55 protein-coding genes, 1 tRNA gene and 1 pseudogene (1 of these 57 running past the window's edge) are annotated in these 55,901 nt (G+C 61.1%); 21 read left to right on the top strand and 36 right to left on the bottom strand.

Annotation, left to right across the window (positions count from 1 at the left end; genetic code table 11):
- From pyrF to aroA, 8 genes are all read right to left on the bottom strand, one after another.
- Positions 1 to 306 carry the start of an orotidine-5'-phosphate decarboxylase gene (gene pyrF, locus ACEW8Q_RS03675; RefSeq protein WP_373502698.1) on the bottom strand. It extends 396 nt beyond the left edge of the window, so the window shows 306 of its 702 coding nt (coding positions 1–306); its start codon is at positions 304 to 306; its stop codon lies off the left edge, out of view.
- Positions 307 to 349: 43 nt separating this feature from the next.
- Positions 350 to 1,273, bottom strand: coding sequence for an ornithine cyclodeaminase family protein (locus ACEW8Q_RS03670; protein WP_373502697.1), 924 nt, complete (start codon positions 1,271 to 1,273; stop codon positions 350 to 352).
- A complete protein-coding gene (locus ACEW8Q_RS03665; protein WP_373502696.1) occupies positions 1,270 to 1,614 on the bottom strand; it encodes a DUF1049 domain-containing protein in 345 nt (114 codons plus the stop codon). Before ACEW8Q_RS03665 ends, ACEW8Q_RS03670 begins: the two co-directional genes overlap by 4 nt.
- 35 nt (positions 1,615 to 1,649) lie before the next feature.
- The gene (locus tag ACEW8Q_RS03660; protein ID WP_373502695.1) at positions 1,650 to 1,934 is read right to left on the bottom strand and encodes an integration host factor subunit beta; all 285 of its coding nucleotides are present in this window, start codon (positions 1,932 to 1,934) and stop codon (positions 1,650 to 1,652) included.
- A gap of 14 nt (positions 1,935 to 1,948) precedes the next feature.
- On the bottom strand, positions 1,949 to 2,887 hold the full coding sequence (gene sppA / locus ACEW8Q_RS03655) for a signal peptide peptidase SppA (protein WP_373502694.1): 939 nt from the start codon (positions 2,885 to 2,887) through the stop codon (positions 1,949 to 1,951).
- Positions 2,888 to 3,034: 147 nt separating this feature from the next.
- Positions 3,035 to 4,744, bottom strand: coding sequence for a 30S ribosomal protein S1 (gene rpsA / locus ACEW8Q_RS03650; RefSeq protein WP_373502693.1), 1,710 nt, complete (start codon positions 4,742 to 4,744; stop codon positions 3,035 to 3,037).
- A 286-nt stretch (positions 4,745 to 5,030) separates the two neighbouring features.
- Positions 5,031 to 5,645, bottom strand: a complete 615-nt coding sequence (cmk, locus tag ACEW8Q_RS03645; RefSeq protein ID WP_373502692.1) for a (d)CMP kinase — start codon at positions 5,643 to 5,645, stop codon at positions 5,031 to 5,033.
- Positions 5,642 to 6,991: a 3-phosphoshikimate 1-carboxyvinyltransferase gene (aroA, locus tag ACEW8Q_RS03640; protein ID WP_373502691.1), complete on the bottom strand. Its 1,350-nt coding sequence runs from the start codon at positions 6,989 to 6,991 to the stop codon at positions 5,642 to 5,644. The genes cmk and aroA overlap by 4 nt, the downstream gene beginning before the upstream one ends.
- A 126-nt stretch (positions 6,992 to 7,117) precedes the next feature.
- Between aroA and ACEW8Q_RS03635 the strand changes: the two genes are divergently transcribed.
- From ACEW8Q_RS03635 to ACEW8Q_RS03620, 4 genes are all read left to right on the top strand, one after another.
- Positions 7,118 to 7,531, top strand: coding sequence for a TIGR02300 family protein (locus tag ACEW8Q_RS03635; RefSeq protein WP_373502690.1), 414 nt, complete (start codon positions 7,118 to 7,120; stop codon positions 7,529 to 7,531).
- Positions 7,532 to 7,613: 82 nt separating this feature from the next.
- A tRNA-Ala gene (locus tag ACEW8Q_RS03630) sits at positions 7,614 to 7,689 on the top strand.
- 87 nt (positions 7,690 to 7,776) lie between these two features.
- A complete protein-coding gene (locus ACEW8Q_RS03625; RefSeq protein ID WP_373502689.1) occupies positions 7,777 to 8,151 on the top strand; it encodes a hypothetical protein in 375 nt (124 codons plus the stop codon).
- A gap of 414 nt (positions 8,152 to 8,565) precedes the next feature.
- Positions 8,566 to 9,243: a recombinase family protein gene (locus tag ACEW8Q_RS03620; protein ID WP_373502688.1), complete on the top strand. Its 678-nt coding sequence runs from the start codon at positions 8,566 to 8,568 to the stop codon at positions 9,241 to 9,243.
- A gap of 227 nt (positions 9,244 to 9,470) precedes the next feature.
- Here the strand turns inward: ACEW8Q_RS03620 and ACEW8Q_RS03615 are convergent, their stop codons facing one another.
- Complete coding sequence (locus ACEW8Q_RS03615) at positions 9,471 to 10,238, bottom strand: hypothetical protein (protein ID WP_373502687.1); 768 nt, start codon at positions 10,236 to 10,238, stop codon at positions 9,471 to 9,473.
- Positions 10,239 to 10,244: 6 nt separating this feature from the next.
- Positions 10,245 to 11,657: a hypothetical protein gene (locus tag ACEW8Q_RS03610; protein ID WP_373502686.1), complete on the bottom strand. Its 1,413-nt coding sequence runs from the start codon at positions 11,655 to 11,657 to the stop codon at positions 10,245 to 10,247.
- Positions 11,658 to 11,971: 314 nt separating this feature from the next.
- Here ACEW8Q_RS03610 and ACEW8Q_RS03605 point away from each other — a divergent pair, with 314 nt between their 5' ends.
- Both ACEW8Q_RS03605 and ACEW8Q_RS03600 read left to right on the top strand, forming a co-directional pair.
- Positions 11,972 to 12,424 (top strand): hypothetical protein, encoded by a 453-nt coding sequence (locus ACEW8Q_RS03605; RefSeq protein WP_373502685.1) that lies wholly within the window; start codon positions 11,972 to 11,974, stop codon positions 12,422 to 12,424.
- Positions 12,402 to 12,848: a glutathione S-transferase C-terminal domain-containing protein gene (locus ACEW8Q_RS03600; protein WP_373502684.1), complete on the top strand. Its 447-nt coding sequence runs from the start codon at positions 12,402 to 12,404 to the stop codon at positions 12,846 to 12,848. The genes ACEW8Q_RS03605 and ACEW8Q_RS03600 overlap by 23 nt, the downstream gene beginning before the upstream one ends.
- Before the next feature lie 161 nt (positions 12,849 to 13,009).
- On the opposite strand, the gene ACEW8Q_RS03595 is transcribed toward ACEW8Q_RS03600, so the two are convergent.
- Positions 13,010 to 13,645 (bottom strand): pyridoxamine 5'-phosphate oxidase family protein, encoded by a 636-nt coding sequence (locus tag ACEW8Q_RS03595; RefSeq protein WP_373502683.1) that lies wholly within the window; start codon positions 13,643 to 13,645, stop codon positions 13,010 to 13,012.
- A gap of 10 nt (positions 13,646 to 13,655) precedes the next feature.
- Complete coding sequence (locus ACEW8Q_RS03590) at positions 13,656 to 14,129, bottom strand: DUF1348 family protein (RefSeq protein ID WP_373502682.1); 474 nt, start codon at positions 14,127 to 14,129, stop codon at positions 13,656 to 13,658.
- A 201-nt stretch (positions 14,130 to 14,330) separates the two neighbouring features.
- On the opposite strand from ACEW8Q_RS03590, the pseudogene ACEW8Q_RS03585 reads away from it, so the two are divergent.
- Positions 14,331 to 15,038 (top strand): annotated as a pseudogene (locus tag ACEW8Q_RS03585) (IS110 family transposase); the annotation flags it as partial.
- Between the two features lie 374 nt (positions 15,039 to 15,412).
- Here the strand turns inward: ACEW8Q_RS03585 and ACEW8Q_RS03580 are convergent.
- From ACEW8Q_RS03580 to ACEW8Q_RS03545, 8 genes are all read right to left on the bottom strand, one after another.
- Positions 15,413 to 16,069 (bottom strand): GntR family transcriptional regulator, encoded by a 657-nt coding sequence (locus ACEW8Q_RS03580; protein ID WP_373502681.1) that lies wholly within the window; start codon positions 16,067 to 16,069, stop codon positions 15,413 to 15,415.
- 200 nt (positions 16,070 to 16,269) lie between these two features.
- Positions 16,270 to 16,713 carry a VOC family protein gene (locus ACEW8Q_RS03575; RefSeq protein ID WP_373502680.1) on the bottom strand — a complete coding sequence of 148 codons (444 nt, stop codon included), beginning with the start codon at positions 16,711 to 16,713 and terminating at the stop codon, positions 16,270 to 16,272.
- A 9-nt stretch (positions 16,714 to 16,722) separates the two neighbouring features.
- The gene (locus ACEW8Q_RS03570) at positions 16,723 to 17,487 is read right to left on the bottom strand and encodes an SDR family NAD(P)-dependent oxidoreductase (protein WP_373502679.1); all 765 of its coding nucleotides are present in this window, start codon (positions 17,485 to 17,487) and stop codon (positions 16,723 to 16,725) included.
- Positions 17,488 to 17,490: 3 nt separating this feature from the next.
- The gene (locus tag ACEW8Q_RS03565) at positions 17,491 to 18,663 is read right to left on the bottom strand and encodes a mandelate racemase/muconate lactonizing enzyme family protein (protein ID WP_373502678.1); all 1,173 of its coding nucleotides are present in this window, start codon (positions 18,661 to 18,663) and stop codon (positions 17,491 to 17,493) included.
- Positions 18,660 to 20,705, bottom strand: coding sequence for a dipeptide ABC transporter ATP-binding protein (locus tag ACEW8Q_RS03560; RefSeq protein WP_373502677.1), 2,046 nt, complete (start codon positions 20,703 to 20,705; stop codon positions 18,660 to 18,662). The genes ACEW8Q_RS03565 and ACEW8Q_RS03560 overlap by 4 nt, the downstream gene beginning before the upstream one ends.
- Complete coding sequence (locus ACEW8Q_RS03555) at positions 20,702 to 21,586, bottom strand: ABC transporter permease (RefSeq protein ID WP_373502676.1); 885 nt, start codon at positions 21,584 to 21,586, stop codon at positions 20,702 to 20,704. The genes ACEW8Q_RS03560 and ACEW8Q_RS03555 overlap by 4 nt, the downstream gene beginning before the upstream one ends.
- A gap of 2 nt (positions 21,587 to 21,588) precedes the next feature.
- Positions 21,589 to 22,539: an ABC transporter permease gene (locus ACEW8Q_RS03550; RefSeq protein ID WP_373502675.1), complete on the bottom strand. Its 951-nt coding sequence runs from the start codon at positions 22,537 to 22,539 to the stop codon at positions 21,589 to 21,591.
- A 101-nt stretch (positions 22,540 to 22,640) separates the two neighbouring features.
- A complete protein-coding gene (locus tag ACEW8Q_RS03545) occupies positions 22,641 to 24,161 on the bottom strand; it encodes an ABC transporter substrate-binding protein (RefSeq protein ID WP_373502674.1) in 1,521 nt (506 codons plus the stop codon).
- Between the two features lie 173 nt (positions 24,162 to 24,334).
- On the opposite strand from ACEW8Q_RS03545, the gene ACEW8Q_RS03540 reads away from it, so the two are divergent.
- Positions 24,335 to 25,459 carry an ABC transporter substrate-binding protein gene (locus ACEW8Q_RS03540; protein ID WP_373502673.1) on the top strand — a complete coding sequence of 375 codons (1,125 nt, stop codon included), beginning with the start codon at positions 24,335 to 24,337 and terminating at the stop codon, positions 25,457 to 25,459.
- Between the two features lie 49 nt (positions 25,460 to 25,508).
- Entirely contained in the window at positions 25,509 to 26,639 is a 1,131-nt protein-coding gene (locus ACEW8Q_RS03535; RefSeq protein WP_373502672.1) for a mandelate racemase/muconate lactonizing enzyme family protein, read from the top strand.
- A 9-nt stretch (positions 26,640 to 26,648) separates the two neighbouring features.
- Here the strand turns inward: ACEW8Q_RS03535 and ACEW8Q_RS03530 are convergent, their stop codons facing one another.
- A complete protein-coding gene (locus tag ACEW8Q_RS03530) occupies positions 26,649 to 27,857 on the bottom strand; it encodes a mandelate racemase/muconate lactonizing enzyme family protein (protein WP_373502671.1) in 1,209 nt (402 codons plus the stop codon).
- 120 nt (positions 27,858 to 27,977) lie between these two features.
- Between ACEW8Q_RS03530 and ACEW8Q_RS03525 the strand changes: the two genes are divergently transcribed.
- The 11 genes from ACEW8Q_RS03525 (at position 27,978) to ACEW8Q_RS03475 (ending at position 38,541) form a co-directional block, all read left to right on the top strand.
- Entirely contained in the window at positions 27,978 to 28,757 is a 780-nt protein-coding gene (locus ACEW8Q_RS03525; protein ID WP_373502670.1) for an SDR family NAD(P)-dependent oxidoreductase, read from the top strand.
- Between the two features lie 13 nt (positions 28,758 to 28,770).
- Positions 28,771 to 29,901 (top strand): zinc-binding dehydrogenase, encoded by a 1,131-nt coding sequence (locus ACEW8Q_RS03520; protein ID WP_373502669.1) that lies wholly within the window; start codon positions 28,771 to 28,773, stop codon positions 29,899 to 29,901.
- A 40-nt stretch (positions 29,902 to 29,941) separates the two neighbouring features.
- Complete coding sequence (locus ACEW8Q_RS03515; RefSeq protein WP_373502668.1) at positions 29,942 to 30,988, top strand: extracellular solute-binding protein; 1,047 nt, start codon at positions 29,942 to 29,944, stop codon at positions 30,986 to 30,988.
- A 71-nt stretch (positions 30,989 to 31,059) separates the two neighbouring features.
- The gene (locus ACEW8Q_RS03510) at positions 31,060 to 32,280 is read left to right on the top strand and encodes a mandelate racemase/muconate lactonizing enzyme family protein (protein WP_373502667.1); all 1,221 of its coding nucleotides are present in this window, start codon (positions 31,060 to 31,062) and stop codon (positions 32,278 to 32,280) included.
- 14 nt (positions 32,281 to 32,294) lie between these two features.
- The gene (locus ACEW8Q_RS03505; protein WP_373502666.1) at positions 32,295 to 33,350 is read left to right on the top strand and encodes an ABC transporter ATP-binding protein; all 1,056 of its coding nucleotides are present in this window, start codon (positions 32,295 to 32,297) and stop codon (positions 33,348 to 33,350) included.
- On the top strand, positions 33,322 to 34,194 hold the full coding sequence (locus tag ACEW8Q_RS03500; protein ID WP_373502665.1) for an ABC transporter permease: 873 nt from the start codon (positions 33,322 to 33,324) through the stop codon (positions 34,192 to 34,194). Before ACEW8Q_RS03505 ends, ACEW8Q_RS03500 begins: the two co-directional genes overlap by 29 nt.
- Complete coding sequence (locus ACEW8Q_RS03495; protein WP_373502664.1) at positions 34,191 to 35,000, top strand: ABC transporter permease; 810 nt, start codon at positions 34,191 to 34,193, stop codon at positions 34,998 to 35,000. The genes ACEW8Q_RS03500 and ACEW8Q_RS03495 overlap by 4 nt, the downstream gene beginning before the upstream one ends.
- A gap of 1 nt (position 35,001) precedes the next feature.
- Positions 35,002 to 35,790 carry an SDR family NAD(P)-dependent oxidoreductase gene (locus ACEW8Q_RS03490; RefSeq protein WP_373502663.1) on the top strand — a complete coding sequence of 263 codons (789 nt, stop codon included), beginning with the start codon at positions 35,002 to 35,004 and terminating at the stop codon, positions 35,788 to 35,790.
- 9 nt (positions 35,791 to 35,799) lie between these two features.
- Positions 35,800 to 36,957 carry a mandelate racemase/muconate lactonizing enzyme family protein gene (locus tag ACEW8Q_RS03485; protein WP_373502662.1) on the top strand — a complete coding sequence of 386 codons (1,158 nt, stop codon included), beginning with the start codon at positions 35,800 to 35,802 and terminating at the stop codon, positions 36,955 to 36,957.
- A gap of 192 nt (positions 36,958 to 37,149) precedes the next feature.
- Positions 37,150 to 37,398: a hypothetical protein gene (locus ACEW8Q_RS03480; RefSeq protein ID WP_373502661.1), complete on the top strand. Its 249-nt coding sequence runs from the start codon at positions 37,150 to 37,152 to the stop codon at positions 37,396 to 37,398.
- 288 nt (positions 37,399 to 37,686) lie between these two features.
- Positions 37,687 to 38,541, top strand: a complete 855-nt coding sequence (locus ACEW8Q_RS03475; RefSeq protein ID WP_373502660.1) for a hypothetical protein — start codon at positions 37,687 to 37,689, stop codon at positions 38,539 to 38,541.
- Between the two features lie 593 nt (positions 38,542 to 39,134).
- Here ACEW8Q_RS03475 and ACEW8Q_RS03470 read toward each other — a convergent pair.
- The 3 genes from ACEW8Q_RS03470 to ACEW8Q_RS03460 are packed head-to-tail and all read right to left on the bottom strand — an operon-like array spanning position 39,135 to position 41,943.
- Positions 39,135 to 40,046 carry an NAD(P)-dependent oxidoreductase gene (locus ACEW8Q_RS03470; RefSeq protein WP_373502659.1) on the bottom strand — a complete coding sequence of 304 codons (912 nt, stop codon included), beginning with the start codon at positions 40,044 to 40,046 and terminating at the stop codon, positions 39,135 to 39,137.
- A gap of 30 nt (positions 40,047 to 40,076) precedes the next feature.
- A complete protein-coding gene (locus ACEW8Q_RS03465) occupies positions 40,077 to 40,964 on the bottom strand; it encodes a phytanoyl-CoA dioxygenase family protein (protein WP_373502658.1) in 888 nt (295 codons plus the stop codon).
- A gap of 25 nt (positions 40,965 to 40,989) precedes the next feature.
- Positions 40,990 to 41,943: a phytanoyl-CoA dioxygenase family protein gene (locus tag ACEW8Q_RS03460; RefSeq protein WP_373502657.1), complete on the bottom strand. Its 954-nt coding sequence runs from the start codon at positions 41,941 to 41,943 to the stop codon at positions 40,990 to 40,992.
- 167 nt (positions 41,944 to 42,110) lie between these two features.
- On the opposite strand from ACEW8Q_RS03460, the gene ACEW8Q_RS03455 reads away from it, so the two are divergent.
- Positions 42,111 to 43,307, top strand: a complete 1,197-nt coding sequence (locus ACEW8Q_RS03455; RefSeq protein ID WP_373502656.1) for a mandelate racemase/muconate lactonizing enzyme family protein — start codon at positions 42,111 to 42,113, stop codon at positions 43,305 to 43,307.
- 12 nt (positions 43,308 to 43,319) lie between these two features.
- On the opposite strand, the gene ACEW8Q_RS03450 is transcribed toward ACEW8Q_RS03455, so the two are convergent.
- From ACEW8Q_RS03450 to ACEW8Q_RS03395, 12 genes are all read right to left on the bottom strand, one after another.
- On the bottom strand, positions 43,320 to 44,915 hold the full coding sequence (locus tag ACEW8Q_RS03450; RefSeq protein ID WP_373502655.1) for a TRAP transporter large permease subunit: 1,596 nt from the start codon (positions 44,913 to 44,915) through the stop codon (positions 43,320 to 43,322).
- A gap of 74 nt (positions 44,916 to 44,989) precedes the next feature.
- Positions 44,990 to 45,595, bottom strand: a complete 606-nt coding sequence (locus tag ACEW8Q_RS03445; protein WP_373502654.1) for a TRAP transporter small permease subunit — start codon at positions 45,593 to 45,595, stop codon at positions 44,990 to 44,992.
- 70 nt (positions 45,596 to 45,665) lie between these two features.
- The gene (locus ACEW8Q_RS03440) at positions 45,666 to 46,691 is read right to left on the bottom strand and encodes a TRAP transporter substrate-binding protein (RefSeq protein WP_373502653.1); all 1,026 of its coding nucleotides are present in this window, start codon (positions 46,689 to 46,691) and stop codon (positions 45,666 to 45,668) included.
- 425 nt (positions 46,692 to 47,116) lie between these two features.
- Positions 47,117 to 47,452 carry a hypothetical protein gene (locus tag ACEW8Q_RS03435; protein ID WP_373502652.1) on the bottom strand — a complete coding sequence of 112 codons (336 nt, stop codon included), beginning with the start codon at positions 47,450 to 47,452 and terminating at the stop codon, positions 47,117 to 47,119.
- 67 nt (positions 47,453 to 47,519) lie between these two features.
- Positions 47,520 to 48,524, bottom strand: a complete 1,005-nt coding sequence (locus ACEW8Q_RS03430) for a substrate-binding domain-containing protein (protein WP_373502729.1) — start codon at positions 48,522 to 48,524, stop codon at positions 47,520 to 47,522.
- A 69-nt stretch (positions 48,525 to 48,593) separates the two neighbouring features.
- Entirely contained in the window at positions 48,594 to 49,616 is a 1,023-nt protein-coding gene (locus ACEW8Q_RS03425; protein WP_373502651.1) for an ABC transporter permease, read from the bottom strand.
- A gap of 3 nt (positions 49,617 to 49,619) precedes the next feature.
- A complete protein-coding gene (locus ACEW8Q_RS03420) occupies positions 49,620 to 51,113 on the bottom strand; it encodes a sugar ABC transporter ATP-binding protein (RefSeq protein WP_373502650.1) in 1,494 nt (497 codons plus the stop codon).
- A 93-nt stretch (positions 51,114 to 51,206) separates the two neighbouring features.
- Entirely contained in the window at positions 51,207 to 52,079 is an 873-nt protein-coding gene (locus ACEW8Q_RS03415) for an NAD(P)-dependent oxidoreductase (protein WP_373502649.1), read from the bottom strand.
- A complete protein-coding gene (locus ACEW8Q_RS03410; protein ID WP_373502648.1) occupies positions 52,076 to 52,555 on the bottom strand; it encodes a gluconokinase in 480 nt (159 codons plus the stop codon). The genes ACEW8Q_RS03415 and ACEW8Q_RS03410 overlap by 4 nt, the downstream gene beginning before the upstream one ends.
- A gap of 24 nt (positions 52,556 to 52,579) precedes the next feature.
- The gene (locus tag ACEW8Q_RS03405; protein ID WP_373502728.1) at positions 52,580 to 53,344 is read right to left on the bottom strand and encodes an SDR family oxidoreductase; all 765 of its coding nucleotides are present in this window, start codon (positions 53,342 to 53,344) and stop codon (positions 52,580 to 52,582) included.
- 17 nt (positions 53,345 to 53,361) lie between these two features.
- The gene (locus ACEW8Q_RS03400) at positions 53,362 to 54,393 is read right to left on the bottom strand and encodes an L-idonate 5-dehydrogenase (protein ID WP_373502647.1); all 1,032 of its coding nucleotides are present in this window, start codon (positions 54,391 to 54,393) and stop codon (positions 53,362 to 53,364) included.
- Between the two features lie 145 nt (positions 54,394 to 54,538).
- Positions 54,539 to 55,537, bottom strand: coding sequence for a LacI family DNA-binding transcriptional regulator (locus ACEW8Q_RS03395; RefSeq protein WP_373502727.1), 999 nt, complete (start codon positions 55,535 to 55,537; stop codon positions 54,539 to 54,541).
- Positions 55,538 to 55,901: the final 364 nt, after the last annotated feature.

Below are 55,901 nucleotides of genomic sequence, written 5' to 3'. Positions count from 1 at the left end.
GGCAGAAGCCTTCATCATGTCGAGGCCGCCAGTCGCATGGACGTTGACGATTGCCGGCATGGGGTCGAGCCGCATCAAGGATTTCATGGCGGATGCGACGGTATTTGGAATGTCGTGGAGCTTGAGATCGAGAAAGATCGGAAGGCCCTGCTCCGCCACCTTCACATATCCCGGAATGCCGTGGGCATAGAAGAACTCCATGCCCACCTTCATGTAGCCCGCATGGGCCTTCAGGCTGCGCGCCAGGGAAACGGCACGGTCGAGGTCGGGCGTGTCGAGGGCGACGCAAATCGGGTTGGACGGCATGGGATTCCCTTCTCGCCCTGTCCCCGATGGAGCAGGGCTTTCTTCAGGGGGCCTTTTGATACAGCATGATCGCGGTGGCAAGGTCCTCGATGGCGGTGCCCGCGGACTTGAACAGCGTGATTTCCTCCGGCGAGACCCGGCCCGGCACCTTGCCGCGGCAGAGTTCAAAAAGATCACCCTTGATATTGGCGAAGTCGAACTTGCCCTCGTCGCGGGCCTGCAGCAGGTCGCCTGCCTCGTGGAGGGCGCCTTCGCGGGTGTCAACATAGACCGAGGCGCGCGCCACCACATCCGAATCCGTTTCGCGCATCGTCGGCTTGAAGGCGCCGGCGAGGTCGACATGGGTGCCGGGCTTCAGCCACGCGCCCTTGACGATGGGTGTGGTCGAGGTGGTGACGCAGGTGACGAGGTCGGACTGGCGCACCGCTGTTTCGAGATCGAGCACGGAATGCGTCTCGAACCCGTCATGGGCGAGTTCAGCGGCGAGCGTTTCGGACTTCGCCAGCGTGCGGTTGAAGATGAAAACCCGCTTGATGGGCCGGACCGAGGCATGGGCGCGGACGAAATGGCTGCCCAGAGCCCCGGCGCCCACAAGCGTCATCGTGCTCGCGTCCTTGCGGGCCAGGTAATCGGCGGCCAGTGCCGATGCGGCGGCGGTGCGGCGGCGGGTGATTTCGGTTCCATCCATGACGGCGACGGTGGCACCCGTCTTCTGGTCCATCAGCAGGTAGCTCGCCTGCACCGTGGGATGGCCTTGGGCCGCATTGTCGGGCTTGAAGAACACGGTCTTCAGCCCAGCGAAGTCCTTCGACCATGCGGGCATGAGAAGCAGGGTCGAGACATCGGTCACCGGATGCTGGTGGCGGACGGGCGTTGCGATATCGGCGCGGAAACCCTCGCGCAGGGCCTCGACGATGTCGCGATAGGGTCCGAGTCTTGCCACGTCGGCTGCGGAGAGAAACTTCACAATGCGGCATCCTGACGGGTGGCGATGGCGGTGGATTGCAGGTCGCGCTTCTCGCGCTCATGCTGCTGCTGGGTGCGTATCAGTTCGATCTTGGCATCGCGCGTGGCCCGCCGATAGCGGGCATTGCCACGCCATGCCACGAACCAGCCGGCGAAGATGCCGATGAAGACGCCACAGAAGAACAGCGTCCAGAGCGGCATGTTGACAGTGGCGAAGGGATGGACCCGGTTGATGGGGTCAAACGAAACGGTCACCCACTGGCGGTTGGCAACGGCGAAACCGATGCCAACGACCGCGATGGGCAGGCCGACGATCCAGTTGAAAATGCCTTTGAAAGTCATTCCGACCTTTTACGCCTCGCGCCAGCGCGGCGCAATCACGCCTTGTCGTTCAGGCGCTCGCGCAATTCCTTGCCGGTCTTGAAGAAGGGCACGCGCTTGGCGACAACCTCGACCGATTCGCCGGTGCGCGGGTTGCGGCCCATGCGGGCATTCCGCGCCTTGGCGGAAAACGCGCCGAAGCCCCTGAGTTCCACCCGGTCGCCATCCTTCAGGGCGTTGATGACCTCATCGAGCACCGTGTTGACGATGCGCTCGATGTCGCGGTGATAGAGATGCGGATTCTTCTCGGCGATCTTCTGGACGAGCTCTGATTTTATCATGACACTTCCCTAGCTTAGAAGGCAGGGTGCCAAAGCACGAGCAGCCCGTCAAGCTTTGCCCGTTCGACCCCGGCGCTGAGCGATTCGAGGCCCAGCGCCCGGAGTACCAGATCGGCCGCCGAGAAGCCGAAACCGGCAGTATCGCGGGTGTCGCGCGGCTTCCAGTCGACGATTTCAAGATCAGCAGCCAGCTTCTTCTCGGTTTCGAGCCAGGACACGGCCACTTCCTCGCCGCCCAGCTCGTCGATCAGCTTGACCGTGATGGCCTGGCGGCCGGTATACACGCGGCCATCGGAGAGTTCTCGCACGCGCTCGATGGGAAGGTTGCGGCGTTCGGCCACGAGGCCGGTGAACCAGTCGAACCCGTCCTTCACCATCGCCATCGAGACCTCGCGGACCTTGTCGGAAACAGGCCTGTAGGGTGAGGGTTCTGCCTTCAGATCACCCGACTTCAGTTCTTCCATCTTGACGCCGATGGTATCGAGAAGCTTCGAGACTTCGGGAAAGCTGAAGATCACGCCGATCGAACCTGTGATCGTATTGCCGCGCGCCACGATGCGGTCGGTGGCAAGCGCCGTGATATAGCCTCCCGATGCCGCGACCGTGTCCATGACGGCCACCACGGGCTTGTCCTTCGCGATCTTGCGGACCGCCTCGTAGATCGCTTCCGATCCGGCCGTGGTTCCGCCGGGGCTGTCGATCCGGATGATGACGCCCTTCACCTTCCTGGACTCTTCCACCTTCTTCAGCAGATCGAGGGTGGCCTGATCGCCGGTGATCAGGCCATCGATGCGGATGCGGGCGATATGGTCCTCGAAGCTCCTGACGTTGCCGGGCGTCCACAGCAGGGCCACGACCGCGCCCACGGCCAGGAGAACGGCCAGAATGCGCCACAGGGTGACGCTGCGCTTGAGGCGGCGGCGGTCGACGATGAGTTCGGCTTCGGAGATCATGGAGCAGGTTCCTGAATTCAAGTCGTCATGGCCGGGCTTGACCCGGCCATCCTCTATCCGGCTTCTCGAAAAAAGATGGCCGGGTCAAGCCCGGCCATGACGATTGTGTGGTGGAGAGAGGGCCGGTCCTCGGGACCGGCCGGCTCATCAGTCGTTCTTCTCGTCCTTGCGCTTCAGGGCAGCGCCCAGAATGTCGCCCAGCGAGGCGCCCGAGTCGGAGGAACCGTATTGTGCGACGGCTTCCTTCTCTTCGGCGATTTCCAGCGCCTTGATCGAGACGTTCATCTTGCGGGCCTTCTGGTCGAACACCGTGATCTTGGCGTCGAACTTCTCGCCCACGGCGAAGCGCTCGGGACGCTGTTCGGCGCGGTCACGCGCCAAGTCGGCGCGCTTGACGTAAGCCGTCATGTCGGTGCCGGCAACCTGCACCTCGAGACCGTTGTCCTCGACCTTGAGGACTTCGCAGGTGACGGTGTCGCCCTTCTTCATGCCGGCGGCCGAGGCGAGCGGATCTGAGCCGAGCTGCTTGATGCCGAGCGAGATACGTTCCTTTTCGCGGTCGACGTCGAGCACGCGCGCCTTGACGCTGTCGCCCTTCTTGAAGTCCTTGATCGCCTCTTCGCCCGACCGCTTCCAGTCGATGTCGGAAAGGTGGACCATGCCGTCGACATCGCCGTCGAGACCGATGAACAGTCCGAACTCGGTGATGTTCTTGATCTCACCTTCGACATCGGTGCCCGGCGGGAACTTGTCGGCAAAGGCTTCCCACGGATTCTTCTGGGTCTGCTTGAGGCCCAGCGAAATGCGGCGCTTGGCCGAGTCGATATCGAGCACCTGCACTTCGACCGGTTCGGTGGTCGAGAGGATCTTGCCGGGGTGCACGTTCTTCTTCGTCCAGCTCATTTCCGAGACGTGGATCAGGCCTTCGATGCCGTCTTCCAGTTCCACGAACGCGCCGTAATCGGTGATGTTGGTGACCTTGCCCTTCACCTTGGCGCCGATCGGATAGCGCTCGGTGACGACTTCCCACGGATCCTTGTCCAGCTGCTTCATGCCGAGCGAGATACGCTGCGTCTCGGGGTTGATGCGGATGATCTGGACCTTCACGGTCTGGCCGACATGGAGAACGTCGGAGGGATGGTTGACGCGCTTCCACGCGATGTCGGTGACGTGGAGCAGGCCGTCGATGCCGCCCAGGTCAACGAACGCGCCGTAATCGGTGATGTTCTTGACCATGCCTTCCACAACCTGGCCTTCGGCGAGGTTCTGGACGAGTTCGGAGCGCTGCTCGGCGCGGGTCTCTTCCATGATGGCGCGGCGCGAGACAACGATGTTGCCACGGCGGCGATCCATCTTGAGGATCTGGAAGGGCTGCGAAACGTTCATCAGCGGGCCCACGTCGCGGATCGGGCGGACGTCGACCTGGCTTCCCGGAAGGAATGCCACTGCGCCGCCGAGATCGACAGTGAAGCCGCCCTTGACGCGGCCGAAGATCACGCCATCGACGCGCTCGTTCTTGTTCGACATCTGCTCGAGGCGGGTCCAGGCTTCTTCGCGCTTGGCCTTGTCGCGCGACAGAACGGCTTCGCCCATCGCGTTCTCGATACGCTCAAGATAAACCTCGACGGTGTCGCCGACCTTGAGTTCGGATGCCTTGCCCGGCTGGGCGAATTCCTTGACGGCGATCTTGCCTTCGGTCTTCAGACCGACATCGATGATCGCAAAGTCGTTCTCGATGTTGACGACGCGGCCCTTGACCACGCTGCCTTCGGTGGCGGGATTGTCGGAATAGCTCTCGGCGAGGAGAGATTCGAAGTCTTCACGGGTCGGAGTGAGCGAGACGGCGGATTTCGCCATGTGGTGTCGTATCCTGTTGAAATCGAGGCTGGCCCGGCGGAAAAACCCGCTAGGACGTCCCGCATGGCCCCTTGGTTGAAATGGAGCTCAGGCAGGCATACCGCGACCTGTCGTTCCAAGCCTTCGGGACCCCGCTCAGGCTGGCGGTGAACTGTCCTGACGTCCTGAAACAATGTGGGGTGCTTGAGCAACCCGGTTCATGTTCGTGAAACCCTTGGGGCCACGTCCTGTAACGAGGGCGCGTATAGGGGAAAACCGGGAACGGGGCAAGGTGGATATCCGCCCGCTAAAAAACCCGCTTGGCCGTGACTGCGGCGATTGCGGCGGCTGTTGCCTCTTCAACGTCCATTTCAGATGTATCGAGGATCACGGCATCGGCGGCGGCGGTGAGAGGGGCCGCGGCCCTCTGGCTGTCGCGCAGGTCGCGCTCGCGGATTTCCTGCAGCACGGTCTCGAAGTCATCGGCGTCCAGTTCCTTCTGCCGGCGCCTTGCCCGCACGTCCGCACTTGCAGTAACGAAGAGCTTCACGTCGGCATCCGGGCAAACGACCGTGCCGATGTCGCGTCCATCGAGAACGGCGCCCGGCAGCCGTCTTGCGAAGCCACGCTGAAAATCGAGCAATGCTGCCCTCACCTCCGGAATGACGGCGACGATCGAGGCTGCGGCCCCAACGGCCTCGTTCCGCAAGTCTCCGTCCGTGAAGTTCGATGGATCGAGACCGGCTGCAGCCGCAATGGCCGAGCCCCGGTCATGCGGGTCATGGCCCGCCCGCAGCACGGCAAGGCCCACCATGCGGTAGAGCGAGCCCGTATCCAGAAAGTGATAACCGAAATGCGCCGCAAGTGCCCGGGCGATGGTGCCCTTGCCCGCGGCGGCCGGCCCGTCGACGGCGATGATCATTTCGCATCCGGAGGGCCGATCCGGCCCCCCATGCCGTTCAGGAGGCCGGTGAAATCCGGGAAACTCGTCGCGATGAAGCGGCTGTCGTCGACGCTCGTGTAGATGCGCGAGGCGAGGCCCATGACGAGGAAGGACATGGCGATGCGGTGATCCATGTGGGTGGTGACCTTGCCACCGCCCGGAGCGCCGCCGCCCTGGACTTCCAGCCAGTCGCGGCCCGAACTTGTCGGAACGCCATTGGCCTGGAGGCCGGCCTCGACGGCGGCGAGACGGTCGCTCTCCTTCACGCGGAGTTCCTCGAGGCCCTCCATGCGCGTCGTCCCGTCGGCAAACGAGGCCGCAACGGAGAGGATCGGATATTCGTCGATCATCGAGGGCGCGCGCGATGCCGGCACCCTGATGCCATGCAGGCGCGACGACCGCACGTGCAGATCGCCTACCTCTTCGCCGCCAGCCAGCCTGCGGTTCTCGATGACGATGTCACCGCCCATCTCGACGAGTGTATCGATGAGCCCCGTGCGGGTGGGGTTCAGCATGATGTTCTCGATCACGATGTCCGAGCCCTCGGTGATGAGAGCCGCCACCATGGGGAAGGCGGCAGAGGAGGGATCGCCTGGAACGTCGATGGCTTGGGCCGTCAGTTCATGTTGGCCCTCGACCGTGATGTGACGGCCATCTTCCCGCTGTTCCACGGTGATTGCCGCGCCGAAGCCCTTCAGCATGCGCTCCGTGTGGTCGCGGGTGGGGGTGGGCTCGATGACGGAGGTCTTGCCCGGCGTGTTCAGCGCCGCGAGCAGCACGGCGGATTTTACCTGCGCCGAGGCCACAGGCAGCGTGTAGGTGACCGGCACCGGGTTCTTCGCGCCATGCAGCGTAAGCGGCAGGCGGTTGCCTTCGGAGGCCTCGAACGTCGTCCCGAACTGCGAGAGCGGAACCGTGACGCGGCCCATCGGGCGCTTCGACAGCGAAGCATCGCCGATGCAGCGCGCGGTGAGAGGTGTCGTCGCCATGAGGCCCATCGCCAGCCGGACGCCGGTGCCGGAGTTGCCGAAATCGAGCGGCTGATCAGGCGACCTGAGGCCCGCGATACCGACGCCCTGCACCCGCCACACATTGTCGGCGCCGCGCTCGGCCTTGGCGCCGAGCGCCGTCATGGCCTTCGCGGTGTTGATCACGTCCTCGGCTTCGAGGAGGCCCTTGATCGTGGTCTCGCCGATGGCGACGGCGCCGAACATCAGGGCCCGGTGCGACATCGATTTGTCGCCCGGAACGCGAATGCGGCCTTTCAGGCCTTGCGCCTTGCGGGAAATGAGAGGAAGGGGTTCAGCGATGTGGGTGTTGCTCATGGGCCGCTCCGATACACGATCGGGTCGGGCTCTGTCACCCCCGCTTTCATTGGCTTTTGACATTGGCGCGAAGAAGTGCCATGGAGCCCCCAATCATGTCATTTTCCGTCGTCGAAAGGATCAACCGTGGTCAAAGCTGAACTCGGAACAAAGCGGACGTGCCCGTCCTGTGCGGCCCGTTTCTACGATCTCCTGAAGAATCCCATCGTTTGCCCCAAGTGCGGCGCGAACTTTGTCGCTGCCTCCGTGCTGCCCTCCAAGGGCGACATGCCGGCCATGCCGCCCGTGCCCAAGCCCCGCGAGATCGAGGCCGACGACATCGAAGTGGCGGACGTCGAGCTCGTCAGCCTGGAAGATGCCGAAGCACCCGACGTCGCTGACGACGAGACCGCTGGCATCGAGGACGTGGATCTCGGCGATGACGCCGGCGATGCCGAGGGCGAGGACGATACGTTCCTGGTCGAGGAAGAAGAGGAGGGCGACAACATGTCCGGCCTACTCGATGGCCCCGGCGGCAAGGAAGACGAAGAAGAGAGCTGAAAATTCTGCTTGCGTGTTCGCAGCGGCGGAACTAGGTTCCGCCCCGCTTCGCCACACCCAAGTGGCGAGTTCGATGGTTCAAGGGGTCATAGCTCAGTTGGGAGAGCGCTTGAATGGCATTCAAGAGGTCGGCGGTTCGATTCCGCCTGGCTCCACCATCCGTCTGATACCCTCAATAATCCCATATTTGATTGGCTTTTCTAAATCGACGTTTTGGGCCGAGTCCCAGTCTGAGTCCCAAAGCCATGATAACCCTCCATGCTTCTGAAATGAGGCAACGGTCGGGCAATTCTTCGTTCTTCGAAATCTTGCGCCAAGCAGGCACACTGGGTTTTTCAGGTTATTGCTTTAGTATTTCAAAGGCTTGTGCGAAAAAAGATAAATCGGCAAAAAACGGGTTTTCCTCGCATGCATTGGAAATCTTTAGCGATGCTTTTCAAAGTGTCGGGATTGTCGGCATTGGCATTTTTGAACGATTTCAATGGTTTAATTCGGAAGGCCGAAAAACCGTCTGGAGGCTGGAGCTTTCAATATATGTAAATGATTTCAATCGCTTGCGCCGATTGTGGCGATATTGGACGAAACCAGCTTTTGAATGCCGACAGAATGCCGACATGTAAAAGTGTCGGGATTGGCATTTTTGAACGATTTCAATGGTTTAATTCGATAAAAATGTGAATGCCGACAATTCCGACACTTTCCGGTTTAAGATGCAAAACAGGCAGGTTTTAAGGCCTGCCATGTTTGCATGTAAAACACTTGCGAGTCCTTGTGAGGACGTCGAGTTATGTCAGGGAAGGATTCGCAATAGACCGAAAAAAGCGCAATTCTGGAGACCCTCTTTTCTGGCCTTTAGAGCTTGGCGCTTCATGAGAGCTTCAAAAGGATAGGCTGCTTGCGCACAATATCCTCCCAACCTTCTGGCGGAGAGTTTCTTGCGGCCTTTTCATTTACCTTGTGCCCATGCCTGACTCGATTGTGCAGCGCAACACATGATAGGCTGTTTCCAATTCCTGAGAACTGGAAACAATATAATGACCAAGTCCACCAAATCACTCACCAAAGCCGTTGGCTATACTCGGCAAAGCTCGGCTGCAAACGTGGGAGCCGACAAGGACTCTGAGACACGCCAGCGGACGGCCATCACAGGTCATGCCCGTGCTCATGGATACGACATTGTCGGCTGGTATTGTGACGCTGCTGTCTCCGGCGCGGACCCTATCACAGACCGTCCGGGCTTTTCGGAGATGCTGACCCGGCTCATCGCCAATGGCGCAAAGACGGTCATCGTGGAGTCGCCAGACCGCTTCGCCCGCGACTTGATGGTACAGCTTACCGGACATGACCTGCTCAAGGCACAAGGCATCACCCTGATACCGGCGTCAGCGCCAGACTTCTTTGCCGAGGACACACCTACTGCGGTGCTGGTGAGACAGGTCCTTGGTGCTATCGCGCAATTCGACAAGGCTACCACGGTTGCGAAGCTGGCAGCGGCACGGAAGCGCAAGCGTGAAGCGAATGGAAAGTGCGAAGGTCGCAAGTCGATTGCCGAGCGCGAACCGAAGGCCGTTGCGAGGGCAAGGGAGCTTGCCAGCGTCCGCAAGATGAAGCCGTCTCTCAGGTCCATCGCGGCCACACTTGCCGATGAAGGCTTCCATTCGAGCACTGGCCAGCCCTTCACCGCGAAGACAGTGGCAAGCATGCTAGCGTAGTGACTGCTCACAACATCCGGGACGTTGCGAGGTCGAGTCATCATCGGCGCGGCCTTTTTCTTGTCGGCATGGCCTCGGCAAGCCGGCCGCGACCTGAACCCCGGCAGGGGGCGAACCGAAAATCGCAGACCCCCTACCCCCTTCGATGCCCCGGTGACTACCCGTGCCCCACATTGAGAAATATTTTTGGGAGTTTTTTCGGCCCTCATATGATGAGGGCCTTTTGCTTAAGGCGCGCGAAGGTCCGCAATAAAGCGCATGGCCACTTCGTGAACCGTCCTGAAATCCGCAATCATCTGAGGGTGGAAACCGACCGGACGCGGTTCCTCATTTGGCGACCGTGTAATCCAAGCGCGAAAAGACGTGAGCCCCGCTTGCTCCCGGTCAAGCTCATCAGCTCTCGCATAATCGTGACCTCTAATCGCCTGCCAGCGCTCCTGCTCAATGGCGTTGTACCGGTCCACGTTCGCATTGCTCACGGTGTGGGGCGGGATATAGAGCGGCACCCGGTGCGCCAAGCTATGGCGGAATCCAATCAGGTAGGCGAACCAATCGGCCATGCCATCAAGGTAGCCTTGCATCGCCGGAGTCAGCGAACCGCGAACATGCACATAGTCTGGCGTCAAACCAATGTCCCGGTTCGCCAAGGGCTTGCCGTTCGGCCTCGTGACATTCTTCTCCAGCGTCCAAATCCTCGCCAGATTGTCGAGACTGCCGAATACGCCGATATAGAACGCATGGATATTGATTTCCGCGCTGTTTCTCGACTCGGTGCTTATCGGCTCGACTTGCCCCGGAGGGATGATGTGGAAGACATTGATGACACACTGAAGCAGCACCCCGACGCGGCGCGCAAGGCCGTGATGTGCAAACTCCTTGGCGTTGGCATTGGCGAACGGGTGAAGTAGATATGCCTCCAAGATTTCCACCTTCAGCGGCGGCAGTGTCGCAAGCGCTTCTTCAATTTCGGCAGCGGCTTCCGGCGTGTAGGTCATGAAAAGCTACCTACCGTTCTTCTCTTCGGCCTTCGCACGATGCTTTTCCACTCCGGCGCGGACGACTTCGATTGCTTCCCTGTAGTATTGGTCTGCGTCGGGAATAAGCATTGTCCGGTTTACGCCTTCCTGTAGGTTCTCCTTTGTAAGCACAAGCACCCCGAGCTTTTCAGCCTGCTCCAAGTCCGCAGCGAGCTTTTCGCGCGCTAGCGAGGACACGATTGCAGGAATGACTTGCAAGTGACCATTGTTGCTCCGCTGGAGTCGTTCCTTTACCTCTTCCGTTCTCTTGACGATGTTCGCAAGTTTGTTTTCGGCCTTGAGCAGTCCAAGTGTGCATTCGACTACGGCAATGCTTCCGTTTGGTGTAGCGACGATGAGGTCAGCAGCGTCAGACGTTTTTGCCGTTGCACCGAGATGCGCGGCGCTGAAACCCAACATCCAAAGCAGCCAAGACACGCCAGTTTCCAAATCGTGTTGCGGCTTACCCTTTGCGCTACCTTCCGCAAACTGAAGGAAGCCGTTGAGTATCGAAAGACCGGGGTCGAACGCTTCATAGGCCGCACGGCGGGGGTTCTGAAAGTTGGCGTTGTCGGCAATCCAATAGGAACTTTGAGCGACTCCGTTGTAGCAAGCGATACATTGAACCACGGCAGCCCTCGGAACCTCGATAGAGACGGAACCGACTTGCAGGTCATCAATGACTTCCCATTTCATGGCGTTTCCCGCCACGGTATCCCGGACGATGACTTCTCGATTGAGAAGCACCCTGTAGCCGATGGATGCCTTCTCAACCGGCAAGCCATCAACGACTCGAATCTTCATATTTGCAGTGGTGCCGGTCACGGCTGATTCAGAATCCACAACGGCCACGTTGTGAGCAACGGCCTCGAATACGCATTGATTCCCGGCAATCTCTCCGATTGAGTAGTACGAAAGCAATTCGTGAAGCCCGTCAAACGGAGTCGGCGTAGCCTTCAACTCCCAATCGAGAGGCACGGTGTCAACTGACGGACCACCTGAATCAATGCGCAGGACATTCATGCGACTCTGACTGGCCAGCCCCGCAGCATGGAAAGGCTGAAACGTGGTGTGAGTGTTGCCGAAGCCATCTATCGGAAAATGAAGGTCACCGTTCGGCGTCTTGACGGTGCCTGACAATATCTGTTGCACAAGTTCGCGCGGGGTGGATTTCAGGTCAGAAAGCCGATACTGACCCGCTCGAATTCTCTCTGTTGCGATGTGGGAGAAGGGCACCCGTGTCTTGTGAATGTAGTACAGACGGCTGCAAATCAAGACGTACTGACCTTGATGCAGTAATGCCAGATAGTTGAAGGTGACTTCGGATTTGCCGCCGCTTGTGGGCGCTATCGCACTGAAAAACTGCTCGGCTTCCGTATTGAGTTTCAGGCCTGTCATGGCGCTACACTTCCGAGAATAGACCATAATAGAGGTTCCATGCCCACGATGTGCGGGTTTGAACCTTTTCTAGGCAAGTGACATCAACGATTGGCGTGGTCTTGCACATGCCGAGCATGAGTGCGTATCGGTGGTTTTCGACATGCGCCAGACGATATGACGTGAAAGCGAGCGCAGCAACTAAGACAACAATGACGGTTGATTTCATGTTCGCAGTCCCGGCATGATGCCGTGACGATAACACGGGTTCCGACAAAGTCGAGACACGTACCCCGACAATTTGCGCGCCGGGAAAGTCGTGTTAATAATCAGGAATGCAAGAGACGGCGAAGCAGACTCTAACATCAATCCGCGACCTTCTCGACACTCTGGAGGTTGAAATTGCTAGCGGCGCGACACAACAGCAAAGCCTCGTGGCCGGCTTCGAATTGCCCGACATCATCCGGGATGTTGTCGATTTGCTAGTGCCGGAGATTCGACCTTATGAAGCGACGTTCTATCTCTACATGCTGCGTCATTCCGTTGTGGAGACCGGCACTCAGCTAGTGCGCGTTTCCCGGCGCGGTCTAGCGGACGTGGTGAAGTCGCCTGCGTCCCGTGGCGGCAATGGCAGCGAATCAGGGAAGGCCAGCTATGAGACGGCCAGACTCACGCTAGAGGGTCTGGAAGCCATCGGCGCAATCAGGCGTGAGGCTGTGCGTCAGTTCATAGGTGTTGGGTTGGCCATCGCCGGCGAACAGGCGCTTGCCCTTTCCCCTTGCGCCTGAGGACGTGAAGCCGCTCCTCCTTCGTCACATTCAGCAAGGGGCAGCCCATCTCGACTGGCTTGCCGACATGCTGTCAGATGGTCGACCCTTCATCCTCGGAGACTCCGTCAGTGTCGCAGATCTCGCGGCCTATTCGACCTTCTGGGTACTACACACGCAAGGCGGAGATGAATCTGTGGCGCGGTTGCCCTATGAAGGGTTGCGGGTATGGGCATCACGCGTGGCGGCACTGGGCCATGGGACGCCCACCGAGATGAGTGCGGAGGAGGCGCTGAGGATTGCCCGCGAGACGCGGCCGGAAATGCCGCTGGCAATTGGTGATCACGATCCTTCAGGCCTAAGGGTCGGCTCCATTGTGTCAGTGAGAGCGGATGATACGGGCCGTAAACGCGGCAGTGTTGTGCTGAAGGTGGCAACCAGTTAACTCGGGACTTCGGGACAAATCATGATTGCACCAGACAAGACAAGTATGTCGCTGTCGGACGCTTACCTCGGCCATATTCAGAGTGTGTCAAGCAAGGCAGGACTTTAAAACGCAGTATACGCTGCGCCGTCGAATTTGATGACTTCGCGCAAGCGTCTAGACTATGAATGTTGCATGCCTTGCACGAGGATCTTTAGCTGGCTGATCTCGATCTCGAGTTCAGCAATTCGCCGGTCGCGCTCGGCGAGGGCTGCGGTCACGTCGGCGGCCTCGAAGCGCTGCGGAATGTGTTGCGGGCAATTGGCGTCCCAAGCCGAAACGGTAAAGAGCACCACCTGCTCGGGCCTTGCCTTGTAGTCCTCCGGCATCAGGTCGCCGATCAGCGCGGCATCACCCTCGACGACCTTGGCAGTGCCCCAGATCTTGATCCGCCGCCGATGCGCATAGTCGATCAGGAACAAGTAGGCCTTCGGATTGTCGAGCAGGTTCCCGCTGGTGACGTACTGGCGGTTGCCGGCATAGTCGACGAATGCGATGGTGCGCTCGTCCACAACCCGCAGGAAGCCGGGCGGCCCGCCGCGGTGCTGGATATAGGGCTGGCCCTCTGCATTGGCTGTGCCAAGAAACACGCTGGTCTGCGCCGCGATGAAGGCAGCGAGATCGGGCGTGATGGTTGTCTCCCACGAGCCATCCTGCTCCATCCGGGCAAATCCCCTGCGCGAGCCCTTCCGGGCCTGCAGAGCCTTCACCGTATCCGTGAACGCGATGTCGCTGGCGAAGGATGTTGCGCTGTCCATGTTGGCCTCCTCAGAGTCCGAGAGCTGAAAGGCCCGGGTGGTCATCCGGGCGGCGGCCCTGAGGCCAGCGGAACTTGCGGTCGTCCTCCCGGATCGGCAGGTCGTTGATGCTGGCGAACCGTGTCTGCATCAACCCATGTGCATCGAATTCCCAGTTCTCGTTGCCATAGCTGCGGAACCACTGGCCGCTGTCATCGCGCCACTCATAGGCAAAGCGCACGGCAATGCGGTTGGCGTCGAAGGCCCACACGTCTTTGATCAGCCTGTAGTCGAGTTCGCGCGCCCATTTCCGCGTGAGGAACTGTTCGATCGCATCGCGGCCCTGGAGGAACTCCGCGCGGTTGCGCCAGCGTGACTCCAGAGTGTAGGCAAGGGCCACGCGAGACGGGTCGCGGCCGTTCCAGGCGTCCTCGGCCATGCGCGCCTTCCGGGCCGCGGTCTCGGCATTGAACGGCGGCAATGGCGGGCGGTCTGTAGAGGTCATGATCTGAAACCTTGTTGTGCGGGTGAGCGATGCGGAACGGCTCCGCACAGAGTGCGGAGCCGATAGGGATGATCAGGCGGCGTTGGCCGTTGCCTCCACCACGGGGAAGTCGATCACGGTCTTGCCCACTTCGTTGATGTAGTTCGTCCAGGTGTTGAGGGCCACGTGCTGGACAATCTCGATCACCTGGGCATCATCGTATCGATGCGGTTTGTTCAGATGAAGAGCGAGGAGCAGCAGGCTGTTCTGGTGCTCCATCGATCGAGGGAGCTGCTGGTGCGGCAGCATACGATGCTGGTGAATGCCCTGAGGGCGCATCTCGCGGAGTTCGGCATTGTCATGAAGCAGGGCAAGGCCGGTGCTGCGGCAGTTGCTGCTCTTGTCGAAGATGCAGAGAGCAGTACCCTCAGCTCTGCAGTGAGAGAGGCTCTGTTGCCTCTTGTGGAGCAGCTGCGCCACACTGAAGAACGCGTCGCCCGCCTCGAACAAATGATTGTCGAATGGCACAAGAACAATGCCACGAGCCTGAGACTGGCGTCGATACCCGGCATCGGCCCGATTACGGCGAGTGCCATCGTGGCAACGATCACCGACGCCCGACTCTTCTCGTCAGGCCGGCATCTCGCCGCATGGATTGGGCTGGTCCCGCGACAGAACTCCAGCGGCGGCAAGGAACGGCTGGGTGGCATCACCAAAAAGGGGGATGGCTACATCCGCAAGCTCCTGGTTATCGGCGCCAATGCCGTTCTGCGGTTTGCTAGAAAAGGCAGCCCGAGTTCAACGAGGTGGGCGAGCAGTCTCCTGACAAGGAAGCCGCACAAAGTCGTGGCCGTAGCCCTGGCGAACAAGATGGCAAGGATCAGCTGGGCGCTCCTGGCTCGCAATGAGGTGTTCCGGCCAGCTGCATAGGTCTGCGCCAGAACAGCAAGACTGAGTTCGACCAGATTGGCGGGGTGCTGAGGATGTGATGGCAATCGGTCGAGAACCGGGATTGGAACAACCCGATCAGTGGTTTGATGCGCCAGCAAGCGCGATGACCTGTATGGGATCTGATCCGCGGACTTCATCAGGGCCAGCGGTCATATGTTACCGCGTCAACAGGCCGGACACATGACCGCACCCGACCACCGCCAGAACATCAGAAGGCTCTTACCAAAAGGAGGCCGTCCACACATGCCCCTGAAGATTTCCTCCAGATAGGTTTAAAGTCCGGCCCAGGATCCTCTGCCTCCATTCTCTGGATCAGCCATGCAAAGCCCAGATCCAAATAGGAGAAACCTTGTTCAAGGAGCGGGCTTTTTTGAAACAAACCGTTGCCGTCGCAACCGGAGGACATGATCCTCGATTTCCTGGTGAAGTCTATCAGCATCTCCTTTGGCCAGGAGATCCCGCAGACGGCGGTGCTGGGGGCCCATCACCTTCGCATCGCGTTCGTCGCGTATCTCGTGACCAAAGACGATGAAAACGTGACGCGCCAGCGCCTCCCACAAGGTCGCGACGATGGCGTTGCCTGAGAGGCGGCAGATTTCGCGGTGGAAGCTCAAGTCCGCCTTGCTGATCTCCAGCCATTCCAGCCGTTCGGCTGACCTTTCCATATCAACGATGATCTGATCGAGACGGGCGAGCACGCCGTGGTCTGCCTTGCAGATCGGCGCGGCATCAGCCAGTGCCAGACGTTCAAGTGCGATGCGTGCCTGGCAGATCTGATTGACCCGCAGATCATCGAATGTGGCAACGCGCGTGCCCCGGTGCGGAACGCTTTCGACGATGCCTTGCGCTTCCAGAATCTTGAGGGCTTCGCGGAGAGGAACGCGGCTCATGTTCAGCAGGCTGGCGAGTTCGGTTTCGATGATCCGCTGTCCCGGCAGCAACGCTCCTGCCGAGATGCCGGAGACGATGGCGTTTGCCGCCTGTTCCGCCAGGCTTTGGGCACGCGCCATGCTCAAGACCGGTATGGACGGGGCCACGGGTTGTGCTGCCTTCAGCATGTTTTTTCGATTTCGTTCAAAGTATTGAGCAATCCGGTTCGGTTATGTGATCTGGACGTCCCCATAGCAGCCCACAATTCCGATTGCACCTGCAACATCCGCAATTTCGATGCCTGCGCGATCCTTGGTGGATTGATGCCAGTCATGCTCGCTCACCAGGAAGAAGGCGCTTCGACCAGTTCAATGAGAATGCCATTCGGATCGCGGAGATAGCCGGCCTTGAGGCCTTGCACGGGGCCGTTGTCGACCAGCGTCACCTCGCCCTGCGGAATGGCGCCTGCTGCAATGAGCTCGGACCAAGTGGCTTCAATATCGGTCACGTCGAAGCAGACATGCGCGGCGCAAGCCATGTTGGGGTCGATGGCGTCCGCCCGGCCCGCACCCGAAGTGTACTGGATGAATTCGATATGAGCGCCGTGGCCATAAAGGTGCGCCACCAGAAGTTCAGCTCCTTTGACACCTGTTACTCCCGACTGCCATGAGCCGGTGCGGGGCGAGACGGAGCGTGCCTCGAACCCCAGGGCCGTGGTCCAGAAGCGGACGGACCGGTCCATGTCCGTCACCGTGAAGCTCGTGTGGTTGAAGCCGATGATCATGGATGCCTCTCAGGTGAAGCCATAGGCGGTCCAGCCGCCGTTCACTTCCAGAACGTGACCGGTCATATATGACGCGCGAACCGGATCGAGCAGGTAGGCGATGCCTTCGGCGACCTCGCTCTCCTCGCCGAAGCGGCCCATTGGTGTGCGCCGGTTGATGGCGGAGGGATCGAAACTTCCGGTGTCGGCCAAGGCACGCGTCGTCTCGTTCATGATGTAGCCGGGTGCGATGGCATTGACGCGGATGCCGCGCTCCGCCCATTCGATGGCTTGCATCTTCGTCAGCGCGATGAGCGCGCTCTTCGACACACAATAAGGCCCCCTGCCCGGTGCCGCCACCTGCCCGAGGACGGAGGAGACATTGACGACAGATCCGCCGGATTGCATACGCGGTACGGCGGCGTTCGAAATGGCGATCGGCGCCATCAGGTTCACCTCGAAGACCTTGCGCCAGCGCTCGATTGATATCTCAAGCAATGCACCATGATCCCATGTCCCCGCATTGTTCACGAGGCCGTCGATGCCGCCCCAATGGGCCGTCATGGCGTCGAGAATGGCGTCAACGGCAGCAGGATCCGTGACGTCGCCGCCCCAGCCGAGGCCCTGATTGTCACCGAGCTGACTGACTGTCGCTTCCGCTGACTTTCGATCACGGTCGAGAATAGCAACGCGAGCACCGCGCGCCGCCAGCAGCTTCGCCGTTGTGGCGCCGATGCCGGTGCCGCCACCTGTAATGAGGATGCGGCGGCCGTCAAAATCCAGCCCCTCCGTCATCGCTCACGCCACCTTGAAACGCTGCAGCATGTTTTCATCAAGCGTTACGCCCAGCCCTGGGCCCATCGGCAGCGGAATGCGGCCGTCAACCACCGGCAATTCAGCGCTGCACAATTCGCGGCGCAGGGCCGAGTCCGCCAGTTCGCGTGGCAGGAATTCGATGAAGGTACACGTCGGCGCCACGGCTGCGAGATGTGCCGATGCGGCGATGCCGATGGCTGACTTCCAGCAATGCGGCACGACGGCAAGTCCACGGTCACGGGCATGCATGGCCACGCGCTTCGCCTCCGTCAGGCCGCCCACACGGCCGACATCGGGCTGAACGACGTCCACCGCCTTGGCATTCATGAATTCCAGAAATTCGAAGCGTGTGTTCTGCCACTCTCCAAGGGCGATCTTGACGGGCGAGGCATGGCATAGCTTGGCATAGCCCTCGACATCGTCAGACGGCAGCGGCGTCTCGACGAAATAGATATCCTCGTCCGCGAACATCTCGATGGCGCGCAGCGCTTCCTTCCAATCGCGCCATGCATAGGCAACGTCGACCATGAGAGTCATGTCGGCCCCGACAGCCTTACGGATGTCGCGCACCATGCGCGCGCAGTGGCGGTCATCCTCGATCTGCAGCGAGTTGTGGGAATATGGCCCCTTCAGGCAGATCTCCAGCTTGGCGGCGCGGAAGCCAAGCTTCTGCGCGGCAAGTGCCCGCTCCTGCAGCACGCGTCCATAGGTTTCGAGATCGTCGCCCTCGGGCAGCAGCGAGGCATAAGGCGTGATCGTCTTGTTGGTGGCGCCACCCATCAATTGCCAGCACGGCTTGTTCTCGATCTTGCCCACGAGGTCCCACAGCGCCATGTCGAGCGCGCCGATGGCGCAGATGCCGAGACCGCGGCGGCCGGTCATGGCGGAGCCGATGTAGAGTTTCTCCCACAGGCCTTCCACATCGCGCGGATCCTTGCCGATCAAGGTCTCACGCAGGCCCAGTCCCATGATGTGCGTGCCGGGCGCCTCGATCATCGCCTTCGCGACCCATGGATTTGTATCCGTCTCGCCGATGCCGACGTGGCCAGAATCCGTATGGATCTTGACCACGATGTTGTCCTGCGCCGAGGAACAGGCATCGGCCCGGAAATCCGGCACCAGGAGAACGAAGCATTCGACGGCCGTGATCTTCATGTGTGGACTTCCTTCACTCTGGTTGGGCTGGCGTCAGGCACGGCGTGTTCACTGAGATCGGCAACGGGGATGTGGCAGCGGATGGCGAGGCCGCCGCCCGCATCCTGCCAGGGGGGCTCGACGTCGACACAGGTCTGACCAAGTTGAAAGGCGCAGCGCCCGGCATAGGCGCATTTCGGCTTCACGCCTGGTAGCCGCGGCGCGGCAGGCCGGCGGGGCTTCGACGCCCGCACCACATCGATGCGCGGCACGGCTTCCAGAAGGCTGAGTGTGTAGGGGTGATGCGGCGGCGCGTAGATACGCTCGACAGGGCCGACCGACATGAGTTCGCCGCCGAACAATACGCCCACACGATCGGCAAACGAGCGCACCACGGCGAGATCATGGGAGATGAAGAGCATGGCCACGTCGCGGTCGGCGCGCAGCTTGCCCAGCAGTTCGAGGATGTTCGCCTGGACCGACACGTCGAGCGCGGAAAGCACCTCGTCGCAGATCAGCAATTGCGGATCGGCAATCAGCGCCCGCGCGATGGCCACGCGCTGGCGCTCGCCGCCCGAAAGCTCGTCCGGGAAACGACGGGCATAGGCGCCATCGAGGCGCACGTCCGCAAGCGCAGCAGCAACGCGCGCCCTGATATCGCCCGCCTCGCCCAACAGTTCCAGCGGGCGGGCCAGGATGGTACCGATCCGCGCGCGCGGAGTGAGCGAGGCCTCGGGGTTTTGAAAGACAAACTGGATGCGGCGACGCTGGTCCGGCGTGCGGTGGCGCACGAGGGGCGCAAGCGGTTCGCCATTGAAGAGGATGCGGCCCTCGCGCGGTGCCAGAAGCCCGCTGACGGCGCGCGCCATCGTGGACTTCCCACTCCCCGATTCGCCGACGAGCGCGAAGGTTTCGCCCCGCGCCACGGTGATGTCGACCCTTCTCACGGCATCCGTCAGGCGGCCCGGAAACAGCCGGCCCCAGATTCCGTGCCGCTGCCCATAGGCGATGCTGACACCCTGAACCTGCAAAAGCGGTGCAGTATCCATTCTTCTGATTGAAACAGAAGAATTGGACTGCCGCAGGCGTGGCGCTGCGGCATCAGGCCAACGCCAGCATGCCGCCAGATGGTTCCTTCCGGTTTCGAGCAAGGCCTGAGGTTCTGCGCGGCAGCGCGGCGTTGCCAGGTCGCAGCGCGGGGCGAAGGCGCAGCCGGGCGGCAGTTCGTTCCGCCGCAGGAAGCCGCGCAAGGGCGAAGGGCCATCGCCCTTTGGCTTGTCGATGCGCGGCACCGAGTCGATGAGCCCTTGCGTATACGGATGGCGCGGCGCCCCGAAGAGTTGATGAGTCTTGGCCACTTCGACGAGATGCCCCGCATACATCACGCCGATCCGGTCGGCGATCTGGGCGAGCAACCCCAAGTCATGGGTGACATAGAGCATCGCCATGTCGAGCCGCAACCGCAGACTGTTCAGCAGGCTGCCGATCTGCTGCTGCGTGGTGACGTCGAGGCCCGTCGTCGGTTCGTCGAGAACCACAAGATCGGGATCGCAAGCGAGCGCCAGCGCGATGCAGACGCGCTGCTGCTGACCGCCCGAGAGCTGGTGCGGAAACCGCGTGATGAGATCGGCGGCGCGCGGCAGTCCGACCAGTTCGAACAGATCCCGCGCACGCGCCGCAGCCGCATCGCCTGTCATCGACTGATGCAGGAACAGCGTCTCGGCGATCTGGTCGCCCACCCGCATGGACGGGTTCAGCGCCGTCGTCGGATTCTGCGGCACGAAACCGATGCGGTTGCCGCGCAGCTTGTCGAGGTCCGGACGGCTGAGGCGCAAGAGGTCATCGCCCTTGAACTTCACACGGCCCGTTCCGATGCGCGCGTTGTTGTGGCGATAGCCCAGAAGAGTGAGCCCCACGGTCGACTTGCCGCAACCCGATTCCCCGACGAGGCCCAGAACCTCGCCGCGGTCGATGTGGAAGCTCACGCCATGCAGGACCTGCGTCCACCTCTCGCCCGTACGGAAGGAGAGCGACAGATCCTCGACATCCACGAGCCTTGTCATTGCTGCACGCCCAGTTTCACCGTGCGGCCCAGGATTCGCGCCAGTCCTTCGGTGAAGAGATTGAGCCCGACGACCAGCGAGGCGAGCGCCAGGCCGGGGCCGATGACGGTCGCCGGAGCGATGAGCAGAAGCGAGCGGTTCTCGCTGATCATCAATCCCCATTCGGGAGTGGGCGGCCGCAACCCGAAACCGAGAAAGCCCAGAGAGCCGATGAGCACGGGCGCATAGCCCGCGCGTAGGGCGAACTCGACCAGCAGGATGCCGGTGGCGTTCGGGAAAAGCTCGCGGCGCATGACCGACCAAGCGCTTTCGCCCCGCAGCCGCGCGATTGTCACGAAGTCGCGCGTGGCAATCTCGATCGCAGCGGTGCGCGCCATGCGGGCGATGCGCGGGGCATAGACTAGCGCCACCACCAAGACCACGAGCACCGGATTGCCGGAAAGTTCAGGCCCGGCAGCGACCATGGCGAGGAGTGCGAGGACGAGAAAGGGAATCGAAATCAGGGCTTCCAGCAGACGCTGCACGACGTTGTCGATGATGCCGCCCGCATAGCCCGAGAGGAGCCCGATGATCGAGCCGATGACAAGCCCAAGCGCGGTTCCCGACAGCGACAGGAGCAGGACCACATGACCGCCATGAACGACGCGGCTGAAGACGTCACGCCCAAGCTGGTCGATGCCGAAGGGGTGAACGAGGCTCGCAGGCGCCAAGGGCAGGCCCGCTCCCATCTGCGAATAACCGTAGGGCGCCCAGAACGGCCCTGTCACCGCCACGAAGAGGTGGACGAGCAGGATGACCGCACCGATGCGGAGGCTCACTGGCGTCTGCCGCAGCATCGCGAAGAAGCCCTGTGCGGCGGGCGCCTGTTCGGTCACCGTCATGGCTAGCCCGTCCTCAGCTTGGGATTGAGGAGGATGGCTCCGGCATCGGCGATGAAGTTGGCGGCGATGTAGACGCTGGCCGACAGCAGGATGGTCGCCTCGATCAGCGGGAAATCGCGCAGTTGCAGGCTGTCGACCAGAAGGCTGCCGAAGCCCGGATAGCTGAAGACCTTTTCAACCACCACGACTCCGCCCACTAGATAGGCGAGGTTAAGTGCCGTCACATTGAGTGTGGGCACCAGCGCATTGGGCAGCGCATGACGCCAGACGACACGGCCTGCTGGCACGCCGCGCAGTTCCGCCATGCGGATATAATCGGCATCGAGAACCTCGATGAGATTGTCGCGCAGCATGCGCACGGCATAGACCGCCATGACGATGGCGAGAGTCAGCGCCGGCAGCGTCGTGGCGCGGAGATACTCCATGAAGTCAGACGTGTGATCGACCGTCGACATGGCCGGCAGCACGGGAATGAGCAGGACGAAGGTCAGAAGCAACAGCGTGCTCAGCAGGAAATCCGGAATGGACAGGAGCACCAGGGTCGCGACCGACAGGGCGTGATCGACAGGGCGGTCACGCCGGATCGCCTGCAGGATGGCTGGAAGTGTTGCGAGCGGTACGTAAAGGATGAAGGCATAGATGGAGAGGAAGGCCGTGTTGACGATGCGGGGACCAAGCACCTCCATCACCGAGCGCGAACTGACCAGCGACTGGCCGAAATCGCCCTGCAGCACGCCCCACAGCCAGCGGCCGTAGCGCAGCAGCGCCGGATCGTCGAGATGCATACGTTCGCGCAGTGCTGCGAGTGTTTCGGGCGTTGCGTCGCGGCCGAGTATCCGGGTGGCGACGTCTCCCGGCAGAATCTCAAGCACGGCGAAGATCAGGAAGGACACGAGGAGCAGCGTGAACAGCGCGAGAAGAAAGCGCTGGGCGATCAGGCGTGCGATAAACACCGCTGTTTCGACCCTCTGCTGGAAGCGGAACTGTTATCCGCTGGTTGGGAATATGCGAGACCAGTCCCGGAAGGTTTGCTCCCGGGACCGGTAATATCGCGCTACTTGGTGCAACTCAGATCTTCGAAATTGAGGTTGAAGTTCTGTGCGCGTGGCGTGTAGCCGGTGCAGCCCTTGCGCAGTGCAAGAACCTGATGGACGAACATTGGCAGGATCAGGCCACCTTCATCAGCAAGAAGTTTGCCAACTTGCTGATGCAGCTTGATGCGCTCAGCCTGGTCGACCGTGGTGTTGGCCTTGAGCAGCAGGGCATCATAGTCGGGCCGCTCCCAGTGGGTTTCCTTCCACTTGGCCGTCTGGGTATAGGCGACGGCAAGGCCCTCGCCCGGCGGGCGCATCGACCAAGCCGAGGTGACGATGGGCTTCTTCAGCCAGACGTCGTCCCAGAAGCTTTCCGCTGGCGTCACCACAACGTTGATGTCGAAGCCGGCGGGCCTCGCCATTTCGGCGAAGACCTGTGCCATGCGCACCATGCCGGGTACGCCCTCGGCGGTGAAGAGGTCGAACTTGAGGCCATCGGGGTGACCGGCCTCGACGAGCAACTTCTTTGCCAGCTCGATATCCTGCTTCGGCGCCTCCGTGACAAAGGATGCCGGACTCTTGAGCGGCACCGGATTGTCGGCGGCCGTCTCGCCGAAGCCCAACAGCACGGTGTCGACCATCGCTTGCCGGTCAACCACGGCTTTCAGCGCCTGCCTCACCTTGATGTTGTCAAAAGGTGCGGTGTCGACCCACATCGAGATGGTCATCGAGTTCGAGGCGCCGGTTTCCAGAAGCTGGACGTTGGGATCGTCCTTCAAGGTTGGAATGCCGGTCGGATCGACGTTCAGCACCAGATCGACCTGACCCGCCTTTATGGCGGCAACAGCGGCCACCGGCTCCTGTGCCACGGTGATCCGCAGGCAATCGGCCTTGGGCTTTCCGGCATCCCAGTAGCTGGGGTTCTTGCGCAGGATGCGCACGGGATCATTCGGCGTGAACTGTTCTTGCATGAACGGGCCAGTGCCATCGGCCTTCAGCCGCAGGTCTTCATGCTTGGCGCCGTCGGGCACGATGTTGGTGAACTTGTTGGTGATGAGGATCGGCAGTTCGACCACGGGATTTTTCGTGGTGAAGGACACGGTGTATTTGTCCACCGCCTTGATGCCTTCGGGATCGAGAAACTCCAGCACGGCCTTGGCGCCCGAGCCCAGGGCTGGGTCGAAGTAACGCTTGAACGTGTAAACCACGTCGGCAGACGTGAAGTCCTTGCCGGAATGAAATTTCACGCCTTCGCGGAGCTTGAAGGTCCACGTCTTGCCATCGGGCGAAACCGACCATTCGGTCGCCAGTTCCGGGATGGTCTGGAAGTTATCGTCGACATCGATCAGCCGGTTGTAAACGGCGAAGGTATGGTAGGCGTCGTCACCCGAATGCATGTCGGCGGGGTCCATCGACTGCTTTTCACCCGACCATTCATAGCCAAGTATCTTCACGCACTCGTCACCCGCGGCAGCGAAGGCCGGGCCCGCCCATGCAGTGGCAAGCAGCGCCACAGACGTCATCAATGTCCGATATCTCATCCTGTTTCTCCCGTGCTGGCGCAGGGCTTTCACATGCGAAGAACGGCAATTCGAGCCCTTGCGATAGCTTTTGCAAATTGCCGGCGTTGCCTGGTGGTCGGGCACGTGCTAAATGTATTCAGAATAACAAGTGCTGTCAAGGAACGGAGCTTCCGCTGATTTGTCTGAAGGGCATGACCTGGCAGAGCCGGCGGGCTGTCGATCCGTTGGTAGCAAGCCTTCCCGCATTTCGCACCACCCATCCCGGAATTGACATCGAGTGGACCGCGCGCTCGCTCGCGGGATTTGAGTTCGAGCCCGTGGAGCAATTGGCCCGGCGCTACGACCTCATCATCCTTGATCATCCCTTCATGGGAGATGCGGCACGGAAGGGCTATCTCCTCAGCCTCGACGAAGCGATCATCGGAAAAGATTCCGATTATGTAGGTCCATCACTCGCGACCTATCGCCTTGACGGACATACCTATGCCGTGCCCGTCGATGCCGCCTGCCAGGTTGCGGTATTCCGGCCCGACCTGATGCAGCGTCTCGACCGGCCGCCGCCACGCACATGGAGAGAGGTGCTTGCCCTCGGCCAGGTGGCCGAACGCCAAGGCCTCAAGCTCGCCATCGGTCTCGCGAGCGTCCACAGCCTGATGACGTTCTTCACGCTGATGGCAGGCCTGGGTCAGCCTTGCGCCACCTCTCCGGATGAACCATTCTGCGATGGGCCGGCTGCCAGCGAAGCGCTGTCGCTGATGCGCGCCCTCCTCTCATTCTGTCCAGCCCAGGTCCTCGACTGGAACAGCATCAAGCTTCACGAGATGATGGTGGCGGAGGATCTTTTTGCCTACTGCCCTGCCGTCTATTGCTATGCCACCTATGCAGAGGCCGACCAGCGGAAGCCCCTGCGCTTTGCGGATCTGCCCGGAGCCGCACGACCATCACCGACGGGTTCTACGATTGGCGGTACTGGTTTAGCGATTGCCGCACATTGCTCATCGCCCGACGCCGCGCGGGCCTATGCGCGATTTGCGGCGCGCGCTCAGACCCAACTCGACTTTGCCCGCCACCATGGCCAGCCCGCCCGCATCGAAGCGTTTGCCGACGTGGCAATCGACCAGACTTTCGGCGGGTGTTTCTCCGCTACGCGCGCCACGCTTGAAGGTAGCTGGATCAGGCCGCGCTATGCCGGATACCTTGGCTTCCAGGAGCATGGCGGACAGTTGATCGAGAGCCACTTGCGCGGCGATCTCGGCGAGGCGGCGCTGCTCGAGAAGTTGCGCACTGCCTTCGCGGCGTCTGGTGCATCCGCTTGACCGCGGCGACATTCTTCAAAACCAGCAGCGTTACTTGCAGAGGCATTCCATGAAGATCACCGGCATCGAGGTTATCGAACTGCGCGTTCCCGGCTGGGAGGGCCTGACTTTCGACGGCTCCTATGACAATTGCATCATCAAGATATCAACCGATGCGGGACTCATTGGAATTGCGGAAGTGGACAGCGTGCCCTCCGTCATCCGTGCGATCATCGATGCGAAGCGATCGCACACCCACGCCATGGGATTGAAGACCGTGCTTCTCGGCCGCGACCCATCGAAGGTCGAGGCGCTGTGGGACGAGATGTACGATGCGACGAGCTATTATGGCCGGCGCGGCGCCGTGATCCATGCGGTCAGCGCGCTCGACATCGCGCTCTGGGACCTGCGCGGCAAAGCCATAAACCAGCCGCTGCATGCGCTGCTGGGGCCGACGAAGCGCGATCGGTTGCTGGCATATGGGACGGTCTACCCGCTGGGCAATACACCCAACGAGGTGCGCCGCAACATCGACCGGGGGCTGAAGCTGGGTCTCAAGGCCATCAAGATCGTCGCCGATCCGTTCTGGCGTGACGACATCGATCTCTGCGCCACATTGATCCGCACAGCGCGCGAGCATGTGGGACCAGACGTCCGACTGATGGTCGACGCAGCAACCGCGTGGGGCAAGGCCGAGGAAGGCCTGCCGCTGATGCCGCTGTTCAAGGAGCACGGCTTCGCATGGGTGGAGGCACCCTTGCCGCTGGATGATCTCGAAGGCCACGCACGCTTCCAGGGGTTCGGCGTTCCCATCGGCGGCGGCGACCTGGGGCTGACGACATGCGCGGAGTATCGCGAGATGTTCGACATCGGGAAGATCGACATCGCGCAGCCCGATGTCACCATGGTCGGTGGCATTACGGAACTCATGCGCGTGGCGAGCCTTGCGCGGTCCAAGGGCAAGCGGGTGGTCACCCACGGCTACAAGTCGAACATCACGATTGCCGCGAACCTCGCCTTCCTGTCGCAACATGATGCCGACGAACCGTGCGAGTACTCGACCAGTGAATCGCCCTTGCGCTGGAACCTCACGAAAGAAGCGTTCCCCATCGGTCCTGACGGGCGCATCGCAATCCCGCAGGGTCCGGGGCTTGGTGTCAGCCTGAACGAGGAGACCGTGGCGCGCTTCCGCATCGCCTGACGCCCGCTCTCAATCGACGCGCAGGCGCTGGATGAGATCCTCGTTCAATTCGATGCCCAACCCCGCGCCTTGCGGAAGGTCCATCTTGCCGTCCTTCAGCGTGACTTCAGGCGAAGTCAGCTCGCGCCGCAGCCTGCTGTCGAAGACATGTGGCGAGACATATTCGAAGTAAGGCGCGGCAGGACACGCAGCCTGAAAATGGCGTCCGGCAGCCGAGGTGATGCCGGTCTTCCAGCCATGCGGTATCACCTGTACGCTGGCCATCTCGGCCATGTCCGCGATGCGGCGGATTTCGGTCAGTCCGCCCGACCGCGTGATGTTGGGCTGCACCACCGCGACGCGACCGCGCTCGATCCATTCGCGCACTTCGTGACGGCCGGCAGCTGCTTCCGCACCGCAGATGCGGATGGGGCTCATGGCTGCAAGCCGCGCATGGCCTTCGAGATCGTCGTGCTGCAAAGTTGCTTCAGCAAAATAGATGTTGCAGTCGTCAATCCGCTGCAGCACCCAGAGCGCATCGTGCCAGCTCTTCCAGCGGTAACCGAAATCGAGCGCCATGGTGATGCCATCGCCCAGCATGCGGCGCCCGTCATGGATCAGCTTCACGAGTTCGGCGTCGCTTACCAGATCGTAGAACAGCACCTCCATCTTCACGGCACGGAAGCCGAGGCCAAGCGCCTTCGCGAACTGTCGGCCGATCTCCTGCATCAGCTCCGCCACGCTGCGGCCGTGCGCCAAGCCCGGATAGATCGTGCAATAGGGTTCGAGTGAGGCACGCCGCGCGCCGCCCATCAACTTGTATGCGGGAAGGCCAAGCTGCTTGCCGGCGAGGTCATGCAGCGCAATGTCCAGAGCGCCAATCGCATGAAGCCCAAGGCCGCGCCGGCCGTGCCAGAAGGTGCCCTCGTACATCTTCTCCCAGAGGGCCGTGATCTCGACTGGATCCTCGCCGACGAGGATTTCAGGAATATTGCGGCTCCAGCCATGCATGGTGGCCGTCTCGATAAACGCCTTGATCACATCGGGCGGCGCATCGGTCTCGCCAAAACCAAAGCGGCCCTGCTCGTCGAAGACCTTCACGATGACATTTCCAGCGAGCCCGTCGAGGTCGTTGCGGTCAACCTCCGCAACGACAAGAGGAATGACCTCGACCCGCGCAATCGGACAAACCGAACGGGCAGAAGTCGTGGGAGCCATGCCGCTTGCCGGGAGCTTCATGCGCCTGTCTCCAAACCCTCTTGCGCCACTACATAATCTGTATACATTTAGCAAATGAATAGAAGGCCAGGCAATTCTGTCAAGGACAGGTTGCCGGGTGACCCACCTGGGGAGATGGCAATGGCTCGCAAATTGGCTGGGCGTCGCGCTTACGTTACTGGCGGTTCGAGTGGAATTGGCGCCGCCGTCGTAGCGGCCCTTGCTGCGGAGGGCGCAGACGTCGCAATCGGTGCGTCGAAGCGCGCGGGCCAGGCGGAAGCCGCTGCCGCAAAGCTCACGGCGGAAGGACGGCGCGCGATTGTCGTCAAGGCCGATCTCTCCAACCGGGCGGAAACCGATCGCGCTGCTGATCAAGTCCTGAAGGAATTAGGTGGCCTCGATATCTTCGTGCATTGCGCCGGGATCGACGTGACCGAGACCCATCCAACACATGACACGCCGGACTACACGTGGGACCAGATGTTGGCCATCCACCTGACCGCCGCCTTCCGGCTGTCCAAGCGACTTCTGCCAGCCCTCCTCAGAGGCAAGAACCCCTCGGTCACATTCGTTGGTTCTGTCGCCGGGCTTGTCGCCTGGGAGGGCGATGTTGCTTACAATGTTGCAAAGGCAGGACTGCATCATCTCGCCCGCTGCATTGCCGCCGACTATGCCAAGCAAGGACTGCGGGCCAATGCAATTGCACCGGGCGTGATCGATACGCCGCTCACGCGAGGCTATGCGTCGGGCATGGAGGGCGGCGAAGAGGCAGGCATGAAAGTGCTCTCGGGCCTTCATCCGATCGGGCGCTACGCCAGGCCGGAAGAAGTTGCAGCCACCGTACTGTTCCTCGCCTCGGACGAGGCCGGATTCATTACTGGCACGGTCCTTCCGGTCGACGGCGGCATGACGATGATCTGAGGAGAGAGGGCGCATGGCACAACTCGACATGCTGGCAGCTGTCTGTACTGCCCCTGGCGAAGGAGACGTCCTCGATCTGCGCCGTGTGCGCGTCGATGACCCGCATGAAATGGAAGTCAGGGTGAAGTTGGAGACCACGGGGATCTGCCGGTCCGACATCCACTACTTGCGCGGCGTCTGGGCTCATCCCAAGCCAGTCATTCTCGGTCACGAGGGATGCGGCATCATCGAGTCGGTAGGGCTCGGCGTTCCGAAGTCACGGATCGGCGAAAAGGTGGTGCTGACCTTTACCCCGTCATGCGGTCATTGCCGATTCTGCGTCGAGGGCCGGGTCGTTCTCTGCGAAGAAGTGGCCCGCGCTGCGGCACTCGGCACCATGTGGGACAATACCACGCGATTCTTTGACATGGATGGAACACCTCTCCATCACCTCAGCCTCGTGTCGTCGTTTTGCGAGTATACTGTCGTGCCGCACAACGGCGCCATTCGCATTCCGCAGGAGACCCCCTCCGACCAGGCCTGCCTCCTCGGCTGTGGGGCGATGGCCGGCATTGGCGCGGCAGTCAACACAGCGCAACTGCGTCCCGGCGACAGCGTCGCGGTGTTTGGATGCGGCGGCGTAGGCCTGAGCGTGATCCAGGGTGCGAAGCTCTGCAATGCGCTTCCGATCATCGCGGTCGATGTGCGGGCGGAGAAGGAAGCGGAGGCAAGGCGTTTCGGCGCAACGCATTTCGTCAATGCATCGTCCACTGACCCTGTCGCCGCGATCCGCGACATCACCGCCGGTGGAGCAGACTTCACGTTTGAAGTGACAGGAAATGTCGAGCAGGCGGAGCTTTGCTACAAGGCGACGCGGCGCGCCGGCACGACCGTACTCATTGGCCAACCGGCTGAAAACGCGATGGCAGGTTTTCCGCCATATGGAATCGCGCAGGACGAGAACCGCATCATCGGTTCGAGCTATGGCTCCACCCGTCCGATGATCGACTTTCCAAAGACGCTGAGGCTCGTGAAACACGGCCTGCTCGACCTTGAGGGACTTGTGAGCGAGGTCTGGCCTTTCGAGAAGATCAATGAAGCGATCACCCTGGTGGAGACTGGCCGGGTCAATCGCATGGTGCTGAATTTTCCAGGGACGAAGTGAACTCGAAGCCGAAACGCCGCAGAAACCAGGGAGAACTGACATGAAGAGCTTATCAAAGATCAATCGCCGGACTTTTCTGAAGGGAACCGCGGCCACTGCCGCCGCCAGCATTTCTGCCCCAGCGATCGTGCGCGCAGCCGACCGCGAGCTTCGCATCCTGACATGGGAGGGTTACGCTGGCCCCGAGTGGCTCGACAAGTTCAAGTCCGACACAGGAGCGACAGTCAACATCGTCTATGCGGGCTCCGCCGACGAGATGTTTGCGAAGATGCAAGGTTCGCAGGCCGCCGACTTCGACCTCGTGTCCTTCGATACGTCACTCTTCCCGCGCTACGTCGATGCCAAGCTCATACAGCCAATGGACCAATCAAAAATCCCCAATATCAAGAACATTGCGCCTGAGTTTGCAGATGTGAAGGCGGTGATGCGGGGACAGGATCGCTATGGCCTGCCCTTCGCCTGGGGCTCGCTGCCACTGGTCTACGATACGGCAGCATTCCCGGCAGCACCTGAATCCTGGGAAGTCATGTGGGATGAGCAGTACGCCCAGCAGATGCTGTGGATGGACGATGCCAACAACTCCATCACCCTTGCTGCGCTTATCGTGGGAGCAGCCAATCCCTATCAGCTGACCGATGAGGATTTCGCGAAGATCAAGGAGAAGCTCATTGCGCAGAAGAAGCTGTCTCTCAGCTACTATGCCGGCTTTGACGACGGGGTGAATCTTTTCGCACAGAACGGCATCAAGCTGATGTTCTCAATGGGAGAGCCGCAGGTTCCGACACTGGTCAAGAAAGGCATTCAGGCGGCACTCACCATCCCCAAGGAAAAGGCGGTTGGCTGGCTCGATTGCTGGGAGTTGTCCGCCGGCGCCAAGGATGTCGATCTCGCCTATGCCTGGATGAATGCCTGCATGGACAGCGCCGTCGGCAAGATCCTGACCGAGAAGAACGGCTATGGCAACACGACAAATGTAGACGTGAACAAGACGGCGGGAATGACCTACGGCGACAAGCTCTCCTGGCTGGAAACGGCGGAGAACTACGAGAAGCGGGTGGCTGTGTGGAACGAGATCAAGGCCAGCTGACCTGAAAACGTGACCGATAAACAGAGGGCCGGAGACTTTCTCCGGCCCATTTCGGCCTTACTGGAGTTGCCATGCCTCTGCACACCATCTCACCTATCCTGAAATCAGCTCCGCCGCGTTTGAAGATCACGGATATCAAGTGCCATGTGCTCCTGGCGCCAGATTTCGACGTCACGTTCACGTCCTCTGCGCAGGACAGCCTCGTCGTCGTCATTCACACGGATGGCGGCGTGAGCGGCGTCGGCGAATGCGATGCCAATCCCTGGATGGCAAAGGCCTGCATCGAGGCGCCGGGCACCCACACGATGGGCCTGTCGATCAGGGACATGCTGATCGGAGCCAATCCCTTCGAGATCGGCGAGTTGTGGCGGAAAATATACCTCGGCACGGCGATGAACGGCCGGCGCGGCATGGTCATTCATGCTTTGAGTGCCGTTGAAATGGCGCTCTGGGACCTTTGCGGCAAGGCCATGGGACAACCCGTGCACGCTCTTCTCGGCGGCGCCACGCGCAAGTCGATCACGCCCTATGCATCCTTGCAGCCGGCCGGCGGCCGCTTCGAGGAATATCGCGACGCCCTCTGCCTGTCTGCCGAACGCGCCAAGGCCCTGGGCTTCAAGGCCATGAAGACTGAAGTCACCATGAACGGCCCCTATGCCCACAATGGCATGCGGGAAAGCTATGACCGGCACACGGAGGTGCTGGCGGCAGTTCGCAAGACGATCGGCCCCGACATCACCCTCATGGTCGACGTCCAGTACTTGTGGGAGGATGCAGAGACCTGCCTTTCGGTGATCAGGGACTGGGGTGAATTCAACGCCTATTTCCTCGAAACACCGCTTTGGTCGGACAACGTCCACGAGATGGCGAAGCTCGTGGAACGGGCGCCCATGCCGATTGCCTTCGGCGAATGGCTGGCCACGCGCTTCGAGTTCGAAGAACTCATGGATATCGGCAAGGTCCAGGTGGCCCAACCGGACGTTGGCCGCGTTGGTGGCATCGGCGAAGCAAAGATCGTGTGCGATATGGCAAAAGACCGTGGCCGGACCATCGTTCCGCATTGCTGGAAGACCGGGATATCCATTTCCGGAACGGCCCATCTCGCCTTCGTGACAAATCATTGCGCCTTTATCGAGTATCTTCCGCCACAGCTCTGCCATGAGCGCCTGCGCCGGGAACTTGCGCATGAAGAGCTGGTCCTTGATGCCGATGGCACCATCCCCCTGCCGGTCAAGCCCGGCCTCGGCGTGGAGGTCGATTGGGACGTGGTCAAGCGCTATACTGTCGCCTGATCCGGTGGACGGCAATGGGCCTTGAACTGCAAGAGGTGACGAAGCGCTACGGCATGCATGAGGTGCTGCATCCCCTTTCGCTGTCCGTTGGAGGCGGCGAGTTCCTGACGCTTCTGGGTCCGTCGGGATCGGGAAAGACAACTGTGCTGCGGCTCATCGGAGGGTTTACCGAGGCTTCATCGGGTCAGATCCTGTTCGATGGTAAGGACATCAGCCAGCTTCCCGCCAACCGGCGCCCCTTCAACACCGTGTTTCAGGACTATGCGCTCTTTCCCCACATGACTGTGCTGCAGAACGCCGGCTATGGCCCGCTGGTGCAGCGCCGCACAGGTGATGACACGCGAAAGCTCATCGACGAGACGCTCGACATCGTCGGACTGAGTGGCCTTCGCGACCGATATCCGGCGCAACTCTCGGGAGGCCAGAAGCAGCGGGTGGCGCTCGCGCGTGCCATCATCTGCCAACCCAAGGTCATTCTTCTCGATGAGCCGCTCGCCGCTCTCGATGCGACATTGCGCAGGCAGATGCAGGTGTTCCTCAAGCAGATCCAGCGGCGCATCGACACGACCTTCGTGTTTGTCACGCATGACCAGGACGAAGCCATCACCATGTCCGACCGCATCGTCGTCATGAACCTCGGGCGCATCGAACAGGTGGGCACGCCCAGGGACCTCTACTTCAGCCCGCGCACCCACTTCGTGGCGGGTTTCTTCGGCGACAACAACCTGATCTCCGGAACCGTATCGGATTCCGCGCATGTCGACTCTTCGCTCGGTATTCTGCGTGTCGCAGAACTTTCCGGCCTCAAGCGAGGTGAAAAGGTTCTGCTTGGCATTCGGCCAGAGGCCCTAAAACTCGGCAATGGGCCTGTCTCCATTCCAGCCGTCGTCACCGACAGCATGTTTGGTGGCGCGCTCACCAAGCTTCTGCTTCGTCCCACGCTGGACCAATCGGTGACTCTTGATGTCCGGCTGTCCGGAACAGACCGCGGATCAGCGCCGGCTCCAGGGGATTTGGTCAGTGTCACCTATGATCCGGCAGATGCCGTCGTCATTCCGGATCGAGGCTGAGATGTCGAACGCGGCGACGAGATGGTTGATCTTTCTTGCCGTCGCAATCGTGCCCCTGGGTTTCATCGTGGCACCGATTGCCAGCTTCCTGCTCCTGTCTCTGTTTCGCGCCGAGAAGAGCGTGATCATTCGCGAGGCGACACTCGACAATTATGTGAATTTCTTTTCCAATTGGACCTATGCCGGTACATACCTCGGCACGCTCGCCTTGTGCCTTCAAGTGATGCTGGTCTCTCTGGTGTTGGGCTATCCCATTGCCTGGTTCATCTGGCAGCAGAGAGGCTCGCGGCGCTACCTTCTGCTTCTGCTTGCCGTCGTTCCGCTCTTCATGAGCTACATCGTGAAGCTCTATACGCTAAGGTCCATGCTCGGGTTGAACGGACTGGTGAACCAGTTGCTGCTCGGCATGGGCGCAATCGACAAGCCGAGCCAGATCTTCCTCTTCAACCAGCGGGCCGTGCTGATCACCATGGTCATGATCTACCTGCCTTTCGTCATCCTGCCGATCTTCCTCGCGCTCGAGCGAATTCCGAAATCGCTGTTAAACGCCTCGATCGACCTTGGCGCCAGCGCATGGGACACATTCCGCCGCATCGTTCTGCCGCTCTCGCTTCCCGGCACCATCGGCGGTGCGCTCTTTGCCTTCGTCCTGGCGCTTGGAGACTTCATCACGCCGCAGATGGTCGGGGGGACCACCGGGTTCACCATTGGAAGGGTGATCTACTCTCAATTCGGCCTTGCCTATGACTGGCCTTTCGGCGCCGCCATGGCAGCCATTCTCTTTGCAACTTCACTGGCCGGGATCATTCTGGCCGGAATGGCCGTGAGCCGGCAACGCGTATGACAGTGCAGAGCGGCGGACAGAAGATTGCAGTCTGGGTGACAGGAACACTGACCGTCATTGTTTTCGTGCTTCTCTATGCCCCGGTCTTCATCAGCATGCTGTTTTCGCTTGTCGAGATCAGAAGGGGCAAGATCCTTTGGGAGACGCTCAGTTTCAGCCCCTATGTCACGCTGTGGTCGAACACCAGTGTCATCGATGCCCTGACCAACACGGCGATCGTGGCGATCATCTCGGTCATTGTCGCCTCGGTGCTGGCCGTCATCCTTGCGCTTTACACGGAGCGGGAGGGAGCAATTGGCAAGAGGGCACTTGAGCTCACCATCTACCTCCCCTTTCTTTTGCCACCCATCGTGACAGGGCTCGCCCTGCTTGTTGCTTCGGCCGAGATGGGCTTGAACCGTGGCCTTGCGACCGTGGTGCTGGGCCACGCGATCTTCGTTCTTGCCGTGGCCTACCGGCTGGTGCTCACGCGGTTGCAAGCCTTGCCACGTTCACTGATCGAGGCCTCTTTCGATCTGGGGGCGAGCCGTTGGCAGACCCTGCGCTACGTTCTGATGCCGCACCTTGCATCAGCCGTGATGACTGGGGCCGTCCTTGCGCTCACGCTCTCCTTCGACGAAACCCTTATCAGCACTTTTGTCGCCGGCGACCGGATGACGCTTCCCCTTCGCCTGTGGGCGATGATGCGCGTTGGTTTTACACCTGAGATCAATGCGCTCGTGACGGTCGTTCTGCTGATCACCATTGTCTTGGCAGTCATTGTTGCCTGGCGCATGAAACCCAAGGGCACAACCGAGGAGGACTGACGTGAGCAACGGCAAGAGACTGAACGGCCGCGTGGCGGTGATCACAGGCGCCGCGCAAGGCATTGGCTTCGGCATCGCGGAGCGCCTTGCCTCCGAAGGTGCCCTCACGATACTGGCGGATATCAAGATTGGAGTCGCAACCGCAGCCGCTCAAAGACTTGTCGAGCAGGGGTATAAGGCCGAGGCGCTTGCCGTCGATATCGGTGACGATTCATCGGTTGCAGAATTGGCACAGGCTGTCGACTGCAATCATGGGCGCTGCGAAATCCTCATCAACAATGCCGCGATTGGGGCTGATACCCACATCGAGACAATGAAGATGGAGGAGTACCACCGCATCGTCAGTGTCAATCAGGATGGAGCCGTGCGGATGGCCATGGCCTTCGTGCCATTGATCAAGAAGGCCGGAGAAGGACGCCGCATCGTCAATGTCGCGTCGATCCAGGGATTGCGCGGCTGGCCGAACCAGCTTGCCTACGCGACCGCCAAGGGCGCCGTCGTCAACTTCACTCGCGCTCTTGCCTGCGATCTCGCTCCCTACAACATCATGGTCAACGCCATCGCACCGGGCTTCGTCGATACGCCCATGTCGATTCTGCCGGATGGGTCACACGAATACGACTCGGACTGGTTCCGCGATATTTATGTCAAGTATGGCCGTATTCCATTGCGGCGCTTCGGCAGCCCTGCCGATATGGCTGGCCCCACTTTCTTTCTCTGCTCCGACGATGCCCAATATGTCACCGGCCAAATCCTGAGCGTCGACGGCGGCGCATCTGCAACATTCTGAGGACATGCAATGACACTCGAGAAACTGCGCATTCGATCCATAATTGCCGCACCGCTCATGGGAGACAGTCCAAAGGGCGGCTGGTCAGCCGAGATCCGGCCTGATGATTCTGTCCATGCCCTGATCGCCGTGCACACGGAAGAAGGCATCACCGGATATGGCAGCGTCTTCACCAACGGCGGATTGGTCGAAGCCGCACTCAAGGTGCTTGAACCTCTTTATGTGGGCGAGAATGCGCTGGAGCCCGAGCGGGTGACGGAGAAGCTCAACCAGAACAGTTTCTGGATGGGACGAGGCGGAACCTTGACCCACACGATCAGCGGGATCGACATCGCGCTCTGGGATATTCTTGGCAAGGCGCTGGGCCAGCCCGTCGGAAGACTGCTGGGCGGCATCTATCGCACGAAGGTCAGGCCATATTGCTCGCTTCTCATGGAAGAGCCCGAGCAGATGAAGGCCGTCCTGGAGCCCTTCGTTGCGCAAGGCTTCCGGGCTTTCAAGATCGGCTGGGGGCCTTTTGGGCGACGCGGAAACGCAAGGCTGGACGAAGAAATCGTGCGCGCCGCCCGTGAAGCAGTTGGCGAGGATAGCCAGCTCTTCATCGATGCCGGTGCAAGCGATGCCTACTGGCCGAATGGACTGAAGTGGGCCTTGAATACTGCGGAGATGCTCCGCGACTACGATGCCGGCTGGTTTGAGGAGGCCCTGAAGCCCGATGCCATCGACGACTTCTGCGAACTCCGCCGCCAGAGCCCGGTGCCTATTGCGGGCGGCGAGGTGCTGACCCGCAGGCAGAGCTTCCTGCCGTTCCTGCAGCGTGGCGCTTTCGATATCGTCCAGCCCGACGCCACAAAAGTTGGCGGCATATCCGAGCAGCGGCGCATCGCCTGGCTGGCAGAGGAGTTTGGCGTCAAATACATCGGCCATGGCTGGAACACGGCAATTGGCGTGGCCGGCGATCTGCAGATTTCTGCTGCGATGCCACACGCGGACGTCGTCGAGTTCATCGGTGGCAGTGCCTATGTCGATGGAATTCTGACCGAGCCATTCAAGCTCGATTCCGGGGGTTATCTCGAGATCCCGATGAGGCCGGGCCTTGGTGTCGACCTCGACCCGCAGAAGGTCGCGCGATACTCACCCAATGCAGCAGCGTTGTTTTCGAGCTGACCTGATCATTCTTCAGCTGAAGCGAGGATCTGGCATTTCGTTGTATGTATCAAGCCTTCAGAGCGGAGGCATTGGCATAGGTGGGCAGCTTCGGGCCTGTGACTGTTGCGCTGATGATTTTTTCCGACTTCATCATTGCCAACTCGTGACAATCCTGTGCCCCTTATGACGTTCATTTTCTGGAAACACTGAATGCCGATCAGCCACCTCGCCATGACAACGTCTGAAGCATGGATGACCATCAGGCCGGAGAACGAGCAGCATTTCGAGCAAAAATGGGCTAACCCTGAATTGCCGTGCATGGAGTATCGCTCGTCGCCCCGCCTCGCGGAGTGGCTCGGGAGGCACGGCTTTGAACTCGAGCGCCTGGTTGGCGGAATTCCTACAGCATTCGCTGCGCGACTGGGGGCCGGCGCCGGCCCGGTCATCGGATTCTTGTGAGAATATGACGCGCTACCGGGTCTCGGCAACACTGCAACGCCGAGTCGCCAAGGAACGGGACAGTTTGCGGGCCATGCATGCGGGTACAATCACATCGGTCCTGCCAACGCCGGCGCCGCGATTGTTGCAGCAATGATCTGCCGCAAACTCGATATCTCCGGAGATATCCGCGTCATTGGTTGCCCCGCAGAAGAAATCCTCTGAGGCAAGATCACTCTTCCAAGGGCTGGGGTCTTCCATGGCATCGCCATCATCCTGACGTCACAGGGCGATTATCAGACAGGCGCATTGTCCCGCCAGTATCAATGGGTGACATCCGGCGAACTCGTGTTCAGCGGGGAGGCTGGCCATGGAGGTCAGCAAAGCCACAAGAATGCGCTCCTCGTCGCAGGGCAGGTCGTCGTCTACGGGGAGAAGATTTGTACGGAAGTGTTCCCGGATATACGGCTGGGGCATGTTCTTCGCCGCGCCGGCATCATGCCATCAATCATGCCTCCCGAAGCGCGTGTCTGGTTCACGACGCGCGGCTATGACTTCAAGACGACACAGGATGCCTACGCTGCCATAGTGACAGCAGCTAACAGAATTGCTCGAAAAGGAGGCGTTGCCTTCCCGGAGCAGTTCGTCTCCGAGACCCGAGGTAACCTGCCGAACAACACGATTGGCAGAACGCTGTTCGACGTCATGTCGTCATTCGGACCGGCGCAATGGCCGGAGTCCGACCTCGAGTTCATGCGGTCACTGGTGGCGAACTGCTCACCCGGCGCCGAGATGAACTTGGACGGGAACAGCCGGTATTTCGACGCCGGTGAGGACTATTACGGCCAGGATGACGGCGAAGTGAGCTGGCGCATTCCGTTAGGCCGGGTAAACTGGGCCTATCCCGACGAAATCCCGATCCACCACTGGGCATGGACGGCGCTGTCGGGTCATCGCTGCAGTTACCGAGGTCCGCTTCTGGCATGCAGGACGTTGGCAAAGGCAGCCCTCAGACTTCTCACGTCACCGGCTATCATTGACGCTGCCCAAGCTGAACTGAAGGAACGTACGAAGGCCGTCGCACTTGCGGAGCCGCGACTTGGGGCATACGAGGTCCTCACCAAGGATCCGCAAGCATTTTGGGATGCAACATGGGTGAGTTGATGCCGCCAAAGACATTGGAATGGCGCGGGCTTGTTCCTTTGTACCGGCTTCCCTGTTCAGCGCCAAAGCGATCCCTGATACCTTCAAGAAATTCCCTGTTATCTTGCGCTGGGAATTTTGCGCCAACCCACTGGATTTTCGAAATGTTTACGGGATCGGATAGCCGCCAAGAGGCTCAATTTTCCGAATATTCCCTGTATTTTCCTTGTTATCGGCGATTTCAGGCCCGAAACGGGTTCGTCACAGACTGCGTCCGCCACCATCCAGTCTCAGACGAACGCACAGTTCTCTGGTCACACCCAAAGAGATCCGACATTCCCGCGACTTACTCAGTTCGCGTGGCGGAATTGCAGTTCTCGGCCTTGTCTCGTGCTTTCGAAGATGTACCCTCGAATCCATATCTCGATTTCGTCGGGACGGGTTCTTCAGTTGTTCGGTTCCTGCTGAATTGATCGAGCAGAAGCAGCTGCACACTTGAGGCGACCACCAGGAATTCAGGTTTGCGGCCACTTCAGCCGAGACTGACCTGGCGCAGTCGACGCCGGGCTATCACATGCCGGCGGTGTGGCGTCATTCGGAAGCCAGGCTCGCCATCAACCCTGGCTTGGCCCGCGCTTGCCGTCGTTGAACAGGTCGGCGAAGAAGTCGACCATTTCGGAAACCATGCGGTCTCCGTAGCCATGCGCCAGCGCCAGGCCCAGGGCCTGACGCGCGGGGCTGGACATCAGGCTTTCGGCCCCGGCGCTCTCCGCCATGCCGGCATAGTAGCCAACGTCCTTCCGCGCATTGCGGATTGAAAACGCCAGCATGTCCGGCTTGCCATCCACCGCATATGCCTTGACGAAGTCCATCATGCCGGAATGCAACGGGCCAGCCGACATCACATCATATAGCTTCTGGCGGTCGACACCCGTCTTGTCAGCCATGGCAAAGGCTTCGCACATGGCATTGGCCACCGTCATGCCGAAGAAATTGTTGATCAGCTTGATGGTGTGGCCCGAGCCCAAGGCACCGAGATGAAACACGTTTTCACCCAGATCCTGCAGCACGGGCTTCACCTTGGCGAAGGCCGCTTCGTCGCCTGCGCACATGATGTTGAGTTTGCCTTGCAGGGCATGGGTGGGCGTGCGGCCGAGCGGCGCATCGAGATAGGTGGCGCCTGCGTTCCCCAATACCTCGCCGATGGCTCGCGTCGATGCCGGCAGCGATGTTCCGAAGTCGATCACCACGGCGCCGGCGCGAACCCCGGCGATCACTCCGTCTGGCCCATACATGCGGGATTCCACCGAGGCCGACGTATCCATGCACAGCATCACGATGTCACTCGCGGCGGCGACCTCGCGGGCCGTCTTCACCTCGATGGCGCCGCGTGCGACGGCGGCATCGATGCGTTGACGCGACCGATTGGCGACGATCGTGACCTGGTAGCCCAGCGACTGCAGCCGTTCGACCATTGCCGATCCCATGAGGCCAAGGCCGATGAATCCGATTGCCGGTTTCGCCATTTCGATATCTCCACTCAATTGGGCCACCGCCTATCCGGCGGTTGAAAAAGCCTTGTTCTTCAGACCCTTCTGAAGCTCATAGATCGACGTATATTGCCGTTGCGGCGGCGGCTGGGGAATGCGGACCGCCACATTGGCCAGGCGCGGCCCAAGCGTTGGGGCTCCGCACAGCATGCGGCGATCATATTCCGCAATGGACTCGAACGTCGTCAGCGACCCCATGATCGGGAAGGCATCCGCAGCCATCATCTCGTAGAACAGCAAGCGCCGGTCGCGGCTTGATGTGTTGACGGCGGAGCCATGAACGATATGGCCATGATGAATGGTGATCGACCCCGCCGGACCGGTCAGCTTCACCGCCTCGGCCACGTCGAAGCCGCTGGCGGCAAAGTCCATCGCGCCGATGAACACGCCGTCCGCATGATGGTCATGAACCGGGCCCTTGTGCGAACCGGGAAACACCATCAGCGGTCCGTTCTCATCGCCCATGTCGTCGATCAACACGCCGACCGCCAGCACGCTGTCGTTGGTGTGGGGATAGAAGGCGAAATCCTGATGCCACTCGACGGCGGCGCCATAACCGGCAGACTTCATGTTGAGCTTGGTGTTATGCAGCCGGATGTCGGGCCCGATGAGATCGCGCACTGGCGCCAGGATGGCATCCGAGCGCAGCAGGCCGTTCATCACGTCGCTGATGGTGTGGGGCAGCTTGATACGGCGGACGCGCGGCCGGTCGGGTGTGTGGCTGTCCTCTAGGTCAAGCCGTTGGTTGGACGCGGTCATGCCGCGCGCCTCATCCTCGAAGCGGGCGATTTCCGCCCGAATGGCCGCGATCACCGGCTCCGGCACGCGGTTCTCCACGACCAGATAGCCATTGGCATCGTAGAAGTCGGCTTGCGCTTGGCTCAGGACTTCCATCGCCCCGTCTCCTTGTCGAACAGGCTCACGCGCAGGCTGGCGCGTCCGACGTCCACCGATGGTTGGCGATATGGGGCTGCACGGCCAGCGTGGCGCGCGCCTGCTCCCACATCGAAAGCCACTTGCGCCAGTCCTTCAGTTCGCTGGCGGGATTGGCGCGGCTTCTCGCCACGAAGGCCGGAAAATGGGCACGGCCCGTTGGTTCGCCGGTGCGGTTGTAGCGGATGTCGAAGGACCAACGGAAGCCATCGGTGAGATTGGCGCGCGAGGCATGCGGGACCAGTGGGTGGAAGACGATCATTCCGCCGCTCCTGACCGTCAGCGGGACCGCCTGGCTCTCGTCGATCAGGCCATCGGCGATTGACGTCTGCCGCTTCGGGCAGTGCGGCAGCATGCCGGCCCGATGAGCGCCGGGCACCACCACCATGCATCCATTGTCCAACGTCGCATCGGATATCGCGCACCAGACGGTGACCATGCTGGTGTGGTCGGCATCCTCATGATGGACGCCGCGGTCCTGATGCCAGTCGGTGACCGTGACATGACCGCGGGCCTCGTCGGCAGCCACGACCGCCGACGGCGGCTTGATGCGGACATGCTGAATCGGATTGGAGGTGATCTCCGGCCCGATCAGGCTTTCGACCACATCGAGCAACCGGCGATTTCGCAACAGGTCGAACACCGCCGGGCCAAAATGCATCGGCGAGTTGGAGGAGATGCGGTCGCCGGGGAGCGAGATGTCCATCGGCTGGAACCAGTCGCAGCCAGCCTTATGGGCGGCCAGCAGCTTGTCGTGGAATCCCATGCCATGGGGTGGCGCCTTGAGACGGCCCTCCCGGTGCCAGCCGTCATAGAGTTCGTCCATCAGCACCGCATATTCCCGGCGGATAGGTTCAATCACCTCCACCTCGTCGATGACATCCTCGATGACAAGATAACCGTTCTCGTTGAACGACTCGATCTGTTCCCGCGTGAGCATCCTGCTCCTCTCTCGCATCCATCCGATTTGTTGCAGCCTGGATAAGGAAGCTTCTGATATCACGGGCGCCGGCTGCTGTAACCGCCCGTTTTGACATGGCAGATTGGTGGCTTTCATCTTGCGGGATCGTCTGCCCCGGCTACAGTCGGCCACACCGGGAGGCCGACATGACCGAAATCGCATCCATCAGGACGTTGAGACTGGACGAATTTCCGAACCTCTTGTGGGTTCTTGTCAGGGACGCGGATGGAAATGAGGGGTTGGGCGAAACCTTCTTCGGTGCCCGCGCCGTCGAGGCCTATATCCACGAAACGGCCGCGCCGAAACTCATCGGAAAACCGGCGGACCCGGAACCCTCGCGCGTGGCGCTCGTCCCCTATGCCGGGCATCAGGCGGCCGGTGCCGAAGTTCGCGGCCAGTCGGCCATCGACATCGCCCTGTGGGACCTGAAGGGCAAACGCAGCGGCGAACCGGTGTGGCAGGCGCTTGGCGGGCGCTGCCGCGAGACGATCCGCACCTACAACACCTGTGCGGGCTACCAGTATGTACGCTCGGCCGAGGGCCAGACCTCGGCCAACTGGGGAATCGGCAATCGGGCGAACGGACCGTATGAGGACCTCGAAGCCTTTCTCACCGATGCCGGGGCACTGGCCAGAAGCCTTCTGGCCGAGGGAATCTCCGGCATGAAGATCTGGCCCTTCGACCGCTACGCCGAACGCTCTGGTGGCCAGTCGATCCTGCCGGCGGAACTGGAGGAGGGATTACGGCCGTTCCGCCAGATCCGCGATGCGGTGGGCAATGCCATGGACATCATGCTGGAGATGCATTCGCTGTGGAACCAGCCGGCCGCGCTGCAGATCGCCGAAGCCGTGGCACCCCTGGGAGTATACTGGATCGAGGACCCGGTGCGCATGCAGGGCGTCTCAGCACTTGCCGACTTCCGCCGCCGCTGTCCGATCCGCGTGACGGCGTCCGAGACCATTGCCGGGCGGCACCAGTTCCGCGAGTTGCTGGCGGCCGATGCGGCCGATATCATCATGCTCGATCTTGGCTGGTGCGGCGGGATCACCGAAGGCAAGGCCATTGCCGCGCTGGCCGACAGCTGGCACCGGCCGATAGCTCCCCACGATTGCACCGGGCCCGTGGTCTATGCCGCATCCTGCCATTTGTCGGTCCACGCCGCCAACACGCTGATCCAGGAAAGTGTGCGCGCACTCTATACAGGCTGGTATTCCGAAGTGTGTGATGGGCTGCCGGTGGTCGCCGATGGCACGGTGAAGCCGGCAGAAGGGCCGGGCCTCGGCATCAGCCTCAAGCCAGGTGTCCTTCAGCGGGCCGATGCGTCGGTGACCGAAAGCCGGTGAGCGACAAGACCTTCACCTGAAGAGCATCGTCAGTTCCGGGAAGAACAGCACCAGCGTCAGCACGATGAGCTGGATCGTCATGAAGGGCATGAAGCTGCGGAAGATGGCAGGAAGCGTGATGTGCGCCGGGGCCACCGACTTCAGGTAGAAGGCGGCGGGGCCGAACGGCGGCGACAGGAATGACACCTGCATGTTGACGCAGAACAGGATGCCGAACCACACCGCAACGAAGCTGTGGGCATCGGCAAGCGGCGCGAAAAGGCCGATTTCCTCGGGCGGCAGTTTCAACACGATGGGCAGGAACACCGGCATGACGAGAAGCACGATGCCGACCCAGTCCATGAAGGCGCCGAGAAACAGAAAGATGATCATCATCACCAGCAGGATACCGAGGGTTGGCATTTCGGCGCCGACGATCAGGTTGGCGATATAGGTTGGGCCGCCCGCAATGGTGTAGGCGCCGGCCAGCGCCGTGGCGCCGAACGTCACCCAGATGATGGTTCCCGTCGAACGGAAGGTCCGCATCATGGCATCGCGCACGAGCTTGTACGAAAATTCACCGCGGATGATGATCAGGATCAGCACCGCGACGGAGCCCATGCCTGCCGCCTCGGTGATGCCGGTGACGCCGCCATAGATCGAACCAAGCACCACGACAACCACGATCATCGGGGCGATCAGGCCCTTGCTCATGTCCCAGGTGTCGCGGACAGTCTTGGCACCGAAGGCGAGCCAGGGCAATGCCAGGCCGCCTGCGAACATCACGCCGTAGATCGCCACGCTGGACAGCCCATAGGGCGTGTAGTCGTCCGGCTTCAGCACGCCGAACGCGTTCTGCGTCTCGATCATCAGCGCGTGCGCCAGAGCCATTCCACCCCAGCCGCAGATGATCCACAGGACGAAGGTTGCCAAGGCGCGCTTCTTTTCCGCCGGCGGCATGTCATCGGCGCTTGGTTCAGGCAGCGGCGCCAGCCCGGGATCGAGCCTGGTGCGCACGATGATGTAGACGATGTAAGCCGCGCCCAGAATGAAGCCGGGCACGAACGCGCCCTTGAAGAGGGCGTCGATCGACGTTTCGGTGATCAGGCCATACATGATCAGCACGATCGACGGCGGGATCATGGTACCAAGCGAGCCCGATGCGCAGATCGTGCCGATGGCTAGGTTCTGGTTGTAGCCCAGCCGCAGCATCTGCGGCAGCGCAATGAGACCGAGCAGAACGACTTCACCGCCAATGATGCCCGACATTGCGGCCATGATGATGGCCATGATCGCCGTGACGATGGCGATGCCGCCACGGGTGCGGCTGAGCCACCGGGTGAGGCTGTCATACATGTCACGCGCGATGCCCGATCGCTCCAGCAAGGTGGCCATCAGGATGAACAGCGGAACCGAGATCAGTACGTAGTCGGTGCAAAGCCCGTACATGCGCTGGGCGAGGATATTGAGCGGGCCGGTCCCGAACTGGCCGAACAGCAGGTCCGGACCGAACTTCATCACCATCACCACGACGGCAAGGAAGCCGGACGCGAAGCCCAGCGGCATGCCGATGGCCAACAGCGCCAGCATACCGACGAGCACCACGATCGAAATCGTACCGATATCCATATTCCCCACCCTGTTTTATTGCCGGCCGTTCTTCTATCGCGTCGGCCGTTTGTGTCCGTCCCGTTTGGTGCCGGCTATTGGGCCTCGCCGCGCTTGTATGAAGCGGCGTCCCTGGCCTCGAGTTCTTCTTCGATCTTGCGGAGGGCCTCCACGTCGATATCGATCTCGTCGAGCGGGCTGTGCGCGGCCTCCGTCCGGTTCCAGTCGGTGAACAGATTGGAAATCGCCTGCAGAGCGGTCAGCACCAGTACGCAAAGAATCAAGGGTTTGATCGTCGCCGGGAGTGGTGGATCCCAGGCCGTGCCGAAACGCTCCCAGCGCATCAGCTTGGCCATGGCCTCACCAAAGCCGCCCCAGATCACGGCAAAGACGAAGATCAGCAGCATGGCAAGCGAGATGATGTCGAACGTGTGCCGCAGCCATTTCGGCACCGCGTCATAGATCAGGGTGATGCGGATGTGGCTGCGCTGCTGCATGGCATAGAGGCCGGCCAGCAGATAGACGGCGCCAGCGATCCACAGTGAGAGTTCGTTCGCCCACAGGGTCGGACTGGCGAAGATATAGCGCATCAGCACTTCGATGCTCATCACCACAACGATAACCACCGGCAGGACCATGGCGATCCGGCTTAGTGTCCAGTTGAACAGATCGATGGGACCCGTTCTTTCATGCTCAACCAAGGCCGCCTCCCCGCTAACCCCTGTCTTGAATGAGAGCGGCGGGCCGTCGTCCGGCCCGCCGCGGTCGCGGCTATTCGATCAGCAGACCGAGTTGCTTCAGGTAGGACTTGTGGCTGGCGACCAGGGCTTTTGCCTCGTCGGTGCTTGCGAACTCGTCCCAGGTGGATTGGGCCGCCGCATGGAAGGCCCGCCGGTCATCCGCACTCCAGTCGTAGATCGTGACCCCGCTCGTCTTGAGCTTGGCGGCCGCTTCGTTATTGGCCTTGTCGCCGCCCAGCGCCTGCCGCAAGGCGAGCTTCTCCATGGCGACTTCCATGATCCGGCGGTCCTTTTCGGGCAGCGCCTCCCATTTCGCCTTGTTGCAGGCGAGATGGTCGGACGGCATCGAATGGAACCCCGGATGCGTGGCATGCTTGGCGATGTCGTAAAGGCCCATTCCGGTATTGTTCGCCAGAATCGAAGCATCGGCACCGTCGATGATGCCGGTCTGAAGGGCCGTGAAGACTTCCGTGAAGTCCATCACCACCGGCTTGGCGCCGAGTTTCTCGAAGATCTTGGTTTCCATGCCCGGAGGCGAACGGAACTTCCAGTCCTTCAGTGCGTCGATGCCGGCAATCGGCTTGGTCGAGGACAACGCCTCCTGCCCCACGACCCACCAGCCGATGAGCTGCATGTCGTACTTGTTGTAGAGTTTCTGCGCTTCGGCCATGCCGCCGCCCAGCAGAAGCCAACTCAGCTGCTGGTACGGCGTGTCGTAGCCGCCCATGATGTCACCGACGAACTGGAATGCGGCGTTCTTCCCGGTCTGGTAGGCGCCGCCGGTCATGTCGCAATCGAGAATGCCCGACGAGGCAGCGTCAAAGGTTTCGACCGACTTCACCACCGAGGACGAATAGAACATCTCGATCTTGATGTCGCCGCCGGACATCACCTGGACGTCCTCGACGAACATGGCGGCGTTTTTGCCGGACAGCGTTTCCGGTCCGTAGTGCGTCTGGATACGCAGCGTCGTTTCGGCCGAAGCCGCCGATGCGAAAAGCATTGCCGCCGCGGCGGCCACTCCGACATGAAGTGTCCTGGACAGTTTATTGAGCATGGTTTCCTCCCTTATTTGCTCATTTATGGCCTCGCCGATTGCTGACGAGCTTATGCTGGCGGTTGTGCCAGATTGTTTTTGCCGGCAATTGCTGTGCCGGAATTTTTTTAGGACGTTCCCCTTATTCGGCCTCTCGCCGGCTTGCCATTGTCTCAAATAGCACACTTGCGCCGACCAAGTTTACTCGATCAAAGACTCTCGACTGCTCTCCCCGGTGACGCAATCTACACTTCAGACCGCTCATCGGGGGTGCAGCAAGACCACTTTGTCACGCCAAACGACATTTGTCAGGCAAAAGCTGCGCACGAAATGGAAGAAATCATCTGGCGGTCCATCGTGCGGACAGTTTTCACAGGCTGACCCGCTGATGCGCTTGGCAACATGGCCAGGGTGACTGGTTCCTGCAGGCGCAGGTGGACTGCGTCTCAGGACAGCGTCACGTCGTGCGCGGCTTCGAAGACCGTATGGAAGATCCGGCCTTCGAACATCTTGACGAGTTCGGCTGTCTCAGCGCGGCTTTTCGCTCGGACCTCCGATTTCAGGGCTTCATCGATTGCTGCCTGGCTCGGGTAGCTTATCGCCAGTACCATGGCGTAGTGCGGCTGCTCAGTATCGGAGTCCTGCTGGCGCAGGACGCGGACTTCCCCGGCACCCGGAAACTGCGTCCACAGCGGCACGAGCCGGTCTTTTACAAAAGCCGCGAAGGCGTATTCACAACCGGGCTTGACCTTGCCTTCAAAGAAGGCACAGCGAATGAACATGAGTGTAACCTTGTGTTGCGGGCGCAACCGAAGCTGCGCCCGTGATTGTCTTGATGATATGCGGAGCTCACTTGCCCCAGATCTTGGCGTAGGCGTCGCGGTAGCCGTTCTGCGGATCGAACTGGTTGCTGTCGCCCGAAGCCTTGAGGCCCTCTTCCGTCACCAGTGCAGGCGCGGTGATGTAGCCCGAACAGGCCTCGCCCTGAACGGCGCGGTTAAGCTCGTCGACGAGCTGCCAGCCTTGCAGGTTGAGAGGTTCTGCAACGGTCACTGCCTGATACTGCCCGGTGCGGATGCGCTGGAAAGCGGCTTCCGAACCATCGCCTGCCGAGCCCGCCTTGGGGTTGGCCTTGCCATCGACGCCGGCTGCCGCAAGAGCCGGTCCCATGAAGTCGAAGTAGAGATCGTTGATGGCGAGGGAATGCGTCCACTTCTCGCCGTGCGTTTGCAGCAGCGTGGTGGTGAGCGGGCCCATGCGGCTCGACGTCTCCGCAATCGGCGTATCCACCCACTGAAGCACCGTGCCGCCGTTACCCTCGATGATTTCCTTCATCTTGGCGGCCTTCAGGATGGCGATCGTGTAGGTCGAGTCGGTGAAGATCACGACGCCCGGCTTGCCGCCCGCATCGTTCAGTGCCCACTCGGCGGCCTTCTTCGAAACATCCATCGCATCGGTCGAGACATTGGCGAAGATGCCGCCCGGCGCGTCGCAACCGATCTTGGGGCCCGAATGCCACGAGACCATGGGGATCTTGGCGGCGGCAACGCCTTCGAGCGCTGCCTGCTGCTCGGCTGCATCGAAGCCGTTGATGACGATGCCGTCAGGCTTCAGCGTGAGGGCCTGTCCGACGGCCGCCGCACGGCTTTGCACCGAGCCCGCGCCATCGAGCACCTTCACTGTCCAGCCGATCTTCTTGGCGGCTTCCTCGATGCCGGTGGTGACGCCCAGAATGCCGCCGTTCTTCATGTCGGCGGCGAGCACGACGATGGTCTTGCCCTCAGCCGCCTTGGGACCTGATGTGGGGCCGTCAAAGTCTTCGGCAGAAGCTGCGAGGCCGAAGCCCATCAGCATCGTTCCTGCCAGCAGATATTTCATCACGTCACGTTTCAGCATGGTGTTCCTCCCGTTTGCTGTTTTTGGTTATTTGCGTGTGGCGCCCTTGCGCCGCTGGGCATAGCCCGCGATGCCGATGGCGATAAGCAGGGTGACGCCGTTGAACATGGGCTCCACCCAGAACGAGCCGCCGAACTGCTGGATGCCGGAAATGCCGACCGCCAGGATGACGATGCCGATCATGGTGCCCCAGACATTGACGCGGCCTGGCTTGATGGTTGTCGAGCCCAGGAACGCTCCGACGAGTGCGGGCAAAAGATATTCGAGGCCCACGCTCGCCTGCCCGATGCGCAGCTTGGCGGCGAGCAGCACGCCTGCGAGTGCGGTGAAGAGGCCTGACGCGATGAAGGAGCCCATCACATATTTCCGCACCGGAATGCCGTTCAGCGCGGCGGCCTTGGGGCTGGCGCCGATGGCATAGAGATAGCGCCCGATGGGCAGATATTCATAGACGAACCACATGATGAAGGCGATGCCGATCACGTAATACCCGGTGATGGGCAGGCCGAAGACCATGGTGGTGTTGAGCGCATAGAAATTGTCGGGCAAGGCGCCCACGATCTGCCGCCCGCCCGAGTGCCAGAGCGCCAGCGCGTAAAGAATGGTGCCGGTGCCCAGCGTGGCGATGAAGCTGTCGATCTTCGCCACTTCCACCAGCAGTCCGTTGAGCATGCCCATGAAGGCGCCCAGCAGCAGCACGGTGATGACGGCCACAGGCCATGAGAAGCCGTACATTGTCTGAAGCGAGATCGCGAGGATGTGCCACAACACGATGCCATAACCGACGGTCAAGTCGATGCGGCCCGCCGACATGGGGATCATCACGCCGAGCGAAAGGATCAGGATGATCGCCTTGTCGGATATGATGGAGCGCAGGTTCAGAACAGTCGGGAAGGTGTTGGGCAAGAGAACCGAAAACAGCAGGATCAGGAATACGGTCAGTATCACGAGGCCATAGACCGGCACCAGCCTCGCAAGCTTCTGTGCGCCGGAAAGGTCCTTCAGTTCACTGCGTGTCGGTTCGAGTGCATCGGACTGGATCGAGTTCATGGTTCAGGCGGCCTCGGATGCGGATGCGGCATGGATGAGGGACTCCGTGGTCAGCGCGCGCTCGGCGATCTCGGCGACGATCGTGCCGCGCGAGAAGACGAGTGCCCGGTGGCAGATGTGGGCCACTTCCTCGAAGTCGGTTGAAACGACGATGACGGTGAGGCCCGACTTGAGCGCCTTGGCGACCAGCCGGTAGATTTCGAACTTGGCGCCGACGTCGACACCGGCCGTTGGGTCTTCCGCGATCAGAAGTTTCCGGCCCGTCGCGAGCCAGCGGCCCACGACGACCTTCTGCTGGTTGCCGCCGGACAGGGCCTCGACCGCGAGTGATGGATCATTGGGCCGCAAGCCCACATCCTCGCCGATGCCCAGCGCGCGGGCAGCTTCGGCAGACGGCGAGAGAATGCTCATCAGCGTGCGGCCGATGGACAAGGGATTGAGGAACATGTTCTCGCGGATGGAAAGTGCAGGCGCCACGCTTTCCTCGGTGCGGTCGCGGGCGATGAGTCCCACACCCTGCCGCAGGGCGGCCTGGGGAGACGACATGTCCAGCGCCTTGCCATCGAGCACTACCGCGCCTGAAGACGGCAACGCACCGAACAATGCGCGGGCAATCGCCTCCTGGCCTGCGCCCCGCAAGCCGACGAGGCCGAGGACTTCTCCCTCGAAGGCAGAGAACGTCACCGGTCCTGCGTCTTCAGCCGAGAGATCCTTCACACGCAGCGTCTCGCGGCCACGGTTGAGCTTGGCGCGGACATAAAGATCCTTCACCTCACGCCCGACGATCATGCTGACGAGTTCGGAAGGGTTCGTGTCCTTCACGGGCTTGGCACCCACCAGCTTGCCATCGCGCAGCACGGCCACGCGGTCGGCAATGCGGAAGATTTCATCCAGCCTGTGCGAAACATAGATCATGCCGACGCCGCGCGAGCGGAGATCGCGCAGCACGATGAACATGCGCTCGACTTCATCGGCGGGCAGGCTTGCGGTTGGTTCATCCAGCACCAGAACATCGGCTTCCGCTGCCAGCGCGCGGGCGATGGCGACGAGTGATTTTTCCGTGCGGCTCAGACTTTGAACACGGCGTGACGGATCGAAGTCGCAGCCAACCTTCGCCAGCGCTGCAACGGCACGCGCTTCGGTCTTGCGCCAGTCGATTGCAGGCCCACGCATGGAATAGCCTTGGGCCAAGCCCACATTCTCGGCAACGGACATCCATTCGACCAGTCCCAGATCCTGATGGATGAAGGCGACGCGCTGCTTTTCATTGGGTTTCGGCGGGCGGTGCACATAGGCCTCGCCCTTGAACAGGATGCGGCCTTCATCGGGCGTGTAGATACCCGCGAGGCTCTTGATGAGAGTGGATTTGCCGGCGCCATTTTCACCCAGCAATGCAAGCACCTCGCCCTGATCGAGATGCAGGCTCACGTCGCGCAAGGCGGTGGTGCCGCCAAACCGCTTGGTGATGCCTTCAAAGCTGATGAGGCGCTCGCTCAACCATTTCTCCCACAAGCGGAGACCTTGGCTGGCCCCTCTGCAATGTTATCGATAACATCGTGACCCGCATTTCAGCTCGAGTCAACAGCAATCTCATTTTCCGTCGAGCAGGCGCATGGCCTCCGCGTTATCCTTTGGCCCCAGCCCCATGGCAATCAGGATGCGGTGCAAGTCGGTGACGGCGCTGGTGATCGGCAGGGGCGTTTTCGTCTTCAACGCAAAGGCCTGGATCGAATCGAGATCCTTCAGCATGTTGCCGAGACTGCCCGTCGGCGCGAAATCACGCGCAGCAAACTTCGCCATGAACTCCTGCATGATGCGGCCATCGGCCCGGCCACCCGCGAGGGCTGCCGGTATGCGCTGCGGATCGACACCGCCGGCTTCCGCCAGCTTCACCGCCTCTGCCACCGCCTGAAAGGCCAGCGCGCAGAACAGCTGATTCACAAGCTTCGTCGTCTGCCCCGCGCCGGACCCGCCCATCAGCGTGTAGTTGGCGGAGAGGTCCTTCATCACAGATCGCGCGCGTTCGAAATCGGCCTCCTCGCCACCCGCCATGATGGTGAGCTTGCCCGTCAGCGCGCCCGGCATGCCGCCCGACAAGGGGCAATCGACCCAGGCCATGCCGGTCTGCGACTTGAGGCGCGATGCCATTTCAGCGGTTGCGGCAGGATCGATCGATGACATGTCGATCAGCAGCTTTGATGCATCGGCAGATGTTGCAATGCCGTCAGCGCCGAACACCGCCTTGTTGACGATGTCCGCGTGATTGAGACTGAGGATCACAAAATCCGAGAGCGCGGCAGCCTGCGCCGGGCTGCCCGCTGCACGCGCGCCCTTTTCCATGAGTTGCGCCACCTTGGCGTCATCGATGTCGAATACGGCAAGATCGTGCCCACATTCCAGGAGCCTTGCGCCGATGGCCTGCCCCATGATGCCCGCGCCGATGAGGCCGATCTTCTCAGTCATGCGAACTCCTGCAACAGCCATGCGCCTGCTTCGGCGGCGATCTCTTCAACCGGCCTCGCGATATCGAAGGCGCGGGCACGTTCGTCAGGCCCCGGACGCTCCAGTGTGGCGAGCTGGCTCGCCAACAAGGACGGCGGCATGAAGTGGCCTTTGCGCGCTGCGATGCGGCGTTCGAGAAGCTCCCGGCTGCCGTCGAGAAACACGAAAGCGACCGGACGCCCCGCCTTGGCCGCGATATGTTCGCGATAGGCTTTCTTCAGCGCGGAGCATGATGCGATCCTGCCGCCATCACCCTGCAGCGCCTCGCCAACAGCACCGAGCCAAGGCCATCTGTCATCATCGGTCAGCGGAATGCCAGCCGACATCTTCTCCACATTGGCCTTGGGATGCAGACGATCGCCTTCGGTGAAAACCGCGCCCAGACGTTCCGCCAGCATTTCGCCGACCGATGTCTTGCCGCAGCTTGCAACGCCCATGACGATTGCGGCGCCCCTGAACATCTACAGTACGGAGGTGATGCCGCCATCCACATAGAGGATGTGGCCATTGACGAAGGAGGATGCGGGAGACGCAAGGAACACCGCGGCGCCGATCAGCTCATCCACCGTGCCCCAGCGCCCGGCCGGTGTGCGCTTTTCGAGCCAGGATGAGAATTCGGGGTTATCGACCAGCGCCTGGTTGAGCGGCGTCTTGAAATAACCCGGTGCGATGGCGTTGATCTGCAGCCCATGCTTCGCCCAGTCGGCGCACATGCCCTTGGTCAGCATCTTGATGGCGCCCTTGGTGGCGGTATAGGGCGCGATGGTGGGGCGGCCCAGTTCGCTTTGCACCGAACCGATGTTGATGATCTTGCCCGTCCCTCGCGCGATCATGCCCTTCGCCACGGCCTTGCCCACGATGAAGGCACTCTCGACATTGACGCGCATCAGCTCGCGCCATTTCTCCAGCGGATAATCCTCCAGCGTGGTGCGGAACTGCATGCCCGCATTGTTGACGAGAATGTCGATGGCGCCGAACTCGCGCGTGATCGCCTCGACGCCTGCCGTCACCCCGGCCTCGTCCGTCACGTCGAATGCAGCGATGGATACTGACATGCCTTTCGCGGCAAGCGCGTCTCTCGCTGCTTCAAGCTTGCCGCCGTCGCGGCCATTGATGATGACGCGGGCACCGGCAGCACCCAGTCCCTCGGCCAGCGCGAGGCCTATGCCCTGGCTCGATCCCGTCACCAGCGCCACACGGCCTGACAGATTGAAAAGCTTCTCGATCATGCCCGTCATCTCATTCATCCAAACGCGATTTGAACTTTCATCGCCCTGCTGCGATCGTTCGCCAGCTCGAAGCCTTTCAGCGCCTCTTGCAAGCTAACCGTTTCGGAGATCAGGGGCTTCACGTCGATCAGCCCTTTCTGCATCAGGCTGATGGCGGTTGCATACTCATGGTGGAAACGGAAGGAGCCCTTCAGCACCAGTTCCTTTGCCGTGATCTGCATCATGGGAAGCGTCATGTCGCCGCCAAGGCCCAGCTGCAGGATGGTGGCGCCGGGCCGCAGCACGGTGATGGCGGATGTCAGCGCGGCCTGTGCGCCTGAACATTCGTAGAGCACGTCGAATGTCCCTTTCTCAGCCTTGTAGGGGTCGAGCGCATCTGGCGACGCCCCGGTGTTCAATACGATATCGGCTCCGGCCTTCTTCGCCACCGAAAGCGTATAGTCGCTCAGGTCGGTGGCGACGATCAGGTCCGCGCCCGCACGGCGCGCCGAGATGATCGAGAGCACGCCGATGGGTCCGAAGCCCGTCACCAGAACCGACTTGCCAAGAAAATCGCCGGCGCGTCGCGTGGCGTGGAGCGTCACTGCGAGTGGTTCGGCCATTGCGGCTTCACCGGGTGACAAGCCGTCGGCGGGAACGCACTGGCTGGCATCGGCAACGAGCGTTTCGCGGAATGCGCCCTGAATGTGGGGGAACGGCATCGCCGAGCCATAGAAGCGCATGTTGAGGCACTGGTTGAACATGCCCTCGCTGCAATACCTGCAACGGCGGCACGGCCTCGATGGCGACACTCCGACAAGCTGCCCGATCCGCAGGCCGTCTACGCCCTCGCCAAGCGCCGTCACATGACCCGCCACCTCGTGGCCGAGGATCATCGGCTCCTTCAGGCGAATGGCGCCGAAGCCACCGTGATTGAAATAATGCAGGTCGGAGCCGCAGATGCCGCCCCTCGCAAGCTTGACCACCACCTGTCCATTGCCAGGCGCATCAGCCTCGTGGTCTTCGATGCGCAAATCTTTTGCGGCGTGAATGACGATTGCTTTCATGACTTTCTTTCAGCGCTGGTGGCGGCAACGACCGGATGGCAAGGCAGGCCAACGGCTATTTGCGCCTCATTCCCACATTTTGTTATCGATAACATCAAATAGCCTGGCATATTTGTCCAGCGGATTTTCACAGGGCCGAAAGTGATCATGCACTTTCACGTGCGATCACCTCGTAGTCGGTGATGACGGTTTCGGCGGCGATGGGCTTGCGGGCCCGCTCCCCCTCAATCGCTCGAAGCAACAACTCGCCAGAGCGCCTGCCGATGTCGTAACAATTCACACTTACAGTTGTGATCGCGGGAAAGCTGCAGCTCGAAATCTCGAAGTTGCCGAAGCCGGCAATCGCAATGCGGTCTGGAACGGCGATCCTGCGGCGATTGCACTCCATGAGGGCACCAAATGCGGAAAGGTCCGATACGCAGATCGCGGCCTCGACGTCCGGCCATTGCTCGATCAGGCGCGCAAGCGCCTCGCCTCCCTGCTTCATGGAAATCGGAGGAGTGCCAAACGAGATGATGCGGGTTTCCCTGAGGCCGAGCGCCGCCATGGCCCGCTCATAGCCGAGGCGGCGGTCGGCGCCACGCGTATCGCGGTTGCTGGTGCCTCCAATGAACCCGATCTTGCGATATCCCTTCCCATGAAGATGGCGGACGAGCGCCTCGGCTGCTTCCGCATTCGAGAAGCCGACGACGTGGCGAACGGGCCTGGGCGGAAGGTCCCATGTCTCGATCACCGGAATGCCAGCATTCACCAAGAGCTTTCGCCCCCGGGCTGTGTGCCTGCCGCCGGTGACAACGATCGCCTCCGGCCGGCGGCGGAGCATAGCTTCGATCAGCTCTTCCTCCTTCTCGATCAGGTAATCGGTATAACCGAGCAGCACCTGCAGGCCAGCGCCCTGCAGCGCGTCTGTCAGCCCGCGCGCCGTGTCTGCGAAATTGGAATTGTTGAGGGATGGCACCAGCGCCGCGACAAATCCGGTGCGCTTGGACGAAAGGCTTCCGGCGGACTGGTCCAACACATAGCCCAGTTCATCGACGGCCCGCATGATCTTCTCGCGCGTGCTGGTGGCGATCGATGCGCCGTCACGCAAGGCCCTGGACACCGTCATCGTGGAAACGCCGGCTTTTCGCGCCACGTCGGTCATGGTCGGCGGCGAGGCTTTTGCAAACCTTGTTGCCGCGGGCCGGACAGCCAAAACCCTTCTCCCTTACGGAACCTTGTTATCGCTAACATAGCAGGTCATGCCCGCGAGGGAAGTCAAAACATGTCTTGTGGACAGTTGCCAAGCACCGGATTCGCCATGCCGGTTGGCGATGCGCGCCCATGGTTTCAAGACGATACAGATTGATTGCACCGTCTCGGACAGGTCTACGCCAGCAGCTTCCGCACCGAGTCCTTCCAGCCGGCATACTTCGCTTCGCGTTCAGCCGCCTTCATTTTTGGTGCGAAGCGCACGTCGCGCTTCCAGGTCTTGGCGAACTCCCGAGGCGAAGGCAGCAAGCCCGCCT

It is taken from the genome of Aestuariivirga sp., assembly GCF_041738905.1.
Classification (GTDB): domain Bacteria; phylum Pseudomonadota; class Alphaproteobacteria; order Rhizobiales; family Aestuariivirgaceae; genus Aestuariivirga.
Note: the sequence above shows the minus strand (reverse complement) of the source record. Positions and strands in the feature narration are given on the sequence as shown.

What these genes read in the sequence shown, in the direction of transcription:
- ACEW8Q_RS03530 (WP_373502671.1), bottom strand. Translation starts at nt 27,857, where the DNA reads ATGAAGCTCCCGGCAAGCGGCATGGCTCCCACGACTTCTGCCCGTTCG.
- ACEW8Q_RS03455 (WP_373502656.1), top strand. Translation starts at nt 42,111, where the DNA reads ATGACCGAAATCGCATCCATCAGGACGTTGAGACTGGACGAATTTCCG.
- ACEW8Q_RS03620 (WP_373502688.1), top strand. Translation starts at nt 8,566, where the DNA reads ATGACCAAGTCCACCAAATCACTCACCAAAGCCGTTGGCTATACTCGG.
- ACEW8Q_RS03400 (WP_373502647.1), bottom strand. Translation starts at nt 54,393, where the DNA reads ATGAAAGCAATCGTCATTCACGCCGCAAAAGATTTGCGCATCGAAGAC.
- aroA (WP_373502691.1), bottom strand. Translation starts at nt 6,991, where the DNA reads ATGAGCAACACCCACATCGCTGAACCCCTTCCTCTCATTTCCCGCAAG.
- ACEW8Q_RS03560 (WP_373502677.1), bottom strand. Translation starts at nt 20,705, where the DNA reads ATGACAAGGCTCGTGGATGTCGAGGATCTGTCGCTCTCCTTCCGTACG.
- ACEW8Q_RS03495 (WP_373502664.1), top strand. Translation starts at nt 34,191, where the DNA reads ATGACAGTGCAGAGCGGCGGACAGAAGATTGCAGTCTGGGTGACAGGA.
- ACEW8Q_RS03540 (WP_373502673.1), top strand. Translation starts at nt 24,335, where the DNA reads ATGACCTGGCAGAGCCGGCGGGCTGTCGATCCGTTGGTAGCAAGCCTT.
- ACEW8Q_RS03525 (WP_373502670.1), top strand. Translation starts at nt 27,978, where the DNA reads ATGGCTCGCAAATTGGCTGGGCGTCGCGCTTACGTTACTGGCGGTTCG.
- ACEW8Q_RS03625 (WP_373502689.1), top strand. Translation starts at nt 7,777, where the DNA reads ATGATAACCCTCCATGCTTCTGAAATGAGGCAACGGTCGGGCAATTCT.
- ACEW8Q_RS03665 (WP_373502696.1), bottom strand. Translation starts at nt 1,614, where the DNA reads ATGACTTTCAAAGGCATTTTCAACTGGATCGTCGGCCTGCCCATCGCG.
- ACEW8Q_RS03435 (WP_373502652.1), bottom strand. Translation starts at nt 47,452, where the DNA reads ATGTTCATTCGCTGTGCCTTCTTTGAAGGCAAGGTCAAGCCCGGTTGT.
- ACEW8Q_RS03595 (WP_373502683.1), bottom strand. Translation starts at nt 13,645, where the DNA reads ATGGACAGCGCAACATCCTTCGCCAGCGACATCGCGTTCACGGATACG.
- ACEW8Q_RS03470 (WP_373502659.1), bottom strand. Translation starts at nt 40,046, where the DNA reads ATGGCGAAACCGGCAATCGGATTCATCGGCCTTGGCCTCATGGGATCG.
- ACEW8Q_RS03430 (WP_373502729.1), bottom strand. Translation starts at nt 48,524, where the DNA reads ATGCTGATGGGCTTCGGCCTCGCAGCTTCTGCCGAAGACTTTGACGGC.
- ACEW8Q_RS03545 (WP_373502674.1), bottom strand. Translation starts at nt 24,161, where the DNA reads ATGAGATATCGGACATTGATGACGTCTGTGGCGCTGCTTGCCACTGCA.
- sppA (WP_373502694.1), bottom strand. Translation starts at nt 2,887, where the DNA reads ATGATCTCCGAAGCCGAACTCATCGTCGACCGCCGCCGCCTCAAGCGC.
- ACEW8Q_RS03660 (WP_373502695.1), bottom strand. Translation starts at nt 1,934, where the DNA reads ATGATAAAATCAGAGCTCGTCCAGAAGATCGCCGAGAAGAATCCGCAT.
- ACEW8Q_RS03520 (WP_373502669.1), top strand. Translation starts at nt 28,771, where the DNA reads ATGGCACAACTCGACATGCTGGCAGCTGTCTGTACTGCCCCTGGCGAA.
- ACEW8Q_RS03605 (WP_373502685.1), top strand. Translation starts at nt 11,972, where the DNA reads ATGCAAGAGACGGCGAAGCAGACTCTAACATCAATCCGCGACCTTCTC.
- ACEW8Q_RS03500 (WP_373502665.1), top strand. Translation starts at nt 33,322, where the DNA reads ATGCCGTCGTCATTCCGGATCGAGGCTGAGATGTCGAACGCGGCGACG.
- ACEW8Q_RS03570 (WP_373502679.1), bottom strand. Translation starts at nt 17,487, where the DNA reads ATGACGGAGGGGCTGGATTTTGACGGCCGCCGCATCCTCATTACAGGT.
- ACEW8Q_RS03580 (WP_373502681.1), bottom strand. Translation starts at nt 16,069, where the DNA reads ATGGCGCGTGCCCAAAGCCTGGCGGAACAGGCGGCAAACGCCATCGTC.
- ACEW8Q_RS03515 (WP_373502668.1), top strand. Translation starts at nt 29,942, where the DNA reads ATGAAGAGCTTATCAAAGATCAATCGCCGGACTTTTCTGAAGGGAACC.
- ACEW8Q_RS03535 (WP_373502672.1), top strand. Translation starts at nt 25,509, where the DNA reads ATGAAGATCACCGGCATCGAGGTTATCGAACTGCGCGTTCCCGGCTGG.
- ACEW8Q_RS03590 (WP_373502682.1), bottom strand. Translation starts at nt 14,129, where the DNA reads ATGACCTCTACAGACCGCCCGCCATTGCCGCCGTTCAATGCCGAGACC.
- ACEW8Q_RS03415 (WP_373502649.1), bottom strand. Translation starts at nt 52,079, where the DNA reads ATGACTGAGAAGATCGGCCTCATCGGCGCGGGCATCATGGGGCAGGCC.
- ACEW8Q_RS03510 (WP_373502667.1), top strand. Translation starts at nt 31,060, where the DNA reads ATGCCTCTGCACACCATCTCACCTATCCTGAAATCAGCTCCGCCGCGT.
- rpsA (WP_373502693.1), bottom strand. Translation starts at nt 4,744, where the DNA reads ATGGCGAAATCCGCCGTCTCGCTCACTCCGACCCGTGAAGACTTCGAA.
- ACEW8Q_RS03465 (WP_373502658.1), bottom strand. Translation starts at nt 40,964, where the DNA reads ATGGAAGTCCTGAGCCAAGCGCAAGCCGACTTCTACGATGCCAATGGC.
- ACEW8Q_RS03395 (WP_373502727.1), bottom strand. Translation starts at nt 55,537, where the DNA reads ATGACCGACGTGGCGCGAAAAGCCGGCGTTTCCACGATGACGGTGTCC.
- ACEW8Q_RS03555 (WP_373502676.1), bottom strand. Translation starts at nt 21,586, where the DNA reads ATGACGGTGACCGAACAGGCGCCCGCCGCACAGGGCTTCTTCGCGATG.
- ACEW8Q_RS03450 (WP_373502655.1), bottom strand. Translation starts at nt 44,915, where the DNA reads ATGGATATCGGTACGATTTCGATCGTGGTGCTCGTCGGTATGCTGGCG.
- ACEW8Q_RS03485 (WP_373502662.1), top strand. Translation starts at nt 35,800, where the DNA reads ATGACACTCGAGAAACTGCGCATTCGATCCATAATTGCCGCACCGCTC.
- ACEW8Q_RS03565 (WP_373502678.1), bottom strand. Translation starts at nt 18,663, where the DNA reads ATGAAGATCACGGCCGTCGAATGCTTCGTTCTCCTGGTGCCGGATTTC.
- ACEW8Q_RS03480 (WP_373502661.1), top strand. Translation starts at nt 37,150, where the DNA reads ATGCCGATCAGCCACCTCGCCATGACAACGTCTGAAGCATGGATGACC.
- ACEW8Q_RS03505 (WP_373502666.1), top strand. Translation starts at nt 32,295, where the DNA reads ATGGGCCTTGAACTGCAAGAGGTGACGAAGCGCTACGGCATGCATGAG.
- cmk (WP_373502692.1), bottom strand. Translation starts at nt 5,645, where the DNA reads ATGATCATCGCCGTCGACGGGCCGGCCGCCGCGGGCAAGGGCACCATC.
- ACEW8Q_RS03440 (WP_373502653.1), bottom strand. Translation starts at nt 46,691, where the DNA reads ATGCTCAATAAACTGTCCAGGACACTTCATGTCGGAGTGGCCGCCGCG.
- ACEW8Q_RS03615 (WP_373502687.1), bottom strand. Translation starts at nt 10,238, where the DNA reads ATGACCTACACGCCGGAAGCCGCTGCCGAAATTGAAGAAGCGCTTGCG.
- ACEW8Q_RS03410 (WP_373502648.1), bottom strand. Translation starts at nt 52,555, where the DNA reads ATGGGCGTTGCAAGCTGCGGCAAGACATCGGTCGGCGAAATGCTGGCG.
- ACEW8Q_RS03425 (WP_373502651.1), bottom strand. Translation starts at nt 49,616, where the DNA reads ATGAACTCGATCCAGTCCGATGCACTCGAACCGACACGCAGTGAACTG.
- ACEW8Q_RS03610 (WP_373502686.1), bottom strand. Translation starts at nt 11,657, where the DNA reads ATGACAGGCCTGAAACTCAATACGGAAGCCGAGCAGTTTTTCAGTGCG.
- ACEW8Q_RS03460 (WP_373502657.1), bottom strand. Translation starts at nt 41,943, where the DNA reads ATGCTCACGCGGGAACAGATCGAGTCGTTCAACGAGAACGGTTATCTT.
- ACEW8Q_RS03575 (WP_373502680.1), bottom strand. Translation starts at nt 16,713, where the DNA reads ATGATCATCGGCTTCAACCACACGAGCTTCACGGTGACGGACATGGAC.